Source organism: Mesorhizobium loti (genome assembly GCF_003148495.1).
In the GTDB taxonomy this organism is placed as follows: Bacteria; Pseudomonadota; Alphaproteobacteria; order Rhizobiales; family Rhizobiaceae; genus Mesorhizobium; species Mesorhizobium loti.
In genome coordinates, this window is record NZ_QGGH01000001.1 from 279,138 (window position 1) to 333,118 (window position 53,981).

62 protein-coding genes and 1 tRNA gene (2 of these 63 cut by a window edge) are annotated in these 53,981 nt (G+C 63.0%); 29 read left to right on the forward strand and 34 right to left on the reverse strand.

From position 1 onward, the window contains the following. On the forward strand, positions 1–154 hold the final stretch of the coding sequence (locus C8D77_RS01530; protein ID WP_109658839.1) for a VOC family protein. It extends 242 nt beyond the left edge of the window; only the last 154 of its 396 coding nucleotides appear in the window; its start codon lies beyond the left edge, outside the window; the stop codon is at positions 152–154. Then, complete coding sequence (locus tag C8D77_RS01535) at positions 151–588, forward strand: EVE domain-containing protein (protein ID WP_109658840.1); 438 nt, start codon at positions 151–153, stop codon at positions 586–588. Before C8D77_RS01530 ends, C8D77_RS01535 begins: the two co-directional genes overlap by 4 nt. On the opposite strand, the gene lhpI is transcribed toward C8D77_RS01535, so the two are convergent. The 4 genes from lhpI to sppA all read right to left on the reverse strand — a co-directional run bounded on the left by lhpI (position 585) and on the right by sppA (position 3,334). Then, on the reverse strand, positions 585–1,550 hold the full coding sequence (lhpI, locus tag C8D77_RS01540) for a bifunctional Delta(1)-pyrroline-2-carboxylate/Delta(1)-piperideine-2-carboxylate reductase (protein WP_109658841.1): 966 nt from the start codon (positions 1,548–1,550) through the stop codon (positions 585–587). The two genes, C8D77_RS01535 and lhpI, sit on opposite strands and share 4 nt — an antisense overlap. Positions 1,551–1,587: 37 nt before the next feature. After that, on the reverse strand, positions 1,588–1,956 hold the full coding sequence (locus C8D77_RS01545) for a LapA family protein (protein ID WP_109658842.1): 369 nt from the start codon (positions 1,954–1,956) through the stop codon (positions 1,588–1,590). Between the two features lie 54 nt (positions 1,957–2,010). Next, positions 2,011–2,295, reverse strand: a complete 285-nt coding sequence (locus tag C8D77_RS01550; RefSeq protein ID WP_006200394.1) for an integration host factor subunit beta — start codon at positions 2,293–2,295, stop codon at positions 2,011–2,013. A gap of 82 nt (positions 2,296–2,377) precedes the next feature. Continuing rightward, positions 2,378–3,334: a signal peptide peptidase SppA gene (sppA, locus tag C8D77_RS01555; protein WP_109658843.1), complete on the reverse strand. Its 957-nt coding sequence runs from the start codon at positions 3,332–3,334 to the stop codon at positions 2,378–2,380. Positions 3,335–3,495: 161 nt separating this feature from the next. On the opposite strand from sppA, the gene C8D77_RS37250 reads away from it, so the two are divergent. The 7 genes from C8D77_RS37250 (at position 3,496) to ptsN (ending at position 9,535) form a co-directional block, all read left to right on the forward strand. Continuing rightward, positions 3,496–3,690, forward strand: coding sequence for a hypothetical protein (locus C8D77_RS37250; RefSeq protein ID WP_126070530.1), 195 nt, complete (start codon positions 3,496–3,498; stop codon positions 3,688–3,690). A gap of 472 nt (positions 3,691–4,162) precedes the next feature. Then, positions 4,163–4,876, forward strand: coding sequence for an LPS export ABC transporter periplasmic protein LptC (lptC, locus tag C8D77_RS01560; protein WP_109658844.1), 714 nt, complete (start codon positions 4,163–4,165; stop codon positions 4,874–4,876). Further along, the gene (locus C8D77_RS01565; protein WP_109658845.1) at positions 4,863–5,447 is read left to right on the forward strand and encodes an LptA/OstA family protein; all 585 of its coding nucleotides are present in this window, start codon (positions 4,863–4,865) and stop codon (positions 5,445–5,447) included. Before lptC ends, C8D77_RS01565 begins: the two co-directional genes overlap by 14 nt. Continuing rightward, on the forward strand, positions 5,447–6,265 hold the full coding sequence (gene lptB, locus C8D77_RS01570; RefSeq protein ID WP_056594977.1) for an LPS export ABC transporter ATP-binding protein: 819 nt from the start codon (positions 5,447–5,449) through the stop codon (positions 6,263–6,265). Before C8D77_RS01565 ends, lptB begins: the two co-directional genes overlap by 1 nt. A 324-nt stretch (positions 6,266–6,589) precedes the next feature. Further along, complete coding sequence (gene rpoN / locus C8D77_RS01575) at positions 6,590–8,116, forward strand: RNA polymerase factor sigma-54 (protein WP_109658846.1); 1,527 nt, start codon at positions 6,590–6,592, stop codon at positions 8,114–8,116. A gap of 265 nt (positions 8,117–8,381) precedes the next feature. After that, the gene (gene hpf, locus C8D77_RS01580) at positions 8,382–8,966 is read left to right on the forward strand and encodes a ribosome hibernation-promoting factor, HPF/YfiA family (protein ID WP_109658847.1); all 585 of its coding nucleotides are present in this window, start codon (positions 8,382–8,384) and stop codon (positions 8,964–8,966) included. Between the two features lie 104 nt (positions 8,967–9,070). Next, entirely contained in the window at positions 9,071–9,535 is a 465-nt protein-coding gene (ptsN, locus tag C8D77_RS01585) for a PTS IIA-like nitrogen regulatory protein PtsN (protein WP_013529589.1), read from the forward strand. Positions 9,536–9,660: 125 nt separating this feature from the next. Here the strand turns inward: ptsN and C8D77_RS01590 are convergent, their stop codons facing one another. Together C8D77_RS01590 and C8D77_RS01595 are read right to left on the reverse strand one after the other, a co-directional pair. Next, a complete protein-coding gene (locus C8D77_RS01590) occupies positions 9,661–9,915 on the reverse strand; it encodes a BQ00720 family protein (RefSeq protein WP_023760740.1) in 255 nt (84 codons plus the stop codon). Positions 9,916–9,980: 65 nt separating this feature from the next. Next, complete coding sequence (locus C8D77_RS01595; protein ID WP_023760739.1) at positions 9,981–10,406, reverse strand: Hsp20 family protein; 426 nt, start codon at positions 10,404–10,406, stop codon at positions 9,981–9,983. A gap of 315 nt (positions 10,407–10,721) precedes the next feature. Here C8D77_RS01595 and C8D77_RS01600 point away from each other — a divergent pair, with 315 nt between their 5' ends. Next, the gene (locus C8D77_RS01600) at positions 10,722–11,663 is read left to right on the forward strand and encodes a nucleoside hydrolase (RefSeq protein WP_109661145.1); all 942 of its coding nucleotides are present in this window, start codon (positions 10,722–10,724) and stop codon (positions 11,661–11,663) included. Between the two features lie 165 nt (positions 11,664–11,828). Here C8D77_RS01600 and C8D77_RS01605 read toward each other — a convergent pair whose 3' ends face one another. The 8 genes from C8D77_RS01605 to C8D77_RS01640 form a co-directional block, all read right to left on the reverse strand. Next, positions 11,829–12,443: a LysE family translocator gene (locus C8D77_RS01605; protein WP_109658848.1), complete on the reverse strand. Its 615-nt coding sequence runs from the start codon at positions 12,441–12,443 to the stop codon at positions 11,829–11,831. Positions 12,444–12,556: 113 nt separating this feature from the next. Next, positions 12,557–14,011 carry an amidase gene (locus tag C8D77_RS01610; RefSeq protein ID WP_109658849.1) on the reverse strand — a complete coding sequence of 485 codons (1,455 nt, stop codon included), beginning with the start codon at positions 14,009–14,011 and terminating at the stop codon, positions 12,557–12,559. A gap of 1 nt (position 14,012) precedes the next feature. Continuing rightward, positions 14,013–14,918 carry a ribokinase gene (locus C8D77_RS01615; protein ID WP_109658850.1) on the reverse strand — a complete coding sequence of 302 codons (906 nt, stop codon included), beginning with the start codon at positions 14,916–14,918 and terminating at the stop codon, positions 14,013–14,015. A gap of 154 nt (positions 14,919–15,072) precedes the next feature. Continuing rightward, positions 15,073–15,555, reverse strand: a complete 483-nt coding sequence (locus tag C8D77_RS01620; protein ID WP_109658851.1) for a hypothetical protein — start codon at positions 15,553–15,555, stop codon at positions 15,073–15,075. Next, positions 15,530–16,039: a hypothetical protein gene (locus C8D77_RS01625; protein ID WP_109658852.1), complete on the reverse strand. Its 510-nt coding sequence runs from the start codon at positions 16,037–16,039 to the stop codon at positions 15,530–15,532. Before C8D77_RS01625 ends, C8D77_RS01620 begins: the two co-directional genes overlap by 26 nt. Beyond that, the gene (locus C8D77_RS01630) at positions 16,006–16,398 is read right to left on the reverse strand and encodes a hypothetical protein (protein ID WP_109658853.1); all 393 of its coding nucleotides are present in this window, start codon (positions 16,396–16,398) and stop codon (positions 16,006–16,008) included. Before C8D77_RS01630 ends, C8D77_RS01625 begins: the two co-directional genes overlap by 34 nt. Positions 16,399–16,420: 22 nt before the next feature. After that, entirely contained in the window at positions 16,421–16,891 is a 471-nt protein-coding gene (locus C8D77_RS01635) for a hypothetical protein (RefSeq protein ID WP_109658854.1), read from the reverse strand. 218 nt (positions 16,892–17,109) lie between these two features. After that, a complete protein-coding gene (locus C8D77_RS01640; RefSeq protein ID WP_109658855.1) occupies positions 17,110–17,985 on the reverse strand; it encodes a methylated-DNA--[protein]-cysteine S-methyltransferase in 876 nt (291 codons plus the stop codon). Between the two features lie 163 nt (positions 17,986–18,148). On the opposite strand from C8D77_RS01640, the gene C8D77_RS01645 reads away from it, so the two are divergent. Then, a complete protein-coding gene (locus C8D77_RS01645; RefSeq protein ID WP_245951599.1) occupies positions 18,149–18,916 on the forward strand; it encodes a class I SAM-dependent methyltransferase in 768 nt (255 codons plus the stop codon). Positions 18,917–18,998: 82 nt separating this feature from the next. Here C8D77_RS01645 and C8D77_RS01650 read toward each other — a convergent pair whose 3' ends face one another. After that, positions 18,999–19,493 (reverse strand): DUF2244 domain-containing protein, encoded by a 495-nt coding sequence (locus C8D77_RS01650; RefSeq protein ID WP_109658856.1) that lies wholly within the window; start codon positions 19,491–19,493, stop codon positions 18,999–19,001. A gap of 22 nt (positions 19,494–19,515) precedes the next feature. Here C8D77_RS01650 and nth point away from each other — a divergent pair, with 22 nt between their 5' ends. Next, entirely contained in the window at positions 19,516–20,322 is an 807-nt protein-coding gene (gene nth, locus C8D77_RS01655) for an endonuclease III (RefSeq protein WP_109658857.1), read from the forward strand. On the opposite strand, the gene C8D77_RS01660 is transcribed toward nth, so the two are convergent. Continuing rightward, entirely contained in the window at positions 20,316–20,771 is a 456-nt protein-coding gene (locus tag C8D77_RS01660; protein WP_109658858.1) for a DUF2214 family protein, read from the reverse strand. The genes nth and C8D77_RS01660 overlap by 7 nt on opposite strands. A 200-nt stretch (positions 20,772–20,971) precedes the next feature. Here C8D77_RS01660 and C8D77_RS01665 point away from each other — a divergent pair, with 200 nt between their 5' ends. Together C8D77_RS01665 and C8D77_RS01670 are read left to right on the forward strand one after the other, a co-directional pair. Continuing rightward, entirely contained in the window at positions 20,972–21,505 is a 534-nt protein-coding gene (locus C8D77_RS01665; protein ID WP_109658859.1) for a GNAT family N-acetyltransferase, read from the forward strand. A 148-nt stretch (positions 21,506–21,653) separates the two neighbouring features. Beyond that, the gene (locus tag C8D77_RS01670; protein ID WP_109658860.1) at positions 21,654–22,754 is read left to right on the forward strand and encodes an OmpA family protein; all 1,101 of its coding nucleotides are present in this window, start codon (positions 21,654–21,656) and stop codon (positions 22,752–22,754) included. Between the two features lie 27 nt (positions 22,755–22,781). Here the strand turns inward: C8D77_RS01670 and C8D77_RS01675 are convergent, their stop codons facing one another. Further along, on the reverse strand, positions 22,782–25,274 hold the full coding sequence (locus C8D77_RS01675) for an EAL domain-containing protein (RefSeq protein WP_109658861.1): 2,493 nt from the start codon (positions 25,272–25,274) through the stop codon (positions 22,782–22,784). 267 nt (positions 25,275–25,541) lie between these two features. Next, positions 25,542–26,306 (reverse strand): IclR family transcriptional regulator, encoded by a 765-nt coding sequence (locus tag C8D77_RS01680; RefSeq protein ID WP_109658862.1) that lies wholly within the window; start codon positions 26,304–26,306, stop codon positions 25,542–25,544. A 184-nt stretch (positions 26,307–26,490) separates the two neighbouring features. On the opposite strand from C8D77_RS01680, the gene C8D77_RS01685 reads away from it, so the two are divergent. The 5 genes from C8D77_RS01685 (at position 26,491) to C8D77_RS01705 (ending at position 31,716) form a co-directional block, all read left to right on the forward strand. Further along, complete coding sequence (locus C8D77_RS01685; protein WP_109658863.1) at positions 26,491–27,468, forward strand: Bug family tripartite tricarboxylate transporter substrate binding protein; 978 nt, start codon at positions 26,491–26,493, stop codon at positions 27,466–27,468. Between the two features lie 135 nt (positions 27,469–27,603). Next, complete coding sequence (locus C8D77_RS01690) at positions 27,604–28,140, forward strand: tripartite tricarboxylate transporter TctB family protein (RefSeq protein ID WP_109658864.1); 537 nt, start codon at positions 27,604–27,606, stop codon at positions 28,138–28,140. A gap of 4 nt (positions 28,141–28,144) precedes the next feature. Beyond that, positions 28,145–29,668: a tripartite tricarboxylate transporter permease gene (locus C8D77_RS01695; protein ID WP_109658865.1), complete on the forward strand. Its 1,524-nt coding sequence runs from the start codon at positions 28,145–28,147 to the stop codon at positions 29,666–29,668. A gap of 15 nt (positions 29,669–29,683) precedes the next feature. Then, the gene (locus C8D77_RS01700; protein WP_109658866.1) at positions 29,684–30,868 is read left to right on the forward strand and encodes a CaiB/BaiF CoA transferase family protein; all 1,185 of its coding nucleotides are present in this window, start codon (positions 29,684–29,686) and stop codon (positions 30,866–30,868) included. Continuing rightward, entirely contained in the window at positions 30,865–31,716 is an 852-nt protein-coding gene (locus tag C8D77_RS01705) for a citryl-CoA lyase (RefSeq protein ID WP_109658867.1), read from the forward strand. Before C8D77_RS01700 ends, C8D77_RS01705 begins: the two co-directional genes overlap by 4 nt. Positions 31,717–31,720: 4 nt before the next feature. Here the strand turns inward: C8D77_RS01705 and C8D77_RS01710 are convergent, their stop codons facing one another. Continuing rightward, complete coding sequence (locus C8D77_RS01710; protein WP_109658868.1) at positions 31,721–32,197, reverse strand: NUDIX hydrolase; 477 nt, start codon at positions 32,195–32,197, stop codon at positions 31,721–31,723. A gap of 127 nt (positions 32,198–32,324) precedes the next feature. Continuing rightward, positions 32,325–32,633 (reverse strand): hypothetical protein, encoded by a 309-nt coding sequence (locus C8D77_RS01715; RefSeq protein WP_109658869.1) that lies wholly within the window; start codon positions 32,631–32,633, stop codon positions 32,325–32,327. A gap of 372 nt (positions 32,634–33,005) precedes the next feature. On the opposite strand from C8D77_RS01715, the gene C8D77_RS01725 reads away from it, so the two are divergent. Further along, positions 33,006–33,557: an invasion associated locus B family protein gene (locus C8D77_RS01725; protein ID WP_109658871.1), complete on the forward strand. Its 552-nt coding sequence runs from the start codon at positions 33,006–33,008 to the stop codon at positions 33,555–33,557. A 110-nt stretch (positions 33,558–33,667) separates the two neighbouring features. Here the strand turns inward: C8D77_RS01725 and coaBC are convergent, their stop codons facing one another. From coaBC to ubiE, 3 genes are all read right to left on the reverse strand, one after another. Continuing rightward, positions 33,668–35,128, reverse strand: coding sequence for a bifunctional phosphopantothenoylcysteine decarboxylase/phosphopantothenate--cysteine ligase CoaBC (coaBC, locus tag C8D77_RS01730; RefSeq protein WP_206534543.1), 1,461 nt, complete (start codon positions 35,126–35,128; stop codon positions 33,668–33,670). A gap of 76 nt (positions 35,129–35,204) precedes the next feature. Continuing rightward, positions 35,205–36,779, reverse strand: a complete 1,575-nt coding sequence (ubiB, locus tag C8D77_RS01735; RefSeq protein WP_109658872.1) for a 2-polyprenylphenol 6-hydroxylase — start codon at positions 36,777–36,779, stop codon at positions 35,205–35,207. A 70-nt stretch (positions 36,780–36,849) separates the two neighbouring features. Beyond that, on the reverse strand, positions 36,850–37,626 hold the full coding sequence (ubiE, locus tag C8D77_RS01740) for a bifunctional demethylmenaquinone methyltransferase/2-methoxy-6-polyprenyl-1,4-benzoquinol methylase UbiE (protein WP_109658873.1): 777 nt from the start codon (positions 37,624–37,626) through the stop codon (positions 36,850–36,852). Between the two features lie 134 nt (positions 37,627–37,760). Between ubiE and C8D77_RS01745 the strand changes: the two genes are divergently transcribed. The 3 genes from C8D77_RS01745 to C8D77_RS01755 all read left to right on the forward strand — a co-directional run bounded on the left by C8D77_RS01745 (position 37,761) and on the right by C8D77_RS01755 (position 40,170). After that, positions 37,761–38,735 (forward strand): adenosine deaminase, encoded by a 975-nt coding sequence (locus C8D77_RS01745; protein ID WP_109658874.1) that lies wholly within the window; start codon positions 37,761–37,763, stop codon positions 38,733–38,735. A gap of 146 nt (positions 38,736–38,881) precedes the next feature. Continuing rightward, positions 38,882–39,511, forward strand: a complete 630-nt coding sequence (upp, locus tag C8D77_RS01750) for a uracil phosphoribosyltransferase (RefSeq protein ID WP_023671129.1) — start codon at positions 38,882–38,884, stop codon at positions 39,509–39,511. A 95-nt stretch (positions 39,512–39,606) separates the two neighbouring features. Next, entirely contained in the window at positions 39,607–40,170 is a 564-nt protein-coding gene (locus C8D77_RS01755) for a TIGR02281 family clan AA aspartic protease (protein WP_109658875.1), read from the forward strand. A 67-nt stretch (positions 40,171–40,237) separates the two neighbouring features. Here the strand turns inward: C8D77_RS01755 and deoA are convergent, their stop codons facing one another. From deoA to C8D77_RS01785, 6 genes are all read right to left on the reverse strand, one after another. Continuing rightward, a complete protein-coding gene (gene deoA / locus C8D77_RS01760; RefSeq protein WP_109658876.1) occupies positions 40,238–41,557 on the reverse strand; it encodes a thymidine phosphorylase in 1,320 nt (439 codons plus the stop codon). Then, on the reverse strand, positions 41,557–42,366 hold the full coding sequence (locus C8D77_RS01765; RefSeq protein ID WP_109658877.1) for a purine-nucleoside phosphorylase: 810 nt from the start codon (positions 42,364–42,366) through the stop codon (positions 41,557–41,559). Before C8D77_RS01765 ends, deoA begins: the two co-directional genes overlap by 1 nt. 30 nt (positions 42,367–42,396) lie before the next feature. After that, positions 42,397–42,789, reverse strand: a complete 393-nt coding sequence (cdd, locus tag C8D77_RS01770; RefSeq protein ID WP_109658878.1) for a cytidine deaminase — start codon at positions 42,787–42,789, stop codon at positions 42,397–42,399. A 62-nt stretch (positions 42,790–42,851) separates the two neighbouring features. Further along, complete coding sequence (locus tag C8D77_RS01775; protein ID WP_109658879.1) at positions 42,852–43,823, reverse strand: ABC transporter permease; 972 nt, start codon at positions 43,821–43,823, stop codon at positions 42,852–42,854. A 1-nt stretch (position 43,824) separates the two neighbouring features. Continuing rightward, positions 43,825–44,964, reverse strand: coding sequence for an ABC transporter permease (locus C8D77_RS01780; RefSeq protein ID WP_109658880.1), 1,140 nt, complete (start codon positions 44,962–44,964; stop codon positions 43,825–43,827). Beyond that, positions 44,961–46,493: an ABC transporter ATP-binding protein gene (locus C8D77_RS01785; protein WP_109658881.1), complete on the reverse strand. Its 1,533-nt coding sequence runs from the start codon at positions 46,491–46,493 to the stop codon at positions 44,961–44,963. The genes C8D77_RS01780 and C8D77_RS01785 overlap by 4 nt, the downstream gene beginning before the upstream one ends. A 200-nt stretch (positions 46,494–46,693) precedes the next feature. Between C8D77_RS01785 and C8D77_RS01790 the strand changes: the two genes are divergently transcribed. Both C8D77_RS01790 and C8D77_RS01795 read left to right on the forward strand, forming a co-directional pair. Further along, a complete protein-coding gene (locus tag C8D77_RS01790; protein WP_056595051.1) occupies positions 46,694–46,903 on the forward strand; it encodes a SlyX family protein in 210 nt (69 codons plus the stop codon). Between the two features lie 22 nt (positions 46,904–46,925). Then, on the forward strand, positions 46,926–47,318 hold the full coding sequence (locus C8D77_RS01795) for a hypothetical protein (RefSeq protein ID WP_109658882.1): 393 nt from the start codon (positions 46,926–46,928) through the stop codon (positions 47,316–47,318). Positions 47,319–47,334: 16 nt separating this feature from the next. On the opposite strand, the gene C8D77_RS01800 is transcribed toward C8D77_RS01795, so the two are convergent. From C8D77_RS01800 to C8D77_RS01820, 5 genes are all read right to left on the reverse strand, one after another. Further along, positions 47,335–47,796 carry a GNAT family N-acetyltransferase gene (locus C8D77_RS01800; RefSeq protein ID WP_109658883.1) on the reverse strand — a complete coding sequence of 154 codons (462 nt, stop codon included), beginning with the start codon at positions 47,794–47,796 and terminating at the stop codon, positions 47,335–47,337. 117 nt (positions 47,797–47,913) lie between these two features. Beyond that, positions 47,914–48,903: a BMP family lipoprotein gene (locus C8D77_RS01805; protein WP_109661151.1), complete on the reverse strand. Its 990-nt coding sequence runs from the start codon at positions 48,901–48,903 to the stop codon at positions 47,914–47,916. A 211-nt stretch (positions 48,904–49,114) separates the two neighbouring features. Beyond that, complete coding sequence (msrA, locus tag C8D77_RS01810; protein WP_109658884.1) at positions 49,115–49,780, reverse strand: peptide-methionine (S)-S-oxide reductase MsrA; 666 nt, start codon at positions 49,778–49,780, stop codon at positions 49,115–49,117. 106 nt (positions 49,781–49,886) lie between these two features. Continuing rightward, positions 49,887–50,210 carry a hypothetical protein gene (locus tag C8D77_RS01815; protein ID WP_109658885.1) on the reverse strand — a complete coding sequence of 108 codons (324 nt, stop codon included), beginning with the start codon at positions 50,208–50,210 and terminating at the stop codon, positions 49,887–49,889. A 116-nt stretch (positions 50,211–50,326) separates the two neighbouring features. Next, on the reverse strand, positions 50,327–51,031 hold the full coding sequence (locus C8D77_RS01820; protein ID WP_245951600.1) for a hypothetical protein: 705 nt from the start codon (positions 51,029–51,031) through the stop codon (positions 50,327–50,329). A gap of 360 nt (positions 51,032–51,391) precedes the next feature. Here C8D77_RS01820 and C8D77_RS01825 point away from each other — a divergent pair. The 4 genes from C8D77_RS01825 to scpB all read left to right on the forward strand — a co-directional run. Beyond that, positions 51,392–51,481 (forward strand) — tRNA-Ser (locus tag C8D77_RS01825). Positions 51,482–51,845: 364 nt separating this feature from the next. Further along, positions 51,846–52,493 (forward strand): hypothetical protein, encoded by a 648-nt coding sequence (locus C8D77_RS01835; protein ID WP_146211757.1) that lies wholly within the window; start codon positions 51,846–51,848, stop codon positions 52,491–52,493. Positions 52,494–53,001: 508 nt separating this feature from the next. Then, a complete protein-coding gene (locus tag C8D77_RS01840; protein WP_109658888.1) occupies positions 53,002–53,961 on the forward strand; it encodes a DUF1403 family protein in 960 nt (319 codons plus the stop codon). 2 nt (positions 53,962–53,963) lie between these two features. After that, a protein-coding gene (gene scpB, locus C8D77_RS01845; protein ID WP_109658889.1) for an SMC-Scp complex subunit ScpB crosses the window boundary here: on the forward strand, positions 53,964–53,981 show its 5' portion. Its footprint extends 681 nt past the window's final position; only the first 18 of its 699 coding nucleotides appear in the window; its start codon is at positions 53,964–53,966; its stop codon lies beyond the right edge, outside the window.

Here is a 53,981-nt window from a genome sequence, read left to right on the forward strand (position 1 = left end):
CCATGCGGATTGGTCCGGGCGCGGGCTGAAGATCCTGCAGACGCCGACCGACATGGATTTCGGCCGCACTTTTGTCGCGCTCGATCCAGACAATCATCGCCTGCGCATCTACTGGCTGTCCGACGGCGAACAAGCCAATGGGGAACAGAAATGAGTGCACACTGGATCGCAGTGGCGTCGGCCGAGCACGTCCGGCGCGGCCGTCAGGGCGGCTTCATGCAGGTCAACCACGGCAAGGCGGCACCACTGCGTCGCGTCAAGCCTGGCGATGGCATCATCTATTATTCGGCGACCACCATTTTGGGCGAGAAAGACGGACTGCAGGCCTTCACGGCGATCGGCACGGTGCGGGAAGGCGAACCCTGTCAGGGTGATATGGGTGGCGGCTTCACGCCGTTTCGCCGCGATGTCGAGTGGGCGAAGGCCGAGGAAACGCCGATCAAGCCGCTGCTCGACAGGCTGCACTTCACCGCCGGCAAGTCGAACTGGGGCTATCAGCTTCGCTTTGGCCTTTTCGAAATCGGGGATCACGATTTTCGTGCGATCGCCGAGGCGATGGGCGCCAAAATGGGCGCAACAGCAAACTAGGCCGTGCGCGCCTTATAGACGGCAATGCCGGCGGCAAGGTCCTCGAGCGCTGCGCCGACCGACTTGAACAGCGTAATCTCAGCGGCGCTCTCGCGGCCCTTCTTCTGGCCGCGCGCCAATTCGTGCAGATCGGCAACGATGGCTTCCGGCTTCAGCACGCCGGAGGCCAGTGGCTGGACGATGTCGCCAGCCTCCTTGGTGGCGCCGGCGCGGGTGTCGACATAGACGCGGGCGAGCCTGATCGCGTCGTCATCGCTTTCGCGCATCGTCGGCGTAAAGCCGCCGACCAGATCGACATGGGTTCCCGGCCGCAACAATGCGCCCTTGATCAGCGGCGTCGTCGTGATCGTCGCCGAGGAGACGATGTCGGCCCGCCCAAGCTCGGCATCGAGATCACTTGCCGCGCTGGCAGCGAAGCCTTCGGTGCGCAGATCGGCGGCGACCTTCTCGGCATTGGCCGGGGTGCGGTTCCAGATGCGGATGGTCCTGATCGGCCGCATGGCTGAGTGCGCCTTGGCGAGGAAGGGTGACAGCGCGCCGGCGCCGACCACAAGCAGCCGCGAGGCATCGTCGCGGGCGAGATAGGAGGCCGCGAGCGCCGAAGCGCAGGCCGTGCGCCACTGGGTCAGCCGCTGGCCGTCGATCAAGGCCTCGGGTTCGCCGGTGGCGCCATTGAGCAGGAGGTAGAGCCCCATCACCGCGGGCTTGCCGATGGCGTTGTTGTCGGGAGAGACGGTGACGATCTTGACACCGACGTGACCACCAGCCGACGTGCCGGCTGCGTTGAGGTCGGTCCAGGCCGGCATCAAAAGCAGGGTGGAGGCCGCACCATCGGGCCGCTCGATCGTATGATGGTGCCTGACCGGCTGCACCGCTCCGTCGCGAAACGCCGTGCGCAGCGTCTCGACCAGTCCGGGAAAGGTCAGCGCATGGTCGACCTCTGCGGCCGAAATGGTCAGCATGAAAAACTCCGTGGGGACAAAGCCGCCGACCGGCGGTTCAAGTGGTCGGCTTCGGCAATGCCGATCCTTGGGCGGACCTTTGGGTCGACCCCTGGGCCGGGCTTTGCGGTGCCGCCGGCGCACGGCTGACCGCCTGGCGCAGGTTCTCGGCCTCGACGCCGCGCTGGCGCGCCAGCTTGCGGTAGCGGCCCTGCTTGACCCAGGTTGCCAGGCTGCCGACGATCATGCCGATGGCGAGCGCCAGGAACAGGAAGATGAACAGCGGCAAAGTCAGCGTCAGCTTCGGATTGCCAGGGTTGAACGGATCCAGCGTGAAGGCGACCAGTTCGCGGTTGGCAACGGCGAGTGCGATCAGGATGATCGCCAACGGCACGAAGATCACGATGAGAATGAAGCGATTGAACATGATGTTTTCCGTCGGAAGCTGGCCTGTCCGGAAGGCCGTCTGGCGCTGACGCGCCTACTTGCCGCCGTTCAGCCTTTCACGCAATTCCTTGCCGGTCTTGAAGAACGGCACCCATTTCTCCTCGACCTCGACGGATTCGCCGGTGCGCGGATTGCGGCCGGTGCGGGCGGGACGGTTTTTCACCGAAAAAGCGCCGAAGCCACGCAGTTCGACCCGGTTGCCCTCGGCAAGGGCGTCGGTGATTTCATCGAAGATCGCGCCGACGATGTTTTCGACGTCGCGCAGGAAAAGATGCGGATTGCGCGTGGCAATAATCTGCACAAGTTCGGACTTGATCATGAGACGGGTCCCCGTGAAAGCAGTGCGGTCAAAATTATGAGGATGATTTTATTTGCTTTTTTCACTTGCCCCAAACGGCAGCTCAAGGGTGCCAGACGGAAACGAGACCGTCAAGAAACAAGCGGTCGGCACCGAGTTCATGGATGATGTCGCCGCTGTAGGCCGGCAGGCCGAGCGCACTGCCGATCGTTTGCGCCATCGCTTTGGAGAACAGGAAGCCGCCGCCCCGTTCAGTGTCCTTCCATTCGACGACCTTGAGTTTGGCATCGACGCCCTTGGTCGCCAGCCAGTCGACCGCTTCGGTCTCGCCGCCGACGGCGTCGATCAGTCCGTTGGCGACACCCTGGCGACCGGTGAAGATCGAGCCGTCGGCAAGCGCCAGCGCTTGCTCGCGGGTCATCTTGCGGCGTTCGGCAACGATGCCGACGAACCAGTCGTAGCTGTCGAGGATAAGCTTGCGGACCATAGCGCGCTCGTCGTCATTGGTCGGCTTGAAGGGAGAGGGTGCGGCCTTCAGTGGCGAGGATTTCACTTCCTCCAGCTTGACGCCGAGCTTGTCCATCAGGCCGCTGACGTCGGGATACTGGATCAGCACGCCGATTGAGCCGACGATCGAGGTCTTGCGTGCGACGATGTGATCGGCGGCACTGGCGATCATATAGCCCGCCGATGCGGCTAGCGTGCCGACTTCCGCCACCACCGGCTTGTCGGCAGCCAGCTTGCGCACCTCTTCGTAGATCGATTCACCGCCGACCGTGGTGCCCCCAGGCGAATCGATCGACAGGATCACGGCTTTCACCTTCGACGACAGGCGGATGGTTTCCAGCCGCTTGATCAGTTCCTCGTCCTCGGTGATCGTGCCTTCGATCTTGACCTTGGCGATATGGTCGACCGTCGAGCCGCCGAAATCGCCGTTGTAGAACCAGGCTGAAAGCGCAATCACCCCAAGGGCAACGATGCCGATGGCGACGACGCGCCAGAATGTCAGCTTGCGCCGCAAACGGCGGCGGTCGATCAGGTCGTCGGCTCTCAGTGCCATGGTCAGCCTTTCAGTCGGCGGGAGGAGACGCTTTTAGACCATGATCCTCCCATCTGGAAGCAGTTCTCTTTCCCGGCAGTGTTTGAAATTTGCGGAAACGCCCGATTCTTGGCCGAGTTGTGCAAACGCCCTATATATCGGCAAAAGGCATAGGAGACGTCATGATCGCCAAACACACAACCGCCGAAGATATGGCTCGAACTGTAGGCGTCGACCCGAACACATTCCGCGAAGCGTTGCGTAACGCGAAGCACCCTCGGAAACGCAACACTGATTGGGAAGTGAAAATTGGCAGCCCATCGTATTCGGGAATGCGCACCGTTCTGGTTGGTCTCATACAGCGGAAGGTGGCCTGACGCTGACCGGATCCAAGGCCAGAAAGCGCCCCGCCGACGTGATCGGCAACGCCGTTTGGCACCATGCGCCTTGCCAACATCAAGTCGCCGGCCAACGCGCTTGTCTGGTTTCAAATTTCAAACTGAGACACTACCTCCTTCCCACACGATGGGACAATCGGCGCGGATGGTCGAGATAGCCATGCCGCATACACGATCGACCGGGCCGGCCAGGCGGGCATCCGACATCTCCCCTCACGTATTTGCGCAGTCACCGCGAGGTCGGGCGGCGAGACAGACAGCCGATAAATTTTACCCCGCGTGTCTGTTTCTGCTATGAAGAACGGGCAGTTGTGCGGATCTGGGTTTCATCTGTACAAATGCGGCTGTCACATTTTTGCAGTTTTCCTGGGCTTGTGCTTGCTTGAAGGCGCCGGCGTCCCACCTATAGGCGGTGCTCCCGGGTGGGCAGGGGTTTAGAAGAAAGCAGTGAATGTTAGCGCGACCGAATGAACCGACCAGCGCCGAGATGGAGTTGGTCCCCCAGGCGGACGGCCGGACGCGTGGCGACGCGTTCGACCGCGCGCAACGTCATTCGCGCCGTGTGCGCATTCTCAAGTTTGCCGTGCCACTGGCTGCGGCCCTGATCGCCATCGCTTTCCCGGTCTATTCCTATCTGGCCGCACCCGTCTCCGTGAAGGTTCAGGCGGAAGGCACCGCCTTTTCCAACGGCAAGCTGGTGATGGCCAATCCCAAGCTCAACGGTTTCACCAAGCAGAAACAGCCCTATTCGATGACGGCGTTGCGCGCCATTCAGGATGTCAGCACGCAAGGTATCATCGAACTGGAAGGCATCGACGCCAAGGTGCCGATCGCGCCCGACAATGTGGCGGCGGTCAAGGCCTCGCACGGCACCTACGATCGCGACGGCAATACGATGAACCTGACCAGCGACGTGACGATCACCACAACCGACGGCATGCAGGCCAAGTTCAAATCGGTCTTCCTCGACATGGGCAAAGGCACTATGAAGACGGGAGATCCCGTCGATGTCAGCCGTGGCGGGTCGCGGATCACGGCGGATTCGATGTCGGTCCAGGACAATGGCAAGATTCTGGTCTTCGAGAACAAAGTGCGCGTCAACATCGATTCCGCCGCCTTGAAGACGGCAGAGGGAAACAGCGGAGAAACCAATGCGGCTCAGTAGTTCGACGCGGCTCGCGGCTGCAACTTCAGCGTTGCTGCTGCTCGGACTTGTGCCGTCATTGGCGCAGACCACCAGCCAATCAGGCCTCAAACTGTCCGGCGACAAGCCGATCCAGATCGAGAGCGACAAGCTGGAGGTCCGCCAAGCCGACAGTGTCGCCATCTTCACGGGCAATGTCAGCGTCGTCCAGGGGCCGACATTGATGAAGGCCGGCAAGATGATGGTCTATTACGTCAAGGACCCCAACGCCGGCGCCAAGGGCGCGGAAGCAGCTGGCGCGGCAGCCATGACCGGCTCGGCCAACATCGATCACCTGGAGATTTCCGACAAGGTTTACATCAAGTCGGATGCGCAGGTCGCGACCGGCGATCAAGGCAGCTTCGATATGAAGAGCCAGGTGCTGGTGCTTTCGGGCAAAAAGGTCGTTCTGTCGCAGAACGACAACGTCTTGGTCGGCTGCAAGCTCGTCGTGCAGATGAAAACCGGGCTGGCCCAGGTTGATCCATGCGCTGGGCAACGCGTCCAGATGTCGATCACGCCGCCGCCGAAATCGGGAGCGACGAACCCCTGATGGCCAGCCTGTCGTCGCTGACGGCGCGTCTTCCGGGACGGGCCGCCGGCAAGATTTCGGCGCCGGCCACGGTGACCGTCGATGCGGGAAAGTTCAAGGGAACCCTGATCGCCAAGGGTTTGACCAAGAGCTACAAGGGCCGCAAGGTCGTCAGCGGTGTCACCATCGGCGTGCGTGCCGGCGAGGCCGTCGGATTGCTTGGCCCCAATGGCGCCGGCAAGACGACCTGTTTCTACATGGTTACCGGCCTGGTGCCGGTGGATGAAGGCACGATCGAGATCGACGGCTTCGATGTCACCTCGATGCCGATGTACCGTCGCGCACGCCTCGGTATCGGCTATCTGCCGCAGGAAGCGTCGATTTTCCGTGGCCTCAATGTCGAGCAGAATATCCGTGCCGTGCTGGAAGTGGTCGAAAAGGACCGCAAGGTGCGCGAGCGCAATCTCGACGAACTGCTCGAGGAATTCCACATCAGCCATCTTCGCAAGGCGCCATCCATGTCGCTTTCCGGCGGCGAGCGGCGACGCCTGGAAATCGCGCGTGCGCTGGCGACGCGTCCGGCCTACATGCTGCTCGACGAGCCTTTTGCCGGCATTGATCCGATCGCCGTCGCCGACATCCAGCAATTGGTGCGCCACTTGACGGCGCGGGGCATCGGCGTGCTCATCACCGATCACAATGTGCGCGAAACGCTTGGCCTGATCGACCGCGCCTACATTATCCATGCCGGCCAGGTGTTGACCCATGGAAGGGCCGACGAAGTGGTGGCAAACCCGGATGTGCGGCGGCTTTACCTCGGCGAGGGTTTTACGCTCTGAGCGGTTCGTCGTTTAACGGAAACGCCAAACCGCTCTGTCTTTTCGTCTTGACGCAATTCCCAAGGGAAAGCGCTATGCGCTTTTCCCGGGAAAACCGTCTCTCACTTTTCCTGGAATTGCTCTGAGCGTGAAATTTGTTTCCTGACACGATTTTTGCGGTTCGCCCGGCTCTTTTTCCTCGATTTTACTCCGAGATAACGCTCCGGTAAGCGGGTTTTGCTAGCAATTGCCTTGACAAGCAAAAGCTGGGCCAGTTTCTATGGCCGGCTGCAAAATTCTCTTCCGGAAGTCCGGATGCGTAGACGAGGCGTTTGAAACCGAACCATGGCGTTGGCGGCCAAACTACAGCTACGACAATCGCAGTCGCTGGTGATGACGCCGCAGCTGATGCAGTCGATTCGGCTGCTGCAGTTCACCCATGTCGAGCTCGAGCATTTCATCGACGAGGAAATCGAGCGCAATCCGCTGCTGGAGCGCGCCGAACCGCAGGACGATGCCGCCGGCGACCAGGCGCAGAAGATCGAGGCGGAGCCGCAAACCACCACTGACGGCGACTGGTTCGAAAACGAGACGCAGTGGAGCGCCGAGGCGATCTCGGACAAGCTCGACACGTCGCTGGAAAACCTGTTTCCCGACGATCCGGGCACCAGTGAGCGGCTCGGTCCGGACCTGACGGCGCAATGGAAATCGGCTTCCGGAAATGGCGCGAGTTCCTCATCCGAGGGTTTTGACGCCGGCGACATGGCGGCTGCGGCGATCACGCTGCGTGACCATGTCGGCGAACAGGTCGCGCTCGCCTTCGCCGACCCGGCCGCGCGGCTGATCGCCGCCGACCTCGCCGACGGCCTCGACGAAAGCGGCTATTTGCGCGCCGACATGGCCGAGATCGCTGCTCGTCTCGGTACGGACGCCGCCGCGGTGGGTAAGGTGCTGGCTGTGTGCCAGACTTTCGAGCCGGCCGGCCTGTTCGCCCGGGACCTCGCCGAATGCCTGTCGCTGCAGCTTGCCGTGCGGGACCGGCTCGATCCGGCAATGAAGGCGCTGATCGCCAATCTCGAACTGCTGGGACGGCGCGATTTCCACGCATTGAAACGGATCTGCGGTGTCGACGAGGAGGACCTGCTCGACATGCTGGCCGAGATCCGGGCACTCGATCCCCGGCCGGGGATGGCGTTTTCGGGCGGCGCCAGCGACGCGATCGTCGCCGATGTCGAGGTGCGTGCGGCCAATGACGGCAGTTGGACGGTCGAACTCAATGCCGAAACGCTGCCGCGCGTTTTGGTCGACCATATCTATTTCGCCCAGGTCTCGCCGCAGGCGAAGAATCAGGCGGAAAAGGATTTTCTGGCCGAATGCCTGCAGAACGCCAACTGGCTGACGCGCAGCCTCGACCAGCGGGCGAAGACCATCCTCAAGGTCGCCTCGGAAATCGTTCGCCAGCAGGATGCCTTCCTCGTCCATGGCGTGCGCCAGTTGAAACCGCTCAACCTGCGCACGGTGGCCGATGCCATCGGCATGCACGAATCGACGGTCAGCCGGGTTACCGCGAACAAATACATGCTGACGCCGCGCGGCGTGTTCGAGCTGCGGTACTTCTTCACCGCCTCGATCGCCGCGTCGGGCGGCGGCGATGCGCATTCCTCGGAAGCCGTGCGTGATCGCATCAAGCAATTGATCGACGAGGAAAAACCGGTCGACGTGCTTTCCGACGATGCCATCGTTGACATGTTGCGCGAGAGCGGCGTCGATATTGCCAGGCGCACGGTCGCCAAGTACCGGGAAGGCATGAATATTCCCTCCTCGGTGCAGCGCCGACGCGAGAAACGGGCGCTGGCCAGCGCCGGGCGCTGAGGCGGTCCGATTTTCCACAGGCCCGCACTTCATTGACAAGCCGCGGTGAAGTGGCTAGAAGCCCGCCCGCATGAGACGGGCTAGAAGCCTGCATGCGGATGGTCCGTCACGACGTTGGCCTCGGGACGGTCAAAGGGCGGCTTGTGATCAACCGGAAAGTTCGGATTTAAAATCGGCGCGAGTGACGCCGCAAAGCTTGTGCGCACGGATCACGAGTATAAACTCGGGCCAGTTTGAAGCCTGAGCAAGGAAGGTCAGTTTTCAGATGAATTTGCGCATATCGGGAAAACACATGGATATCGGCGATGCGTTCCGCACACGCATCAACGATCGTGTCGGCGAAGCGATCGGCAAATATTTCGATCGTGGCTTTGCCGGACACGTCACGGTCATCAAATCGGGCTCGCGCTATTCGGCGGATTGCATGATCCGGCTGGATTCCGGCGCTTCGCTGCAGGCCACCGGCGATGCCCAGGATCCGACGCTTGCCTTCGAGGCGGCGGCGGATCGTCTGGAGACCCGGTTGAGGCGTTACAAGCGTCGGCTGAAATCGCACAATTCGGGCGCCGCCAATGGCGATCCGACCGACATTGCCTATACGGTGATGGCGCCGCTTGCCGATGACGACGAGGACATTCCGGAGAATTTCGCCCCCGCCATCGTCGCCGAATCAACCATGACGCTGAAGACCATGTCGGTGGCGTCGGCGGTCATCGAGCTCGACACCAAGGACAGCCCGGTCTTCGTCTTCCGCAACGCCGGAAACGACCATCTCAACATCGTCTATCGCCGGCCCGATGGAAACATCGGCTGGATCGACCCGTCCACGACCAAGGTCGCACAAGCGTGACGACAACAGTCGCACGGGCGTGACGACAGGAGTCGCACGGGGATAAAAGCCGGCCGCACGAGGGTGAGGACTGGTGACGGCAGGCGAACAAGGGATTTTCAAGCATGGATCTGAGCGATCTTATCAACGTTCCGGCGATATTGCCGGCGTTGAAGGCGAACTCCAAGAAGCAGCTGCTGCAATTGCTGTCCGAACGGGCAGCTGCGATTTCGGGCATTCCGGAGCGGGAAGTGTTCGACACCATCCTGCAGCGTGAGCGGCTGGGCTCGACCGGCGTCGGCAACGGCATCGCCATTCCGCACGGCAAGCTGGCCGGCGTGAAGCGCATCGCTGGGGTTTTCGCCCGACTGGAGACGCCTGTCGATTTCGAATCGCTGGACGATCAGCCGGTCGATCTGGTGTTTCTGCTGCTGGCGCCGGAAGGGGCGGGCGCCGACCATCTCAAGGCTTTGTCGCGCATCGCGCGGGTGCTGCGCGACGCCGACACGGTGGCCAAGATCAGGGGTACGCGCGACGCCGCGGCGATCCATGCGCTGCTGTCGGACACCCAGGCCTCGCACGCGGCCTGATATTATCTGTTTTTACGCAATTCCGGACGGAAAACCGTTACACACTTTTCCTGGAATTGCTTTGAATTGAGACGACCTCAAGGGCCGCCATGGGCGGCCCTCTCCGTTTCAGCCGGAAATTGCTGTCAGTGAATGGCGACCGTGGTCAGGTCGTTTTCCATGGCGCCGGCCAAAGCGCGGTCACGCGCGTCGGAAAGCAGGATCGGCTGGCCATTGGCGGCAAACAGCGCCCACAGTTCCATGCCGGGAGCGATTTCGCCGAGATTCGGGAAACGGCCGAGCAATTCGTCGCTCGAGACCTTTCTGAGATAAGCGACCGAGCCCTCGCCGAGATGGGCGAATTCGCCATTGGTCATGGTGATATTTTCAGTTCTGGTCATTTCAAAGCCTCCTTGGCGCGAGGACGCCGCTCAAGGCCATCCCGCATGAGAGCCATCGGTAAAAATCAGTCTTTCACCGATATGTTTATTTTCCGTACCAGCCGTTCGGACTCCGGCCGATCGAGGTCGATCGACAAAAGGCCGTTCTTCAGCTCCGCCGCGATCACCCGCATGCCGTCGGCCAGCACGAAACAGCGCTGGAACTGGCGCGCGGCGATGCCGCGATGAAGAAATTCGCGCTCGGTGTCGTCGGTCTGACGGCCGCGCACGACCAGCTGGTTTTCCTCCGTCGTGACATCGAGATCGCTTTCGGCGAAACCGGCGACCGCCAATGTGATGCGCAACCTTTCGGTCTTGCCGTCGGCGCCGCTGAGGCGTTCGATGTTGTAGGGAGGGTAGCTGTCACCGGACTTCGCCAAGCGTTCCAGGGTCTTTTCCATGGCGTCGAAACCAAGGAGAAGCGGGCTGGAAAAGGGCGTCATTCGGCTCATGTTACACTGTCCTCTCAAGAGCGACATAAAGTGGAAAAACCCAGATGGCATTTTTCCCGATGGTCTTGATATGGTCCGCCCCGCGACCAAGTTCAAGCCGTCAAAAGACCCGCCCAAAAAGACCAGGTCGTGGACTCACAGGAATGATCGACATGGGGCTTGAAACGGCAAGCAGATGCAAGGAGAAGCGCGCAGGTCGGGATTGTCTTCCCCGGTCGAGCGGTTCGACATCGCAGCTCGCTGCCGCCTCGGCGTCATTTGGATGTTTCGATCAGATTCATTCAGGTCCACCGCCTCGCCAAACAAGGAATTGAAATGCCCCAATCACGCAAGATCATCATCGACACGGATCCCGGCCAGGATGATGCCGTCGCCATTTTGCTGGCGCTCGGCAGCGCCGAACTGGAGATCGTCGGCATCACAGCGGTTGCCGGCAACGTGCCGCTGAAGCTTACCGAAAAGAATGCCCGCAAGATCTGCGAGCTGGCCGGCCGGCCTGATATCAAGGTCTATGCCGGCGCCATTCGACCTCTGATGCGCGAACTGGTCACTGCCGAGGAAGTGCACGGCAAGACCGGCCTCAACGGGCCGCAATTGCCCGAACCAAAGATGAAGCTGCAGGACCAATACGCGGTCGATTTCATCGTCGAGACGCTGATGACGGAAGAGAGCGGCACGATCACGCTCTGCGCGCTCGGGCCGCTCACCAACATTGCGCTGGCGCTGATCCGCGAGCCGCGCATCGCACCGCGTATCAAGGAAATCGTGCTGATGGGCGGCGGCTTCTTCGAAGGCGGCAATGTCACCCCGACCGCCGAATTCAACATCTATGTCGACCCGCAGGCCGCCGATGTCGTGTTCAAATCCGGCATCCCGATCGTGATGATGCCGCTCGACGTCACCCACAAGGCGCTGACCACCGCAAAGCGTACGCAGGCCTTCCGCGCGCTCGGCACCAAGGTCGGCAACGCCACCGCAGAGATGCTGGAATTCTTCGAGCGCTTCGACGAGGAGAAGTACGGCACCGACGGCGGGCCGCTGCACGACCCCTGCGTCATCGCCTATCTGTTGAAGCCGGATCTGTTCAAGGGCCGCAACTGCAATGTCAGCGTGGAAACCAATTCGGAACTGACCATGGGCATGACCGTGATCGACTGGTGGGGCGTCACCAAGCGGCCAAAGAACGCCATGGTGATGCGCGACATCGACCATGATGGCTTCTTCGCCCTGCTGGTGGAGAGGTTGGGGCGGCTTTAAGGCCCTCTTTTACCTTCTCCCCTTGTGGGAGAAGGTGGCCGAGCGTAGCTCGGTCGGATGAGGGGTGCTCCAGCTTGGCACCGACGGTGATCTGTCACGCACCCCTCAACCGTCTCGGCGCTGCGCGCCGATCCACCTTCTCCCACAAAGGGGAAGGAAAGGCGCTTACTTCGATCGCGAAAACGCCAGCCACAGGCCGCCGCCGACCATGAAGCTGCCGCTGATCCTCGACAAAAGCTTGATGCGGCTGGCCGACAGCAGACGCCCGGCGCGGCCGGCGGCCAATGCATAGGTCGAATCCGACATGGCAGCGAAGATCATGGCGGTCAGGCCCATGACGGCGATCTGCAGCGAGTAGTTGCCTTGCGGCGAAATGAACTGCGGAAAGAAGGCGCCGAAGAAGATCAGCGTCTTGGGGTTGCTGAGCGCCACCAGCAGACCCTGCAGGAAGAAGCCGCCGCGCGGTTTCCTGGCGGTTCCATCCGCGTTCAGCATGCCCTTGGAACGGAACATCTGCGCGCCCATCCAGATCAGATAGGCGGCGCCGATCAGCCTGACCCATTCGAACCAATGGCCCATGCCCGCAATCAGCGTGTTGAGGCCGATGCCGACGATGGCGATCATCACGGCAAGCCCGGCCTGCGTGCCGGCGACATTGGCGAGACCGGCGCGGGAGCCATGGCGAATGCTGTTGGCGATGATCAGCGTGACCGTCGGACCCGGTACCAGGATGATGACGATGCAAGCCAGGACATAGGCGGCGTAGAGTTCGAGCGACATGATTTTTCCCTGGGAATGCCGACGATGCGGCGCAGCTGAGGACAATCAATGCATGGCGGCGCTGCCGATGCAAGCCGATGCGCGAAGCGCCGCGACAGGCCGGTGCATGCGGCTCAGGCGCTGGCGCCGGACTGCCAGGGCAGCGTCGCCTCATAGGCCGCCGCCGCCTTCAGCACCGCAAGGTCGCCGCGTGGCCGGCCGATCAGCTGCATGCCCATCGGCCTAGCCTTGTCGTCGAAGCCGACCGGCACGTTGACCGCCGGGCAGCCGCCCAAGGTCGCGAAAGCGGAAACCTGCATCCAGCGGTGGTAGCTGTCCATTGCGCGTCCGGCGACCTCGCGGGGCCAATGCGTGCTTACATCGAAGGGGAAGACCTGCGCGGTCGGCAGCGCGATGAGATCATAGCGGTCGAAGAGCGACAGCAGCATGCGATGCCAGGACGTGCGGATGACCGACGCCGCGCGAATCTGCGGCGCCGTCAGCCGCATTGCGTTCTCCACCTCCCAGATGGCCTCCGGCTTGAGCAGGCCGCGCTTGGCGGGATCGTCATAGTGGGTTTTGAGCGCGCAGCCGCTGCTGGCCTGGCGCAGCGTCACGAAGGCCTGCCACAGCGCTTCGAAGTCGAAATCCGGCAGCAGCGGTTCGGTCACGAAGGACGCTTGCGCGAACCGGCCAAGGGCTGCTTCGCACAGATCGAGGATGCCGGGTTCGACCGGCAGATGGCCGCGGAGGTCACCAAACCAGGCGATGCGGCCGCCAGTCGCTGCCATGCCGAGCCCTTCGAGGAACGAGCCCGGTTTCTCATGGGACAATGGCGCGTGCGGGTGGTAACCGGCCTGCACATCGAGTAGCAGCGCCATGTCACGGACGTTGCGGCCCATCGGCCCGTCGACGCCCATCTGCGCATGAAAAACCTCAAAGTCGGGTCCGCCGGGGACAAGTCCTTGCGACGGGCGGAAGCCATAGACATTGTTCCAGGCGGCCGGATTGCGCAGCGAGCCGCCGAAGTCGCTGCCATCGGCGACAGGCAGCATGTCGAGCGCCAGCGCCACAGCCGCGCCGCCGCTCGAGCCGCCGGCGGTCAGGGCCGGATCGAAGGCGTTCAGCGTCGGTCCGAACACGCTGTTGTAGGTGTTGGAGCCAAGGCCGAATTCGGGGACGTTGGTCTTGCCGATGATGATGGCGCCGGCGTCGCGGATGCGCTCGACAAAGAAATCGTCTTCCTGGGGCACGAAATCGGCGAAGATCGGCGAGCCGAGGGAGGTTCTGAGGCCCGTGGTCGAGGCGAGATCCTTGATGGCGATCGGCAGGCCGAAGAGCGGGCCGACTTCGACACTTTTCCGCCTGATATCGGCGGCATCGGCTTCGCGCAAGATGTCGCCGCGGTCGCGCAACGAAACGATGGCGTTGACCAGCGGGTTGACCGCCTCGATGCGGTCGAGGAATGCCGTCACCACCTCGCGCACGGAAAGTGTCTTTCGGCGGATGGCGGCGGCGAGCTCGACCGCGGACAGGCGGCAGATGTCGCCGGTCGGCGGCACGGCATGTTTCGTTTGAGGGCGCAGCATCTCAATGGGTTTCCTGCAACGCCTGATCGACATCCCTGGCCAGCGGGATCGCCGGCTGGGCGCGAGGCTTCAGGCAGGCCAGCGAGCCGGCTGCGCCGGCGCGCACCAGCGCCTGTTCGAGCGTGAGGCCCGACGACAGCCCGGCGGCAAAATAACCGCAGAACGTATCGCCGGCGCCGACCGTGTCGACAGGGGTGATTTTCAGGGCCGGAACGGTGAGGAAATCGCTCGGCGTCGCCGCCATCACGCCATCGCCGCCGAGCGTGACGACGATGGTGCGGCCGGTTTTCGCGGCGAAGTCGCGCATGCGTGCCGCCCGGTCGCGGCCATTTAGGGCCAGCGCTTCGCCATAGAGGTCGAATTCGGTTTCGTTGGCGACGGCATAATCGGCCTTGGCGAGAAAGGCCGCTGCCTTGCCCTGGAAAGGGGCTGTGTTGAGCACGGTGATGGCGCCGGCCGCTCTTGCCTGGTCAAGCGCTGCATCGACGGTCGCCAGCGGGATCTCATGTTGCAGCAGGACGACATCGCCCTTTTTCAGGAAGGCCTTGGCGAGGTCGCCAGGCACCACGGAAGCGTTGGCGCCGGGCACCACGGCGATGATGTTCTCGCCGTCGTCGCCGACCATGATCAGCGCCGTACCGGTCGAGGCGAAGGTCTCGGCAACACCCGACAGGTCGACCTTGCCGTCGCGCAGCAGCGCCAGCGCCTCGGCAGCGAAGCTGTCCTTGCCGACGGCGCCGACCATGCGCACCGAAGCGCCGGCGCGCGCGGCGGCCAGCGCCTGGTTGGCACCCTTGCCGCCGGGAGCGGTGGTGAAGGCCGAGCCGCCCACCGTCTCGCCGGGGCTAGGCAAGCGGTCGACATTGGCGATAAGGTCGAGGTTGATCGAGCCGATGACGATAATCAAGCAATGCCTCCTGGCAGCGCAAATTCAAAGTGTCGGAGCGGCCTTTGTGCGTCCGGGCGAACGCAGGTCGTTCCAATAGCGCGGGAAGCTAACCTGTAAGGCTGCGGCTTGCCAGACCACGCGAATGGTCCAGCTCGATTTGAGGTATCGTGGCTTATTCACAGCGCACGGTGACCGTGCCCTGATAGTTGCCGGCGGGAAAGATACCGCTCGACTTGGTGGCGGTGAGGTCGACCTGCATGGGGTGGGTGCCGTTGACAACCCGCTGCGGCACACTTCCGTTGATGTCGACCCCCGAGCCATCGAGGCGGAAGACCGAAGCGAAGGTCACGTTGGTGCCGCCGCCGCTCGGCGCGGACGAGAATGCGGCTGGCGCCGGCGCCGAAACCGAATAGCAGTCCAGCAGGTTGAACAAGGAGCACAGCAGCGAGCTTGCCACGATCGTGGCGCTCGCACTCGATCCGCCTGCCTGTTTGGAGCCCAGTATGCCGATGGCTGGATTTGCGGTCATCGTTCCGGACGCCCCGACCATGATGGTGCAGGTGCCGATGATCGCCGCCTGCACCGGAAGGCAAAAGCCGGCAAGTGCTGCCATGGCAAGCAGCGCGCTGCTATTTCTTCTTCTTTTTCTTGCCATCGCTTCCGGTCCTGATGCTCCAGCCTTCGTTGGCCCATCCGGGCGATGCAGCCGCGGGAGCGGTGGCGGCAATGCTCGCCGTCTGGCCGTCGGCGCCAAGGCCCATTTTGAGGAGTTTCAGCTCCAGCTGCAGCCGCTCGACCTCAAGCTCGTAGAGGCGGCTGCAATCGACGCGCTTGGGCGTACGCCCGATCGGGATCACGACGCGGCCGTAGGTGGCGACGTCATTGTTCGACTGGTTGTTGCCTCTGATGACGCCGAGATCGACATACGCGCCGGAACCGGACACGGCGGAACGGCAAGTGGTGCCGTCCGCGGCATGGACCTCGTCCTGGCCCTGGGGCAAGGTGACACCGGGCAGGTTGAAGCCGCTCTCGTTCTGGTTGAGGTTGTAGATGTCCTCGGCCCCGGCCGGCGAGACATTCGCCGACGCAGCCGCGAGCGCGACTATCAGGATTTGCGGCGCCCAAAAAACTTTCCGCATATCTGTGCCCTTATCTGCGTCTGTTGATTGGGAAAGGGGATGCTTTCGGTACAGATACGCACTTTACGCTCGGCGGCGCCGCCAAAGGGCACGACCACAAGGACAGGACGGGACGCCTGGGAAGCCAGCTGGAAGACATTTGGAGAGATCCTGGCGTCTACCGGCTGAAAATCCTGGTCGTAGACGTGTATTTCGACCCGGATCTTCCGGTCGTAGGGATTGGCTGGGAAAACGCGGACCGCGAAGACGTCGGTGAAGCTGTTGACCTCGCCACGCATCGGCGACATCGACTGCGCCTTGGCGGCAATGGGCGCCAATCCGACGGCCAGTGCCGTCGCCAGGATTCGAGCATGTTTCAAGGACCCCTCCTTCGCTACGGCGTCATTCGCAGCGCAGCGTTACCGTTGCCTGATAGTTGCCGTTGGCGAAGCGGTTGCTGCCGCCCTTGGTGCCGGCGAGATGGACCGAGACGAGGTCGGCGCCGGGGGTGCTGATGCTGGTGGCCGAGCCGGTCTCAACGATAGAGTGCGCACCAGCGGCGGAGTAGGTCGGTGTCCAGGTCGTCGATGTGCTGTCGGCCGATGGCACCGTCGTGGTGGTGACCGGATCGACGCTGAGCGACACACCTCCGGTCGTCGTCAGCGTCACGGTTCCGGCAGAACCGCCGCTGTTGTGGGAGCTGAGGGACTGGAGATCGGGACTGACCGTCATCGTGCCGTTGGTGGCAACGACAAGCGTGCAGGTCGGCGCGATTGTGCCATTGAAAATGACATTCTGCGTCGTGGCCAACGCGGTCTGGTCTATGCTGGCAACCAGCAGAACTGCGCCGAAGGCGGCGCGAAACAACGTCATCGAGACCTCCTATTAAGCCGGATCGCCCGAATTAATATGGGTCATCATCACTTTATCGTGGTTAATTTAGGGTTAACTAAAATAACATTTGAAAATAACAAACATGGTAACCAGAGGTTGCCCTCGGTTGTATGCAAGCAAAACGAAACAGAAAAACCTAATTATACTTAAATGTCGATATCTATATATTCCTTCGGCAATAATTGGAAAATCGATGTTCACGACACCTGCCCGGCTTCCCAGCCCAGGATAGCGCGCTTGCGGGTCAGGCCCCAATGATAGCCGGTGAGGTCGCCGGATTTGCCGATGGCGCGGTGGCAGGGCACCACGAAAGAGAGCGGATTGGCGCCGTTGGCGGCACCAACGGCGCGGCTGGCGGACGGCGTGCCGATGCTGGCGGCGATCGAGGAATAGGTGCGGGCCTTGCCCATCGGGATCTTGAGCAGCGCCTCCCAGACACGAACCTGGAAGTCGGTGCCGATCATGACGACATGCAGCGGTTGGTCGGGGCGCCACAGCGTCGAGTCGAAGATGCGCGCGGCGTAGGGGCCTGTGGCAGTCATGTCCTCGACATAGAGGGCGTTCGGCCAGCGGCTGGACATGTCGGCGAAGGCGGCGCGCTCCTCGCCGGGGTCGCTGAAGGCGAGGCCGGCAAGCCCGCGGTCGGTGGCCATGATCAGGGCGGTGCCGAAGGGCGAGGAATGGTAGCCGTAGCGGATGGTGAGCCCGGCGCCGCGCGTCTTGTAGTCGCCCGGCGACATCGCCTCATGGGTGACGAACAGGTCATGCAGCCGGCCCGGGCCGGACATGCCCAGTTCGAACGAGGTCTCGAGCAGCGGCATGCCGGAATCGAGCAGCCTGCGCGCATGATCCAGTGTCACCGCCTGCAGGAAGGCCTTGGGCGACAGGCCGGCCCAGCGGGTGAAGAGTTTTTGCAAGCCGGTCGGCGTTTCGCCGACCTCCTCGGCCAGCTCTTCGAGGGAAGGCTGGTCGCGATAGTCGAGGCTGATCTTCTCGATAGCACGGCGCACGATTTCATAGTCGCTGCCTTGCGGCGTGATGTCCTTGTTGAGGACTGCTGTGTGTGTGCTCATGGAACTGTCTCCTTGAGCCGGAATATCGCCCCTTGGGGCGTCGATCGCCACCCGAAACTTGCCTTCTTGCGGCGCATACCCAGATAGACACGGGATTCGAGCCCAGGAGTCGCTCATAGCCGGCGAAAAAGTAAATCTCACCGGGGCAAAGGAGACCTTACTGATGACGCTCTACGGCAAGGCGCTGGAGAGCCGGTTGCCGGATTCGCTGCTTAGGGATCATTTCGCCGAAGAGGTGGTTCGCAAGATCGACTATGATTTCTCCCGGCTCAAGGTCGACGACAATCTCGGCGTCGGCCTGGCGATCCGGGCAAAGACGCTGGACGTCCGCGTTGAGGACTTTCTCGCCAGAAATCCTGACGCCATCGTGCTGCATCTGGGCTGCGGGCTCGATACGCGTATCTTCCGTGTCGATCCACCGCAAGGCGTGGACTGGTTCGATGTCGACTACCCCGAGGTCATTGAACTCAGGCGCAAGCTTTACCCGTTGCGCGACCATTACCATCTGGTTGCCTCGTCGGTGACCGAGCCCGGTTGGCTGGCTGAAGTGCCGCGCAATCGCCCGGCCATCGTGGTGGCGGAAGGACTGACGCCCTATCTCCCAGCCGAAGAGGGGCCACGCCTGTTAGCGCGGCTCGTCTCGCATCTTGCCAGCGGCGAGCTGATGTTCGACGCCTACAGCCGTTTCGGCCTGAAGCTGCTTCGCCTCAATCCGACCATCAAGGCGACGGGCGCCGAGGTCCACTGGGCCATCGACGATCCGCACGAACTGGAGCTGGCTGTTCCGAAGCTGCGATTCGTCGAGGACATCTCGGCCTACAAGCCCGAACACGCCGCCCGCATGGGCTGGTCCGCGAAACTGTTCATCCGCCTGTGGAGACACATTCCTGCATTGCGAAAGGTCGGCAGGCTTTTGCGCTATCGGTTCTGAGGCACTTTTTGCCGCAATTCCCCAGGGAAGCGCTGCGCGCTTTTCCCGGGAAAACCGCTTCACACTTTTCCTGGAATTGCTTCTAGCGCGTCTTGGCGGTCGCCAGCGCGCGTGAAAAAGCCGTGGCAAAGCTTTCTCGGGAGGCTGGGTCCAGGAACGATCCGATCGGCACGTTCTGGCCTTGCCCTTCAACCGTCATCCTGGTGATGCCGATCTCGGTGTGACGAGCGACCGAAAACCGCGCCCAGAACGGATTGAAGCGATGCGCTTCCGATTTACCGGAGGGTGCCGTCTTGCGGATGTCGAGGCTGGTGCGCGAGACCGAGACTTCCTCGCGTGCGCGGGCGGCCCGGTAGTTGACGCGAAAGGCGATGTAGACGGCGATCACGTCGAGGCCGAAGAAGCCGAACACCGGCCAGGCACCGCGCGACAGGAAAAACGCACCTGTCACCAGCCAGCCGAACAGCAGCGCGCCCATCAGGATGAAGAAACCTGTCCGGCCCAGCGACCGATGCGGGGTCAGTAGCGCCTGAAAGAATGGCTCGTCGGCCTGAAACGAGGCGTTTGTGTCGCTCATGAGGGGATATTATAGGAGGGAAATGGCGAGCCCCAAGTCCAAAGATTCTTCCATGTCCAAAAAAGAGCTGTTGCCCGGACGGCGCGATGGGTCGAACGCCAAGCCGCGCCCGCGCCCGGTGCGGCGCACTTCGCGCTATAGCCCGGCGGAAGTGCACGAGATCTTCCGGCGCTTTTCCGTCCAGAGGCCCGAGCCGAAGGGCGAGCTCGAACATGTCAACGCCTTCACGCTGCTGGTCGCGGTGGTGCTGTCGGCGCAAGCGACCGATGTCGGCGTTAACAAGGCGACGCGGGCGCTGTTCAAGATCGCCGATACGCCGCAGAAGATGCTGGCGCTGGGCGAAGCCAAGGTCGGCGAGTACATCCGCACCATCGGGCTCTGGCGCAACAAGGCGAAGAATGTGATTGCGCTGTCGCAAGCGCTGATCCGCGACTATGGCGGCGAGGTGCCTGACGACCGCGATGAATTGGTCAAGCTGCCGGGCGTCGGGCGCAAGACCGCCAATGTCGTGCTCAACATGGCCTTCGGCCAGCACACGATGGCTGTCGACACGCATATCTTCCGCATCGGCAACCGGCTCGGGCTGGCGCCCGGCAAGACACCGGAACAGGTCGAGCAGGGGCTGCTCAAGATCATCCCGGACGAATATATGCGCCACGCGCATCACTGGCTGATCCTGCATGGCCGCTATGTCTGCAAGGCGCGCAAGCCGGATTGCACGGCCTGCGTCATCGCCGACATTTGCAAGGCCGAGGTGAAGACGACCGACGTACCGGCACCGCTGGTGCCGATCGCGCCCCTTGAAATGGCTTCAGCGGCAGATCAGTAGCCGTAGCCGCGTGCCATCGCCGCGGCGAAGACCGGGATCAGCAGGAAGATGAAAGCCTCGGCGCGGATATAGGTCTTCACGGACGCAAGCTCAGTTGCCGGCACCAGGAACGAGGGATTGGCGCTTGCCTGCCTGTTCCAGGAAATGAAGCGGACGGTCGGGATGATCGACAGCAGCCCGACCATGCCAAACGCCGCCATCTTGGCCCAGAACACCCAGTTGTAGACGTAGAATTCCCAGCCCTTGAGGCCGTAGAAGACGCGGCCGATGCCGACTATGATGATCAGCGTGGCGATGATGCCATAGTGGCGATCGATGCCGGCGAGCCGCTTGAGCGTGGCAGCGGCCAGATCGCCGCGGATCAGCACGAATTCGGCACCGATGATCCCTGCCAGTGAAAACACCAGCACATGATGGAAGATCGCAAGCACAAGATCGGTGGCGTCCATGCTTTTTTCCCTTGGGTCTGACGGCGCCGCCCCGCGCCTGAAAAAGGATCACGCTGCTAGTGTGAATCAGCCTGTCGCGAAAATAACACCGTCGCGCAAGATTCCCATAGTGGAGCCTGGATGATGGGCCGCATTGCCCTGGCCCTTGCACCAGACCGGCGATTTGCTAAGCGCTGACAATCCGTGCGAGGGCAGATCCCATGAACAATTCACCAGCGACCAGTGCTCCTGTCATCGAGACGAAGCGAACCATCCTGCGGGCACACCAGCTTGGCGATTTCGAGGCCTATGCCGCGATGTGGACCGATCCCGTCGTCACCCGTTTCATCGGCGGCAAGCCGCGCACGCGCGAAGAGAGCTGGATGCGCTTCCTGCGTCACGCCGGCCTGTGGTCGCTGCTCGGCTACGGTTTCTGGGCGATCGAGGAGAAGGCGACGGGCCGTTTCATCGGCGAGGCCGGTTTTCACGATCTCAAGCGCGATATGGAGCCGTCGATCGAGGGCATTCCCGAAGCCGGCTGGGCGCTGGTTCCGGCCGTGCACGGGGCGGGCTTCGCCACCGAGGTTGTTGGCCGCGTGCTCGCATGGGGCGAAGAGACGTTCGGGCGGGAGAAGACCGTCTGCATCATCGATCCGGAAAACGTCGCTTCGCTGAGGGTCGCGGCGAAGTGCGGTTTCCGGGAAGTGGTGCAGACCACCTATCACGACGCCCCGACCATCCTGCTGGCGCGGTGACCCTAGAGCCGGCTCTAATCAAAGGGATAGAGCATGATGTCGTCCGAAAAACCGCTTCACACTTTTCGGCATCATGCTCCAGGCGGCGTCATCGACTGGACATACCCGCTCTGTTAGCATCGAGTATAATGCGAAGGGGGGACGATCGATGCGTGCATTCAAGACGACAGCTCTAACGTTTTTCTGGGCGGTGCTGGTGCTCATGCTGGCCGGACGGCTGGCGGCAGCCGACGCGACGGCGCCGACCGCCGATATCGAGGGCGCCGCCGACAACCATCTCGCCAAGCGCTACGAAGGCTCGTTCATCGTCTCCTATGAGAAACTGGCCTTCACGGATTTCAGCGTGCCGCTGTCGCCGCTGAAGCCGAGCGCGGACCCCGACGCGCGCGATGCGATGAACAATCGTGTCTTCGCACCCGACAAGAAGGCCGAGGTCGAGGGCGCTTTGACCCGCATCGCCTATGTGCTGCCGGCCGAGCGTTCGCCGCTCGAAGTGCTGCGCAACTATCAGGATGTGATCGCGGCGGCCGGCGGCGAAATCCTGTTCGAATGCAAGAAGGAGGAATGCGGTGGCGCCGCTGACCGCTCGTCGAGCGGCGGGGGCGGCGACATGAGCCTGACGATGTATTCCTTCCATGAGAGCGATCTGAAGGACGCGGCATTCTCCAATGGCGCCTGCGCACTGACCTCCGGCATCAACGACCAGCGCTATTTCTCGGCCAAGGTGCCGCAGGACGGCGGCGACGCCTATGTGACCGTGCAGACCTATTCGATGACCGACGATCTCTACTGCAAGGAGCTCAACGGCCGCACCGTTGCCATCGTCCAGGTGCTGGAACCCAAGGCGCGCGACAAGAAGATGGTGGTGGTCGAGGCGGCCAAGATGGCGGATTCACTCTCCGCCACCGGCAGCATTTCGCTCTACGGCATCTTCTTCGACACCGACAAGGCCGACATCAAGCCGGAGTCGGAACCAACGCTGAAGGAAATTTCGACGCTGCTGGCCAACGACCCTGATATGGCCGTGATCGTCGTCGGCCACACCGACAATCAAGGCGCCTTCGACTACAATCTCGACCTGTCGTCGCGACGGGCGCAAGCGGTCAAGGCGGCACTTGTGTCGAAATACGGCATCGACGGGGCGCGGCTGACCGCTGCTGGCGCCGGCATGATGGCGCCTGTCGCCAGCAATGATGATGACGCGGGCCGCGCCAAGAACCGCCGTGTGGTTCTGGTCAAGTTGAACTGAAGCGAGTCTTCCGAACGAGGACGCATTCTAGCTGGCCTTGCGGCGCAGCTTTTGCGCCAGATCGACCCATGGATCGGTGACGATCTCTGCGGCCGGCGCGACGCTTTTGCAGAGCAATGCCGTTGAAGCGTCAAACGGCTGAGGCCTGGCGATCGCATAGCCCTGGGCATAGTCGACGCCGATCTTTTTCAGCGCCGCAATGATGCCGTTGCTTTCGACGAACTCGGCGATGGTTCGCTTGCCCATGACCTTGCCGATGTGATGGATCATCTCGACCATGGCGTGGTCGATGCGGTCTTCCAGCATGTCCTTGACGAAGCTACCGTCGATCTTGAGGTAGTCGACGGGCAGGTGCTTCAGATAGGCGAAGGACGACATGCCCGAGCCGAAATCGTCGAGCGCGAAGCGGCAGCCCAAGCCGCGCAGATCAGCGATGAAGCGCATGGCATTGTTGAGATTGGCAATGGCGCTGGTTTCGGTGATCTCCAGGCAGATCATGGCAGGCGAAATGCCATGGACGAGGAACTGTTCGCGCAGGAAGCCGAGGAATGTCTCGTCACCAAAAGTCGCTCCGGAAAGATTGATGGCGCAGGTGGAGATCGGAGCCGTGCGCGGATCGGCCTGCCGCGCGGCCAGGATGGCGAACGTGTTGCGGACCACCCAGCGGTCGATCGATGGCATCAGGCCATAGCGCTCGGCCGCGGGAATGAAGCTTTGCGGGGTGACGAAGCTGCCGTCTTCACTGGTCAGCCGCAACAGGATCTCGACATGTACACCTGCTTCGGCGGCGTCATCGTCGAGCGGCCAGATTTCTTGGGCATGAAGCCTGAAGCGGTTTTCTTCCAGGGCGGCGTGCAGGCGCTGTACCCAGGCCATCTCGCCGAAGCGCTCCTGCAGGGCCATGTCGCCATCGCTGTGGATCTGGACGCGGTTGCGGCCCTTTTCCTTAGCCATGTAGCAGGCGACGTCGGCGGCCCTGAGCGTTTCCTCGATCGTCACTCGCGCATCGGCGATCTGCACCATGCCGATGCTGACGCTGGTGTTGAAGGGCCTGCCGTCCCAGGCGAAATGCAGGTCTTGCACGGCTGCGCGCAGCCGTTCGGCGATGTCGGCCGCACTGTCGGCATCGCAATCGACGAGCAGCACGCCGAACTCGTCGCCGCCCAACCGGGCCAGCACATCGCCTGGCCGCAATTCGTTGGTCAGCCGCGCCGAAATCCGGCGCAGCAGCTGGTCGCCGGCAGCATGGCCGCAGGTATCGTTGACCAGCTTGAACTGGTCGAGGTCGAGATACATCAGCGCGTGCTGGCGGGGCCGGTCCGCCAAGTCCGCGATCGTTCTTTCCAGCCGGCTTTCGAAGTCGCGTCGGTTGGCCAGTCCGGTCAACGCATCATGCGATGCCTGCCATGAGAGCCGTTCGATGTAGTCCTCTTCGCGCGTCATGTCGTGGAAGGCGAGCACCGCGCCGACGACGTGGCCGGAAACGAGCAGCGGCGCACTGGTCAACGCGACGGGAACAACCGATCCGTCCGGCCGCTGCAGCAATTGCGGACGCGCGCTGGAACGGCGGGGTCCCCCGGCCAGCAGGCGCTCGATCAGCCTGACATCCTCGACGCTGGTATCCTTGTCCACAAGGCGAAACAGCGACTCGATCGGCTTGCCTCGGGCGGCACTGAGCGGACATGCCAGCAATCTTTCGGCGACGGCGTTCATGTAGTCCAGCCGCCCGTCGGCGCCGGTGCTGATCACGGCCTGCCCGATCGAAGCCAGGGTGATTTGCGCGCGCTCACGCTCGGCGTTCAGCGCCAACTGGAAGGCCTGGCGCTGCGCCAGGAGTTTGCGCGTCCGCCACACGGCAAGCAGGATCAGCAAAGCGGCGGTGACGAGATTGGCAAAGGTGAGCAGCATCTTGATGAAGCGCGATCCCTCGCCGAGGCTGTCCGAGAAGGCCTTGGAAAGTGGGGTGATCTGATGATCGAGCCGGTGGATCTCCGCCTTCCAGGCGCTGATCTCAGCCGTCGATACCGGACCCTTGCCGAGCGTCTCGTGCATGGCGTCGCCAAGTTGCTGGATGGCGAGGATCATGGTGTCGGCAGCCGTCCAGTGCCGGATGGCGGCATCAAGATAGCTGAAGCCGCGGAAATTCTGGAACAGCCAGATCATCCCGGTCACGTCGTCGGGGTGGTTTCTGCCCTGCAGGAAGCCGGTGCGCGCCGCGTTGGTGTCGGGCTCGGGCTGCTCAAGCGCTAGGCGTGCCGAACGATCGGCCAGCGGAACGGCGATCGCTCCACGGTACTCGCTGAAGAATTCCTCGCTGCCGGTGCCGGCATAGAGGCTGAGAAAATAGATGGCGTGCTTCTGTCCCTTGGACCACTGGCTCTCGCCGCCGACATAGGCGCGAACCGCCGACAGCGTGTAGAGGCTGAGGCTGGCAACCAGCGCCTGAGCAAGAACGACGGCGATGAACGGCCAGACGAGCCCGAGGAGACGGGGGCTTGCGTCCATCGATGACAGCTTCATCGAATTTCCATGGACTTGCCATGATCCCTGTCAGCGTGTCTGTCCGACGGTTTCATCCGTCGGTTGAGACTGTGTTTGTCCCTCATGTCGCTCAGCTGGCGACAACAATCCGGTTATCATGGGGGGCTTGACAGCGAATAAAGACTTCAACTATTTGCAAGGTCTATTCTTGCTGCAGGCGACCGAATATTACGGTTTTTCATGAAATTGCTTCAGGTTGAATCGGATTGTATTCAAAGTTTGCGTGGTCAGCCAAGCCAATCGGCGCTATGCATCCGCCGCGAGGCTCGCCTGATCAAGCATGGAGGCGTCCTCGCCGAAGGCGCGGGTGGCGCGGGCAGCCGCCTCGAGCAGCGGACGCCTCATGCGCTGGAGAAACGCCGCGTCGACGCGCGTGCTGGGGCCGGCCAGCGTCAGGGCGCCGAGCAGGGCGTGCCCTGGCCCGAACACCGGTGCCGACACGCCCGCCGTGTCGGGATCGCGGTCGCCGATGGCGAGACAGGTGCAGGTCTTGCGGATGGTCTCGTAGGGTTCGCCCTGCTGGCCGGAAAACGCCGCAAGCACGCGACCACCCGAGCCGACCAGCAAAGGCAACACGTCGCCTTCGCGTATCGTATAGCGGATCGCGTGCTTGGATTCGACGCGGTAGAGACAGGTGCGGACGTCGCCCGAGCGAACATAGAAGGCAACGCTTTCCCAGCTTCGTTCGGAAAGGTCGCGCATGATCGGCAACAGGATATCGATCGCCACCACCGAACGCTGGTAGAGCGCACCGAGCCGAAACGTGGCAGGTCCGACGCGGTAGCGCCCATCGTCGAGGCGCTCGAGCAATCGTCCGCGCAGCAGGGAATTCGCCAGCCGCAGGATGGTGCTCTTGTAGAGGCCTGTGCGCGCCGCGATTTCGGCCAAGCTGAGCGAGCGGTCGGCGGTGGTGAAGGCATCGAGGATGGCGATCGCCCGATCAAGTGCCGCAACACCTTCGGCGGACGCACGCCGGTTTTCCGCATCAGTCGGTCTGCTTGGTAAGTCCATTGCGGTTCCAGTCCGGAGAAGCCCGAGCGGGGTCACTCTGTCGCGCCACTGGATCGTTCTGTCCAGCAGAATATCGTTCCCGTTGACAGAACTCGGTAACATCTGCTTGAACTCGATCACGGGTCTGTGAATGCAGGCGCGTTTGGCAGGCACCGGAGGAGGTGTCGTGATCTGGAGGAATCCCATGCTGAACAGACGCAGATTTTTGATGAACACGGCGGCCGCGAGCGCTGCCGGCCTTGCAGGACTTCATCTCACCCCCGCTTTCGCCGAGGGTGCACCGCAGATCCAGATTTTCGTACCGGCGGCACCGGGCGGCGGCTGGGACCAGACAGGGCGTACGATGGACCAGGTGCTGCGCAGCGAGAAGCTCATCTCCGGCTCGCAGATCACCAATGTCGGCGGCGCCGGCGGCACGGTCGGGCTGCCGCAATTCATCAGCCAGTGGAACGGCAAGGGCAATTCGCTGATGGTTGCCGGCATGGTCATGGTTGGCGCCATCATCGCCAACAAGGCTGCCAACAATCTGACGCAAGTCACCCCGATCGCTCGTCTCACCGGCGAGTTCGAGGCTTTGGTGGTGCCGGCGGAGTCGCCGTTCAAGACGGCCGCCGATTTCGTCGCCGCACTCAAGGCCGATCCGACAAAGGTTCCTGTCGCTGGCGGCTCCGCCGGCGGTTCCGACCACATCCTGTTCGGCTTGATTGCCAAGACGGTTGGCGTTCCGGCGACAAACCTGTCCTATGTGCCGTTCGCTGGCGGCGGCGAGGCGTTGTCGGCGCTGCTCGGCAACCAGGTCGCGGCCGGCATCTCCGGCTTTGGCGAGTTCTCAGAGCAGGTCAAGGCGGGTGCGCTCAGGCTGCTCGCCATCTCGGCCGACAAGCGCCAGGACGGCATCGACGCGCCGACGCTGAAGGAAGCCGGCATCGATGTGGAGTTGTTCAACTGGCGCGGCGTCTTCGCACCACCCGGCGTTTCCGATGCCGACAAGGCAGCGATGATCACGCTGGTCGAGACCATGGCCAAGAGCGATGCGTGGGCGACCGAATGCAAGAACCGCAACTGGACGCCTATCCTTCTCACCGGCGACGATTATGCGAAGTTCGTCACCGAGGATTCGGCGCGTATCGAGGCTATCCTGAAAGACCTCGGGCTCGCCTGATCTCCCCTGAAGGGGCGGCACGCGCCCCTTCTCGCATGGACTGCAAAGCCGGCATGAACCTGCGGTAAGGACCGGCGGTGCGATGCCGGGCATCTTCGCCAACCATATTGGGCCAGCTATCCCTGGAGGACAATCATGAGCACCAGCGACCAGCAGGCGGCGCCGCCGCGCCTTGCCGTGCCGGAATTGTTGATCGGCGTCGGGCTCCTGGCCTGCGCGGGCGCGGTCGCCTGGCAGACGCTGGCGATCCCGGTGTCGCCGCTCTACTCGAAGGTCGGCCCGACCGTCTTTCCCTACCTCACCATGGTCGGTCTGGTGGTGCTTTCGCTGTTGCTTATCCTCGCCGCACTTCGCGGCGGCTGGCAGCCGGAGGAGGAAAAGGAAACGCCGACAGACTGGAAGGCGATGGGTTTCGTCGTCATCGGCCTGCTGGCCAATCTGCTGCTCATCCAGCCGCTCGGCTTCACGGCGGCATCTATCATCATGTTCGTTCTCGTCTGCTACGGCTTTGGCAGCAAGCGCACGCTGCGCGACGCAGTGCTCGGCCTGATCCTGGCGCTGGCCGCCTATTTCGGCTTCGCCAGGGCGCTCGGCGTCAACATTGGCGCCGGCTTCATCGAGAACCAGCTGAACACGGTCATCGACGCGTTCATCGGCATGTTGAGGGGCTGAAGCCATGGAAACGCTCGGACATCTCGCTCACGGCTTCTCGGTCGCCTTTACCCCGGTCAATCTTCTGTGGTGCCTGCTCGGCACCACGCTTGGCACCGCCATCGGCGTGCTGCCCGGTCTCGGACCGGCGCTGACCATCGCGCTGCTTTTGCCGATCACCTACCAGGTGGCACCGGAAGCGTCCTTCATCCTGTTCGCCGGCATCTATTACGGCGCCATGTATGGCGGCTCGACGACGTCGATCCTGCTCAACACGCCCGGCGAAAGCGCCACCATCGTCACCGCGCTGGAAGGCAACAGGATGGCTCGGTCCGGCCGCGGCGGTGCGGCACTCGCCACCTCGGCGATCGGCTCGTTCGTTGCCGGCACGATCGGCACGATGGGCGTCGCCTTCCTGGCGCCGGTGGTGGTCAAATTCGCGTTGGCCTTCGGTCCGGCCGAATATTTCTCGCTGATGGTGCTCGCCTTCATCACGGTTTCGGCGGTGCTCGGCTCCTCGTCCGTGCGCGGCCTGACCAGCCTGTTCGCCGGCTTCGTCATCGGCATGATCGGCGTCGACCTCCAGACGGGGCAGCCGCGCTTCACCTTCGGCATGAGCGAACTGCTCGACGGCGTCGACGTCATCATCGCCGCGGTCGGCCTGTTTGCCGTCGGCGAGACGCTCTACATGGCTTCGCGCCGCTATGCCGGCAAGGACGAGATCGTGCCGCTGAAGGGCTCGCTCTACATGACAAAAGTCGAATGGGGGCGGTCGTGGAAACCCTGGCTGCGCGGCGCTGCAATCGGCTTCCCGATCGGCGCCATGCCGGCCGGCGGCGCCGAAATCCCGACCTTCCTGTCCTACGCCATCGAAAAGAAGCTGTCGAAGCACAAGGAGGAGTTCGGCACGGTCGGCGCCATCGAAGGCGTTGCCGGCCCCGAGGCTGCCAACAACGCGTCCGCGGCCGGCGTGCTGGTGCCGATGCTGACGCTTGGCCTGCCGACCTCGGCGACGGCGGCGATCATGCTGTCGGCATTCCAGAGCTACGGCATCAATCCCGGGCCGCTGCTTCTGACGACCCAGGGCGACCTCGTCTGGGGGCTGATCGCCAGCCTGTTCATAGCCAACGTCATCCTCGTCATCCTCAACCTGCCACTGATCGGGCTGTGGGTGCGGCTGCTGAAAATCCCGGCGCCGCAGCTCTATGCCGGCATCCTGGTGTTCGCCACGGTCGGCACCTATGGCATTTCGCAATCGCCCATCGACCTCGTCATCCTCTATCTGCTGGGGGCGGCCGGCTTCCTGATGCGGCGTTTCGATTTCCCGACCGCGCCCGTCATCATCGGCATGATCCTGGGGCCACTCGCCGAAACCCAGTTTCGCCGGGCGATGACCATCTCGAATGGCGACTGGTCAGTGTTTTACACCCACAAGCTGTCGCTGACGCTGCTGACGCTCGCCTTCATCGGTCTCGCCGGCCCGCATATCTGGGCCTTCATCGAGCATCGGCGTCGGCGCGGACCGGAGCATGTGCCTGGCGATGCCTGATCGATCCTTGATGCCATGACAGAACTGCTTTCCGGTATCCGCGTCCTCGACCTCACCAACGTCCTGGCCGGCCCCTATTGCGCGTATCAGCTGGCGCTGCTCGGCGCTGACGTGATCAAGGTCGAAGTGCCGCAAGGCGGCGACCTGGCGCGCCAGCTCGGCGGTTCGCCAGAGCTCAACAGCGCCGGCATGGGCGCCTCGTTCCTGGCGCAGAACGCCGGCAAACGATCGGTGGTGCTGGACCTCAAGAAGCAAGCCGATCGCGAGCGTTTCCTCGATCTGGTCGCCAGCGCCGACGCACTGGTGGAGAATTTCCGCCCGGGCGTGATGGATCGGCTCGAGCTTGGCTACGAGGCGCTGAAGGCTGTCCGTCCCGGCCTCGTCTATTGCGCGATATCGGGTTTCGGCCAGACCGGGCCAATGCGCGACAATCCCGCCTATGACCAGATCATCCAGGGCCTGTCGGGGATCATGAGCATAACCGGTACGCCGGAGACGGCGCCGCTGCGTGTCGGCTATCCCGTCGCCGACACGCTTGGCGGACTGGTCGGCGCGTTCGCCATCGCCTCGGCGCTGGTGCGGCAGAAGACGAGCGGCGAGGGTGCCTTTCTCGACGTCTCGATGCTCGAATGCACGCTTTCCGCGCTTGGCTGGCCGGTCTCCAACTATCTGACCGCAGGTGTCGATCCGCAGCCAATGGGCAATGAGAACATGACCGCTGCACCCTCTGGCGCGTTTCGCACCGGCGATGGGCTCATCAACATCGCCGCCAACAAGCAGGAGCAGTTCGTGACGCTGTGCCGGCTGATCGGCCGGCCGGAGCTGGCCGGGGATGCCCGCTTTGCCGAGCGCGAGACGCGCAAGCACAACCGTGCGGCGCTTAAAGCCGAGATCGAGGACGCCCTGGCGAGCGCCCCGGCGGCAGACTGGGAAGAGACGCTCAATCGTGCCGGTGTGCCCGCCGGCAGGGTGCTGACGATCCCGCAAGTGCTGGCCGAGCCGCAAGTCCTCGAACGCCAGGTGACCACCAATTTTGATGATGTGGCTGGCATGGACAAGCCGCTGACCGTTCTGCGCGGCGGCTTCATGGTCGATGGCGTTGCACCCTTGCCGACGAAGCCGCCGCCGGCGCTCGGCGAGCATATGGGCGAGGTGTTCGCGGACCTGCCATCCCGCGCCAAGGCAAAGGCACGGGCATGAGCGGCACGGAGAAGAAGACTGGCCGCGAGCGCGGCGAGGAATGGTGGCAGACCGATATCATCGAGATGCGGCCGGGCGTCATCCGGCTTCGCGGCTACGAGATCCAGGATCTGATCGGCCGCGTCAGCTTCCCAGCGATGATCTGGCTGATGCTGCGTGGCGAACTGCCCAGCGAAGACCAGGCGGCGCTGCTCGGCATTGCCTTGGGTGCTGCGGTAGACCACGGGCCGCAGGCGCCATCGATCGCCATCGCGCGCATGGCGGCAACCTGCGGCGTCGGCATCAACAGCGCCATGGCCTCGGCCATCAACGTTCTCGGCGACGTGCATGGCGGCGCAGGTGAACAGGCGCTTTCCTTCTACGGTGACATTGCCGTGGCGCTCGATGGCGGTGCGACGCTGAAGGAGGCCGTCTTGGCACGGCTCGACCGGTTCTTCGCCGAGGATAAGGGCTATGTGCCGGGGCTCGGACACCGCTTCCATCCCGTCGACCCGCGCGCGCCGCGGCTTCTGGAACTGACCCGCGAATTTGCCGCGCGCGGTGTCGTCAATGGACGTTTTGCCGACATTGCCGAGGCGATCGAGGCGGAGGTCGCGCGGCGCAAAGGGAAAAAGATACCGCTCAACATCGATGGCGCCACCGCCGTCATCTATGGCGAACTCGGCTTTCCGCCGCCGCTGACGCGCGGGCTTTTCGTGCTGTCACGCTCGGTCGGCATCCTGGCGCATGCCTGGGAGCAGTCGCAGCAGAGCGAGCGCAACAAGGGGCCGCTGCCGCGCGAATGGCTGTGGGCCTATACCGGCACGCCGGTACGCCCGTTTCCCGAAGGGGATGACACCGGCGAGTGAGGCTTTAGGCCTGGCCGACCGGCACAGGCTGAGGAAGCTTCAGCGTCTCCACCAACGTCGAGAGGTCGGGTTCATCGATGAGCATGGCCGCGTCGGCCGGCGCCAGCCAGGCCCGCTGGCGGCGTTTGGCTTCCTGCCAGTCGGTCAGTTCCTCGCTCACCTCAAGCAGATAGACGATGACGTCGACGCGGACAAAGCGGTTGGCCAGCCGCTTCCAGTAGGAATAGGTGCCGGCCGGCTGCTTCAGCGTCTTGCCGAGCACGCCGGCTTCCTCCTGCGCCTCGATGGTGGCCGCCTTGCGTCCGCTCTTGCCTTTCATCGGCCAGCCCTTGGGGACGATGAAGCGTCTGGTGGTTCGCGAGGTAACCAGCATCACCTCGATATCGCCGCGCGCGTTCAGCCGAAACGGAATAGCCGCCACCTGACGGATCCTCTCGCCCTTCTTTGCCTTGCGTACGGCCTTTTTCTTCGTGGCTGCCATTCGTGAATCCAGTCGATGCAATGCCGCATAGCGCGACAAGGCATCGTTGCAAAACCAAAACTTTCGCGTGCGCCGAAGGGCACTCCGAATACATAAGTCGGCTAAATAAATGAAAAAAGCCTGGATGTCAGCGGCAATTGCTCACGGCGGTGGTGCCGATTATCTGCGTCTGGCAGCTTGGCTTGAGTTGCTGCACGACCGGCGGCGCTTGCCGGATGATCTGGCGGTCCTGGGCACGGTACTGCTGCTGTTGCTGCTGGTATTGCTGCCGCTGTACCCTGTTTTGCAGGATTTGCAGGTCGTTCTGCCGGATCAGTGCGTTGTTGCCGGTGGCGGAATCGAGGGCCTGCGCGGAAGCGGGCAGGCAAGCCCCCACCAGCATTGCCGTGGCCAGCATTGCCGATGTGAAGATCGTTGATGGTTGAAGCGCCGACATCCGCTCATTCCCGGGTGAAAGAAATCCTCGCCTTAATATAGGGTGTCTGTCCGGCTGTGCCATATCCAGCGTCGATCGAAACGAAATCGGCTTGTCGACCGCCGAAGGTCGCTTCGCAGCGGCGGAGAATCTGCCGGGCAACCCGCATTGCACTTGACGGAGGCCGTCGATTCGCCGCTCTATCGGGTCGGCGCCGGCCTTGAGCGGAATGGCGTCAATGGCGTCGGCATGTCCGTCAGGTACAATGGCGCCTTCGGCGAAACGGTTAAACAGAACGCCATCAGCGCATCTCTCGAGGTCAGTTTCCAGCTGGCTCGAGGCGGAGCCGGGTTGGGATGGGTCTTCATGAGGAAGTACGCATATCTCTAGGCGATGATGGGCGTTGCCTGCGTCGTCGGTGTGCCGGCCGTGGCGGCGCAAACCAAGGGCGACAAGGTGGTCGCGGCGCCGTCCGCCGCCGATGCGCCGCAGCTGCCTGGAGGCGCGTCGGCACTGTCCGAAACCCATGGCGACTGGCCGGTCAATTGCCAGATATCGGGCACGACCAAGACCTGCAGCCTGTCGCATCAGCAATTCAACAAGCAAAGCAATCAGTGCCTGCTGGCGATCGAGCTGTCGAGCAAGACCGGCGACGATGCCACGGGAACGCTCGCGCTGCCGTTCGGCCTGGCGCTGGCCAAGGGGGTCAGCCTGACCATCGACGATCAGAAGCTGGACGGCAGCCTGGCATTCAACACCTGCCAGGTCGTCGGCTGTCTGGTGCCGGTGGCGTTCGATGCGACCGTCACGCCGCTGCTGAAATCAGGCACCACCCTGAAGATCGACGCCTTCGCGGCCGACACCGGACAAGCGGTGAGCTTTTCCATTCCGCTCAATGGCTTCGCCGGCGCGCTTGCCCGGACCGCCGAGCTTTTGACCAATTGACCGCAGAGGTCATGCAGAGCTGCAGGACCTAAAGCATGCCGCCTGGATGCCGTCTCGCGGCGGGGCAGTGCGTCGCTGCAGCAGAACCTGGCGGCAGAACGTCTTTCAGCTCAAACGACGATCGTTTTAAGCCTTTCGGCGATCAGGGCGGCGAGTCGAGCCGCCACTTCGTCCTTGCTCATCTCGGGCCATTCCTCGACGCCGGCCTTGGACACGATCCGCACCCGATTGCGATCGCCGCCCATCACGCCGGAAGGACCGACGCCGCTTCCCTGCGACACGTCGTTGGCAACGATGAGATCGGCGCCTTTCTTCTTGAGCTTGGCCTCGGCGTTGCGCAAAAGATCCTGTGTCTCGGCGGCGAAGCCGATAACCAGCCCGGGTCGTTGGCTGTGATGGCCGACGCCGGCCAGGATGTCGGGATTCTCGACCATGCGCAGCACCGGCGGCCCTTCGCCCGCGACCTTCTTGATCTTCTCATCGGCCGAGTTCTCCGTACGCCAGTCGGCAACGGCGGCGACGAACACCGCCGCGTCGGCGGGCAGGAGCTGTTCCACCGCATCGCGCATCTCTTGCGCACGTTCGACATGGATGGTCTTCACCCCGGCGGGATCGGCGATGCCGACAGGACCGGAGACGAGGTGCACATCGGCGCCGAGCCTGGCCAGTGCTGCCGCGATGGCATGGCCCTGCTTGCCGGAGGAACGGTTGGCGATGTAGCGCACCGGGTCGATCGGCTCATGCGTCGGGCCGGAGGTGACGATGATCTTGCGCCCCGACAGCGGCCTGGGGCCGACATCGAGCAGCGCCTCGATGGCGGCGACGATCTCCAGCGGCTCGGCCATGCGGCCTTCGCCCGCCTCATTGCTTTCCGCCATCTCCCCCCTGGCCGGACCGACAAAGGCGATGCCGTCCTTTTGTAGCGTCGCGCGGTTGCGGCGGGTGGCTGGATGCGCCCACATTCTGGGATTCATGGCCGGCGCCATCAACACCGGCTTGTCGGTGGCGACAAGCACGGTGGAGGCCAGATCGTTGGCGTGGCCGTTGGCGAGCTTGGCCATCAGGTCGGCGGTGGCGGGCGCCACCACCAGCAGATCGGCCTCGCGCGACAGCCTAATATGGCCGACATCGTGCTCATCATTGCGGTCGAACAGGTCGGTAAAGACATGGTCTGCGGAGAGCGCGCCAACCGACAGCGTGGTAACGAATTCCTGCGCGGCCGATGTCATGACCACCCGAACCGCAGCCCCACGCTCGCGCAGCCGGCGGATCAGATCAAGCGCCTTGTAGGCGGCGATGCCGCCGCCGATGATGAGCAGGATGCGCTTGCTGGAGAGGCCGCGCGGCATGATTTTCCCTGCGACAACTGGGGCCAGGCCGCGTGCGCTCGCCAGTTCGCGCAAGGTCTGTTCGATCTGATCGATGCGGCCGGCCGAACCAAGCTGGCCTTCGACGGCAGCACGGATCATCACCCGCGCCTGCTCTTCCATCGAGCGGTCGTTCTCCGCTGCGAGCTGGCGCAGCAGATCCTTGACCTCGTCGTCAAGATTGCGAATGGTGATGCTGGCCATATGATTGCACTCTGCTCAACATTGCCGAATGCAATGATAGCAATGCAATCACTTTGGGACAAGCCGTTCCAGATCGCTAGATGATCTTCCAGGCGATATAGACGAGCGTCAGCGCGATCACCCACAGTGCCAGGCGGCCGGAGCGGCTGTAGCGCGCCTCGGCCTTGCCGATGGCGCGCGCGGTTGTCTCGTCGAAGCGCAGGCCGTGCTCGGCCATCAGGTCGATCTCGCGCGACAGCCGGTCGGTGCGCGCCGCAAGCTCGGGTACCTGGCGGGCCAGCGTCAGCAGCGCCTTGGCGCCGTCGCGCGCATCGATCATCATGCCACGTGGACCAAGGTTGCCGGCAATCCAGCCGCCGACCACCGGTTCGGCGGTCTTCCACATATTGAAAGCCGGGTCGAGCGTGCGCGCCACGCCCTCGACCACCACCATGGTCTTCTGCAGCAGAATCAGCTCCGGCCGCGTCGCCATGTCGAAGAGTTCGGTCACTTCGAACAGCAGGGTCAAAAGCTTGGCCATCGAAATGGTCTCGGCCGGCTGGCCGTGGATCGGCTCGCCGATCGCCCGGATCGCCTGCGCGAAGGCCGCGACATTGTGCTGGCGCGGCACATAGCCGGCCTCGAAATGCACCTCGGCGACGCGCAGATAGTCGCGCGTGATGAAACCGTAGAGGATTTCGGCGAGGAAGCGGCGCTCCTTCTTGCCAAGCCTGCCGGCGATGCCGAGATCGACGGCGACGATGGTGCCGTTTGCCTCGACGAAGAGGTTGCCCGGGTGCATGTCGGCGTGGAAGAAGCCGTCGCGCAGCGTGTGGCGCAGGAACGACTGGATGAGGTTGGCGGCGATCGCCTTCAGATCGTGGCCGGCGGCTTCGAGACCGGCAATGTCGTTCATCTTGACGCCGTCGACCCATTCCATGGTCAGCACGTCGCGGCCGGTGCGCTCCCAGTCGACGGATGGCACGCGAAAGCCGGGATCGTCCTTGGTGTTTTCGCCCAGTTCCGAAAGGGCGGCCGCCTCGAGCCTCAGATCCATTTCGATCTTGGTGGTCTGTGCCAGCGTCTCGGTGACCTCGACCGGCCGCAGCCGGCGTGACGACGGGATGTATTTTTCCTGCAGGCGGGCGGCGAGGAAATAGCTTTCGAGATCCTGGAAGAAGCGGCGGCGCACGCCGGGCCGGATCACCTTGACCGCCATCTTGGTGGCAACGCCGTCATGGATGGTGTCGGCGGCATGGACCTGGGCGATGGAAGCGGCTGCGACCGGATCGCCGAATTGCGCGTAGAGATCGGCGACCTTGCGCCCGAGCGAAGCCTCGATAGCCGCGATGGCTTCAGCCCTGGGGAAGGTGTGCATCTTGTCTTGCAACATAGCGAGATCGAGCGCCATGTCGTTGCCGACGACGTCGGGCCGTGTCGCCAGGAACTGGCCGAGCTTGACGTAGGATGGACCGAGCCGGACGACCGCCTTGGCCAGCCGGTCGCTGCGCTCATAGGCAAGCGCGCGGCGGCGGGTGAACAGCCGTGCCAGCCGCCAGCCGAACTTCGGCAGGCCTGACAGCTCCTCGCCCGGCAAGGCGGCGACGACGCCCTCGCGAACCAGCACCCAGCCGGCCCTTACGAGCCGAAATCCAGCGCTGACCGTGCTCATGGCCGCGCCCGTCCTGCCGGCTCGTTGAACCGGCACAGACCACATCGCGTGCGAGAAATGCGAGCCAGCCTCAAAGCTTCCAGCCCGAATGAAGCGCGGCAATACCGCCGGAATAATTGCGGAAGGAAACGCGATCGAAGCCGGCGCGGGAAATCATCGTCGCGAAATTCTGCTGGTTGGGAAACCTGGCGATCGATTCGACCAGATAGGAATAGGGCTCACCGTCGCCGGTGACCATCTTGCCGATCTTCGGAATCGCATTGAACGACCAGGCCTCGTAGGCCTTGTCGAGCAGCGGCATCTCGACTTCGGAAAATTCCAGGCACAGGAAGCGCCCGCCCGGCTTCAGCACGCGAAACGCTTCTGCGAGCGCGACATCGATGCGCGGCACGTTGCGGATGCCGAAAGCGATGGTGTAGGCGTCGAATGTGGCATCAGCGAAGGGCAGTTCCTCGGCATTGGCCTCGACGAAATCGGTGTTGCCGGACAGGCCTTTCTTTTCGGCCCGGTCGCGGCCGACGGCCAGCATCGAGCCATTGATGTCGAGCACGGTGGCATGGGCGTTGCCGTGGCTGGCATCGACGATGCGGAAGGCGATGTCGCCGGTGCCTCCGGCAACGTCGAGCACCTTCCAGCCCGCCCGTTTCGGCGGGTTGAGCCATGTCACCATGGCATCCTTCCACAGCCGGTGCAGGCCAGCCGACATCAGATCGTTCATCAGGTCGTAGCGGTTCGCGACCTTGTGGAAAACATCGTTGACCAGGGACTGCTTGTCGCCAGCCCCTACACGCTTGAAACCATAGGAGGTTTCCATGCCGCCCGCGGCCGTGGTTCTCTCAACTGACATTTTTTTGATCCGTCATAAAACCGGCGGGACCATAGCCGATCGATGGTGCGGGCGCTATTGTTTAAGGCGCGGTGTTCAGCCGCGCTTCCAGGTGGCGGGTTTTCAAGACCTGGACAGACCGACGGGATGATTGAATGCCTTTGAAAGCGGAACTGCACTGCCACATTGAAGGGGCAGCGGCGCCCGAACTCGTCATCCGCCAGGCGCAGAAATACGGCAAGGATACCTCGCCCTATATCCAGAACGGTTCCTTCGTCTGGCACGATTTCACATCGTTCCTTGCCGCTTACGATTTTTCCGCCGACCTGTTCCGGACCGAGGAGGATTACGCGCGGCTGGCCGACCATTATCTGACCAGTCTCGCCCGCGACGGGGCGATCTATTCCGAGGTCTTCACGTCGCCGGACCATGCCAGAAAGGCCGGGTTGTCGCCCAAGGCCTATACCGACGCGCTCGGCGAGGGCATGGCCCGCGCCAAGGCCAAGACCGGCATCGAGGGCCGCATGATCGTAACCGGCGTGCGCCATGTCGGCGTCGAGTCGATCGAGCAGGCGGCGCGTTTCGCGGCGCGCTGCGGGCATCCGCTGGTCACCGGTTTCGGCGTCGCCGGGGATGAGCGGATCGGCGAGATGGAGGACTATGTCAGAGCTTTCGAGATCGCTCGCGAGGCCGGGCTCGGCATCACCATCCATGCCGGCGAACTGACAGGCTGGGAGACCGTCCAGGCGGCACTCGATCACATCCGCCCCTCCCGCATCGGCCATGGCGTGCGCGCCATCGAAAACCCGGACCTTGTCCGGCGCATTGCCGACGAGGGCGTCGTGCTGGAATGCTGCCCCGGCTCCAACATCGCGCTCAAGGTGTTCGACAGCTTTGCCGACCATCCGTTTCCAGCCCTGCAGGCAGCCGGCTGCAAGGTGACGCTCAATTCCGACGACCCGCCCTATTTCTGGACTTCGCTGAAGCGCGAATACGACATCGCCGGCGAGCATTTCTCGATGAACGAAAAGGCGCTGGCTGCCGTTACCCGCACCGCTATCGAAGCCGCTTTCGTCGACAAAAAGACCAAGACCGCGCTTCTTGCCCGGTTGAACGGTGCGGCACGCTGATTTCTGCCGACAAAGCTGTGGTCGGGGCAGGCCAAGCGGTTCCTTGGCCGGCGCATTGTCGCTAGGGTTCGCTCAAGCAGCTTGAAGCGCGGCGCGTCCGAAAGGACCATGCGCGCACTTTCGGGCGCAAGCATCAGGAGAACACCATGCAGGGCGTCACCGTCGTCGACCATCCGCTTGTCCAGCACAAGCTGACCATCATGCGCAAGAAGGAAACCTCGACGGCGGGCTTCCGCCGGCTGCTGCGCGAGATCTCGCTGCTGCTCGGCTACGAGGTCACCCGCAACCTCGAACTGACGACGACGACGATCGAAACGCCGATGGAAACCATGGAGGCGCCGACACTGGAGGGCAAAAAGCTGGTCTTCGCCTCGGTGCTGCGTGCTGGCAACGGCTTGCTGGAAGGCCTGCTCGATCTGGTGCCGGCGGCCCGCGTCGCCCATGTCGGTCTCTACCGCGATCACGAAACGCTTGAAGCGGTCGAATATTTCTTCAAGGCGCCGAGCGACCTCGCCGACCGGCTGGTGATCGTCGTCGATCCGATGCTGGCCACCGCCAATTCGGCGATCGCTGCGATCGACAAGCTGAAAGAGCGCGGCGCCACCAACATCCGTTTCCTTTGCCTGCTGGCAGCGCCCGAAGGCATCGAGCGTTTCACCAAGGCGCATCCGGACGTTCCCGTGTTCACCGCTTCGATCGACCGCCAGCTCAACGAGAAGGGCTACATCATGCCCGGCCTCGGCGATGCCGGCGACCGCATGTACGGGACCAAATAATTTACCAATTGTTTACGCAAAGGCGGGTTTCTGGCGCCCGTTAAAGCGGCAAACACCATCAAGGCTTAGGGATCGGCTGTCACAAAGGCCGATCCATGCTGCGCAAACTTCTCATCCTCGGCGTTTTCGCCGGTACGTCGGCATCGATACCGATTGTGTATCAGTCGAATCCGCAATTCGTCGAAAACCTGCTGAAATCGGCGGCGCCGAGCAAACCCGCGGTCAACGTCCAACCGGACGTCAACCTGGCATCGGTGCCCGACAAGCCGGCGGCGTCGCTGCCGATGGGCCGCAAGGTGGTCGTTGCGGCAGACGAGCGCGGACACTTCTCGTCGGCATTCAAGCTCAATGGACGTCAGATCGACGGCATGATCGACACCGGCGCCACGCTGGTCGCCATCAACACCTCGACGGCGCGCAAGATCGGCCTGTCGCTGAACGCTTCCGACTTCAGCCACGAGGTCAGCACCGCCAACGGCACCATCAAGGCGGCCGTTGCAATGATCGACCGCCTGCAGATCGGCAGCATCACGGTCAACGACGTCCAGACCATCGTGCTCGACGACAGGGCGCTGCGCACCAATCTGATCGGCATGAGCTTCCTCAACCGGCTCGACAAATACCAGGTCGAGAACGGCACGCTGCTGCTCGTTCAGTAAAGAGTCGTGTCGTTGTTTTGTGCATGTCGTTATCCCAAGACCGCTTCACACTTTTGGGCGACATGCACTAGCCGCGCGGAAGAATCCGCCGGATGACCGATTTGTCGGCGGGCGGCTTCGAAGCGCCGACCGTATAGGCCGAAAGCACGGCGTCGGCCGCCGCCTCGGCATCGGCCAATGAGCGGGCATGGATCAGCGCCAACGGCTCGCCAGCCCGAACCTCGGCTCCGACCGGCAACAGCCTGGTGATGCCGACCGCGGGATCGACCTTGTCGTCCGGTCGCGTGCGTCCGCCTCCCAGGCCGACCACGGCGAGCCCGACGTCGCGGGTCGCGATGCCAGTGACAAAGCCGTTTGCGGTCGCCTTGACGGCAAATTCGGTCGCCGCTGCGGCCAGGTATTTTTCCGGCTTCTCGATGAAATCGGCCGGGCCGCCGAGCACGGCCACCATGCGCGCGAAGGTGGCGGCGGCGCGGCCGCTGGCGAGCGTCTCGGTGGCGCGCCGCATGCCGTCCTGATTGGACGACACCAGCCCGGCCGACTGCAGCATTTCGGCGGCCAGCGCCAGCGTCACGTCCTCCAGCCGACGGTCACGAAACCGGCCGGTGAGGAAATCGACGGCGTTGCGCACCTCAACGGCGTTGCCGGCGGCCGACGCCAGCGGCTCGTTCATGCCGGTGATCAACGCCGAGGCCTTCAGTCCGGCGCCATTGGCGATTTCGACCAGGCTGTTGGCGAGCGCGGTGGCGTCGCGCGATTTTTCCATGAAGGCGCCGTTGCCGACCTTGACGTCGAGCACCAGCGATTGCAGCCCGGCCGCCAGCTTCTTCGACAGGATCGAAGCGGTGATCAGCGGCACCGATTCGACCGTGCCGGTGACGTCGCGGATCGCATAGAGCCGTCGATCGGCCGGCGCGAGGTCAGCGGTCTGGCCGATGATGGCGCAGCCGGTTTCGAGCACCGCCTTGCGAAACAGTGCGATATCGGGCTGGCTGGTGTAGCCGGGGATCGCATCCATCTTGTCCAGCGTGCCGCCGGTGTGGCCAAGGCCGCGGCCCGATATCATCGGTATATAAGCGCCGCAGGCGGCGACGATCGGCGCCAGCATCAGCGAGACATTGTCGCCGACGCCGCCGGTCGAATGCTTGTCGGTGACCGGGCCGGGCAGGTCCGACCAGTCTAGCACGTCACCGGAATCGCGCATCGCCAGCGTCAGCGCCACCGCCTCGTCGCGATTCATGCCGTTGAAGAACACCGCCATGGCGAAGGCGCCGACCTGGCCATCCGAAACGGCCCCTGACGTCACGCCCTCGACGAAGCCGGCGATCTCCTGCTCCGACAGCCTGAGGCCATCGCGCTTGCGGCGGATGATTTCCTGCGGAAGCATCAGCTCTCCAGCAGTCCGTCGCGGAACACGCGCTGCAGGATCTTTGCCAGCCGCGCGCCGCCTACCGGCGCCATGTCCTTGGTCTCCTGGTGCGAAAGCTCAGCCCCGGTCATGCCGGCCGCCAAATTGGTGATGACCGAACAGGCGGCGACGCGCAGTCCGAGGAAACGGGCGAGAATGACCTCCGGTACGGTCGACATGCCGACCGCGTTGGCGCCCATGATGCGCGCCATGCGGATTTCAGCGGGTGTTTCGAAGCATGGCCCCGAGAACCACATGTAGACACCCTTGTGCAGTGTGGTGCCGGTCGCTTTCGCCGCCCGTTCGATGGCCTTGCGGATGTCGGCATCATAGGCCTCGGTCAGGCCGACGAAGCGGCGGTCGCTGGGCTCGCCGATCAGCGGATTGGTGCCCGAAAAATTGATGTGGTCCGATATCAGCATCACCGAGCCCGGCGGCATCTCCGGTTCGACCGAACCGGCGGCATTGGTGAGGATCAGTTTCGTGATGCCGATGCCGGCAAGCACTTCCAGCACTGGGCGCATCGCCGCCGCGTTGCCGTGCTCGTAGTAGTGGGCGCGGCCGGACAGCATCAGCACCGGCACACCGGCAAACAGCCCCGCGACCACTTCGCCGGTATGGCCGGTGACGCCGCTTCTGGGAAAGCCCGGCAGGTCGGCATAGGGGATGCGGATCGGATGCTCGATCTGGTCGACCAGCCCGCCCAGACCCGAACCCAGCACCAGCGCTGTCAACGGCGCCAAGCCGTCCAGTCTTTCGATGAGATGATCCAGAGCCTTTTCCGTCATTGCAGCCAGCTCTTCATTTCAGCCCGTTGTTCATTTCAAAATGTCGCCGCGGAAGCCATAGGGCAGCATCTCGCCCATGGTCACGGTCTCGGCCACACCGGCATTGTCGCAGAGATAGAGCTTTGTTTCCGGCCGGCAGAATTCAGCCAGTCGCTGCCGGCAGCCGCCGCAAGGCGAGCATTTCGCCATGCGCTCGGCAAGAACGGCGATTTCCACGATCTTGCCGCCACCGCCCATGATGTAGTGGCCGAGGGCTGTGGTCTCGGCGCACCAGCCTTCGGGGTAGGAGGCGACCTCGATATTGGCGCCGGTAAAGACGCGCCCGTCCTCGGTGCGCAAGGCAGCGCCCACCGGAAATTTCGAATAGGGTGCGTAGGCCTTGGCCATGGCAGCCTTGGCGGCCTCGAACAGATCATGCGACATTCAGGTGTTCTCTCCGATGATCGTGTCCAAAACCCGGCACCAAGCCGCCCCGCTGCTGCGGCTCAGCGTTCCTTGACGTAAGGCACGCCGCCGGCGCGTGGCGGAATGGCCTTGCCGATGAAGCCGGCGAGCAGGATGACGGTGAGGATGTAGGGCAGCGCCTGCATGAACTGCACCGGCACCTTGCCGATGATGGGCAGTGGCGAGCCTTGCAGGCGGATCGACAGCGCGTCGAGGAAGCCGAACAACAGGCAGGCGAACATGGCGTTGACCGGTTTCCACTTGGCGAAGATCAGCGCAGCCAGCGCGATATAGCCCTTGCCGGCGGTCATGTCCTTCACGAAGCCGCCATTTTGCACCATCGACAGATAGGCGCCTGCAATGCCGGTGAGGATGCCGGTGCAGATCAGCGCCCGGTAGCGCAGCCAGGCGACGGAAATGCCGGCGGTGTCGACGGCAGCCGGGTTCTCGCCGACGGCGCGCAGGCGCAGGCCGAAGCGGGTGCGAAACAGCACCCACCAGGTGAACGGCACCATCGCGAAGGCGAGATAGACCAGGATCGAGTGACCCGACAGTAGCTCGGCATAGATCGGCCCAACGATCGGCACGTCGCGGACGGCGTCGGCACCCGGCAGAGTGATGGCCTCGAAGCGCTCGCCTGGTTGCAGCGCCGGCGTGCGTCCACCCTGCTGGAACCAGGCCTGGCCCAGAATGATGGTCGAGCCGGCGGCGATGAAATTGATCGCCACGCCGGAGACGATCTGGTTGCCGCGATGGGTGATCGAGGCAAAGCCGTGGATCATGGCAAAGGCGACCGAGATCAGGATGGCCATGCCGAGGCCGAGAAAGGCCGAATGGAATACGGAAGCGGCCGCAGCACCGGCGAAGGCGCCGACCAGCATCTTGCCTTCGAGGCCGATGTCGAAGATGCCGGCGCGCTCCGAATAGAGGCCGGCGAGGCAAGCAAGCAGCAGCGGCACCGAGAGGCGGATGGTGGAGTCCAGTGTCTGGACGATTGCGTTGAACACGTCCATCTCAGACACCCTTCCCCTTGACCGCTTCCATGCCGACCGATCGCGGACTGAACGAGGCGAACAGCGCCTGGATGTAGGGCCGGAACATGTGCTCGAGGGCGCCGGCAAACAGGATCACCAGACCCTGGATGATGACGATCATATCGCGGCTGATCGCCGGCATCTCGAAGGCAAGCTCGGCGCCGCCCTGGTAGAGCATGCCAAACAGGATCGCCGCCAGCACGATGCCGACCGGGTGCAGGCGGCCCATCAGCGCCACGGCGATGCCGACGAAGCCGGCGCCGGAAACGAAGTCGATGGCGACATTGTGCTGGTCGCCCATCACCGGGTTGAGCGCCATCATGCCGGCCAGTGCGCCGGAGATCATCATGGCGGTGATGATGATGCGGGTTTCGGAAATGCCGGCATAGCGCGCCGCCTTTGGGCTGTGACCGTAGGTGCGCATCTCATAGCCGAGCTTGGTGCGCCAGATCAGCAGCCAGACCAGGAAGGCCATGGCCAGCGCCAGCAGAAAGGAAATGTTGAGCGGCGCCGAACGGATCTTGGCGCCGAACAGCTCGATGATCCAATTGAGCTTCGGCAATTCCGCGCCGGCGAGGAAGTTGCGCGTCTGCGGCGCTTGCGATGCTGCCGGCTTCAACGGGCCCACCAGCAGGTAGACCATGATCGAGGCGGCGATGAAGTTGAACATGATGGTGGTGATGACGATGTGCGAGCCGCGCTTGGCCTGCAGATAGGCGGGAATAAGCGCCCACAACGCGCCCACGACCGCCGCAGCGACGATGGCCAGCGGAAAGGTCAGCCACCACGGCAGCGTGCTGTCGAAGGAAAGACAGACGATGGCGATGCCGAGGCCGGCAATGTAGGCCTGTCCCTCAGTGCCGATGTTGAACAGGCCGCAATGCGCTGCCACGGCGACCGAAAGCCCGGTGAAGATGAATGTGGTGGCATAGAACAGGGTGAAGGCAATGCCAGTGCCCTTGCCGAAGGCGCCCTCGACCAGGATGACGGCGGCACGCAACGGGTTCTCGCCGACCAGAAGCACGACGAAGCCGGCGACGACGAAGGCGACGAACAGATTGATCAGCGGGATCAGGCCATAGTCGGCCCAGGCCGGCAGTTTGGCGTAAGGCGTGCTCATTGCGCGGCCTCCTGCTGCTCGACGCCGGCCATCAGCAGGCCGAGCTCGCCTTCGGTCGCCTCTGGGCCGCGCTCGCCGACGATGCGGCCGGCAAACATCACCAGGATGCGATCTGAGAGGGATCGGATCTCATCCAGCTCGACCGAGACCACCAGCACCGCCTTGCCCTGGTCGCGCATGGCGATCAGACGCTTGTGGATGAATTCGATGGCGCCGACATCGACGCCGCGCGTCGGCTGGCCGACGATGAGAACACCCGGGTCTTGTTCCATTTCCCGCGCAAGCACGATCTTCTGCTGGTTGCCGCCGGAGAAATTGGCGGTCTTCAGCCGGCAGTCCGCCGGGCGGATGTCGTATTTGGCGATCTTGTCCTTGGCATCGTTACGGATCGCATCGATGTTGAGGAACGGCCCCTTCAAATAGCGCGGGTCGTCATGATAGCCAAGGATGGAATTCTCATTCTCCTCGAAGGCCAGCACCAGCCCGACATGGTGGCGGTCCTCCGGCACGTGCGCCAGGCCGCGGTCGCGCAACTCGCCCGGATCGGCGGCGCCGGTCAGGTCGATCGGCTTGCCGTCGAGCATGACCGAGCCGGAGACGGCACGCCTGATGCCGGAAATCGCCTCGAGCAGTTCGGATTGGCCGTTGCCGGCGACGCCGGCGATGCCGACGATCTCGCCGGCGCTGATATCGAAGGAGATGTCGTCGACCATGGTGACGCCGCGCGTGTCCTTCACCGTCAGGTTCTTGACCGCGAGCTTGACGCCGCCGGCTTCCGCCTCGCCCTTTTCGACCCTGAGCAGCACGCGCCGCCCGACCATCAGCTCGGCCAGTTCCTCGACCGTGGTCTTGGCTGTCTCGCGCGTCGCCACCATCGTGCCCTGGCGCATGACCGACACCGTGTCGGTGATGGCCATGATCTCGCGCAGTTTGTGGGTGATCAGCACCACCGTCTTGCCTTGATCCTTTAACTGCCTGAGGATGCGGAACAGATGGTCGGCCTCGGCAGGCGTCAGCACACCCGTCGGCTCGTCGAGGATCAGGATCTCGGCGCCGCGATAGAGCGCCTTGAGTATCTCCACACGCTGCTGCAGGCCGACCGGCAGTTCCTCGATGATCGCATCGGGATCGACTTCCAGCCCGTATTCGCGCTCAAGCCGCTCCAGTTCGGAGCGCGCCTTGGCAATGCTCTTCTTCAGCAGCGCATCGCTTTCGGCGCCGAGGATGACGTTTTCCAGCACCGAGAAATTGTCGACCAGCATGAAATGCTGATGCACCATGCCGATACCAAGCGCGATCGCGTCATTGGGCGTCTTGATCGAGGCCGGCTGGCCGCCGACGCGGATCTCGCCGCTGTCGGCCTGGTAGAAGCCATAGAGGATCGACATCAGCGTCGACTTTCCGGCCCCGTTCTCGCCAACGATGCCGTGGATGGTGCCGCGCGCGATCTCCAGATTGATGTCGCGGTTGGCGCGCACGGCGCCAAAACTCTTGTTGATGCCGATCAGCTCGATTGCGGCTTGCGCCATGCAGCCTGTCCCACTCTTATTTTTTTATCGCTTGGTCAAAACGCCTAGCATGACGCTCCGTCCATGCCAATTGGCCGGAGCAGGGTTCACTCTCGACAAATCCCGGTGCGCTTGTCAATTTCCAACGTGGCCGGGACCTTCATATTCGCTAATATGGCGAGGCTCAAATTCGCAGGACGATGCGAGACTAGGGATTCTGAATGATCATGCCCGCCGACCGGCTGACGACGCTGGAGATCCGCGCCGCCGAACAGGAGAAGACCATCGAGGAACTGTCCGGCCAGATCGCCGAGCAGTGGAAGGTGATCGAGCGCATGCAGCGCAAGCTCGATGCCCTGACGGATCGCTTCCTGGCGCTTGAAGAGCAGGCAGGAGATGACGTGCCTGTAACCAAGCCGCCGCATTGGTGAGGAAAAAGGGAGGGTGCACGCCATGGCCGGTGAAAGCGATCGCATCGCGCGGGCCGGCGACTATGTGCTCGGCCTGATGAACGATAAGGACCGGGAGCGGGCAGAACGGGATCTGGAGATCGACCCGGCCTTCCGCGATGCCGTGGTGCGGCTTGCCGAACGCATGCATGTCTTCGACCGTGCCGGACCGGCGGATGGCGAAAAGCGCTGGAAGCAGATCACGCAGCGCATTGCCGACCTGCCGCAGATGCGCACCTCTGGCCTGAGCGATGCCAGGTCGCCAACCGTGATCCGAAGCCTGCCACAGCGGCCGCACGGCATTGGCCTGCACACGCTTGGCGGCCGGCGCGGATTTGGTCTCGCCGTCGGGTTGATCGTGGCGTTCGCGCTGGGGTATCTGGCGGGCAAGTTTTAGAGCTTTGTTTTCGGGATCATGCTCGCGGCTGGCACGACATCAGAGCCATCGTTTCGTCGTCCTGCGCAAAAATCTCAATCATGTTCCAGCCAAGGGCTGCGTAGAAATCACGTGCTTCCCATGCGTAGAGATAGAGGGTCTCAACACCTCGCACAGCCGCATGGGCTTCAGTCGCCCTGACCAGCGCGCTGCCGATCCCTGCGCCTCGATACCCGGCATCGACAACCAACCCGGCCAGCCATGGCGTGAGATCATGCGCTGGTTCAAGTTCGTGGCGGACCAGCAGGCACGTCCCGACCGGTATGTCGCCGAGCCGGGCCACGAATGCGACCTCGAAGCCATCACCGGCAAGCAGTCGGCGAAGGCCTGCCGCATCCTCTTCGACAGTCCTTGCCGTCCCCTCGAAAAAGGTGGCCAGGCGCAGTCGCGCGACGGCTGCTACATCGCGCTCCCGCATGGGTTCGATCGTCGGCTGCATCGTTGTCCCGGAATGGTGTCCGTTGCGAGTGGCGAATATTTCGCTCGACCCGGTAGAAGGCAAAACCGCCGGGCTTGCGCCCGGCGGTTTGCAGATCTTGGCTTATGTCCGTGCCGCTCAGTACGGGCAGGCGTTGTCAGCCGTATAGTCGTGCACTTCGAGCTTGCCGGCGATGATGTCGGCCTTGGCCTTTTCGACCGCCGCCTTCATCTCGTCCGTCACCAGCGCCTTGTTGTTGTCGTCCATGGCGTAGTCGACGCCGCCTTCCTTGAGGCCGAGGTTCTCGACGCCACCCTTGAAGGTGCCGTTCTTGCCGTCCATGAAGGCGGTGTAGACGGCAACGTCGACGCGCTTCATCATCGAGGTCAGCACTTTGCCGGGCTGCAGGCCGTTCTGGTTGGAATCGACGCCGATGCCGAGCTTGCCAGCATCAGCCGCCGCCTGCAGCACGCCGACGCCGGTGCCGCCGGCCGCCGCGTAGACCACGTCGGAGCCCTGGTCGATCTGCGTCTTGGCGATCTCGCCGCCCTTGGCTGGGTCGTTCCACGCCGCCGGCGTGTCACCGGTCATGTTCTGGATAACGTCGGTTGCACCGGCCGACTTGGCGCCGCCGACATAGCCGCATTCGAACTTGCGGATCAGCGGGATGTCCATGCCGCCGACGAAGCTGACTTTCTTGGACTTCGAGGCCATCGCCGCCAGGATGCCGACGAGATAGGAGCCTTCGTTCTCCTTGAATACCAGCGAGCGAACATTGGGCAGGTCGACGGCGTCGTCGATGATGGCGAAGTTGAGATCGGGATATTCGGCCGCGACCTTCTTCAGCGCATCCTCCCAGGCGAAGCCGGCCATGACGATCGGGTTGTGGCCGTCCTCGGCGAAGCGGCGCAGCGCCTGCTCGCGCTGCGAGGCATTGGACACCTCGAACTCGACATAAGCGACGCCGGTCTCGGTCTTGAACTTCTCGGCGCCGTGATAGGCAGCCTCGTTGAAGGATTTGTCGAATTTGCCGCCGAGATCATAGAGGATGGCCGGCTGGACATCCGCGGCGAAAGCCGGAAGAACCATTGCGGTTGCGGCCAGAAGGCCGAGAACGATACGTTTCATGTGATCCACACCCTGTCGGTTATTTTTTCCGTTACGCACCGGATACCCGCCCGGTTCTCCGGCAGGCATACGACGTCAGCCAGGAGTGTACTCCCCTCCCGCTCGGGGCAATCTGGCATGGCCCGAAACAAAATTCACGCGGAATTTTGACCTTTTGGAAAAGCATGGCGTGGGCAAGCCGCACGGCTGCTTGTTCCCTGCGCCACGGGACTCAGGCGGAGGCAGCAGCCGGAATGGTGCAAGCGACGCCGGTACCTTTGAGGTTGCAAGTGCCGTAAGGGTTCTTCGCCAGATATTGCTGGTGATCGCCTTCGGCAAAGTAGAATTCGGGCGCCGGCGCGATCTCGGTGGTGATCCTGCCGTGGCCGGCACCGCGCAGCGAGGCCTCATAGGCATCGCGCGAAGCGCTCGCCGTTCGCAATTGCGCATCACCTGATGTGTAGATCGCGGAGCGGTAGGTGGTGCCGACATCATTGCCCTGGCGCATGCCTTGCGTCGGGTCGTGGCTTTCCCAGAACAGCTTCAGAAGCGCGGCATAGGAGACGATCTTGGGATCGTGGACGACCAACACCACTTCGGCATGGCCGGTGAGCCCGGTACAGGTTTCCTGATAGGTCGGATTGGGCGTGAAGCCGCCGGCATAGCCGACCGCTGTGACCCACACGCCTTCGAGTTGCCAGAACAGCCGCTCCGCACCCCAGAAGCAGCCCAGCCCGAACATCGCCGTCTCCAGCCCCTCGGGATAGGGACCCTTCAGCGGTCTTTTCAAGACCTTGTGCCTGGGGGCGGTCGGGATCGCTCTGGCGCGTCCCGGCAACGCCTCGGACGGCTTCGGCAGATTGAGCTTCTTGTTCAGCATGTCGCTGAGAAAGAACATGCGCGGCTTTCCTCTCTGGGTGGGACGCAAGAAGCCGCCTGACGGTGGCTCTTTCGTTTGAGCATCGGATTTTCCCAAAACCGGCAACCACTTTTGGGTCCGATGCTTAGGTGGCCGCGAACTGTCCCGTGCGCCGTTGCCGCCTGTAGCCGATCGCATAGAGCAGGAAGGCCAGCACCGCGAACACGGCGAAGCCCGGCTGGTTGAGCACCCAGGCGATGGCGCCGTCCCACAGCAGCGGACCGGCCTTGGCGCGAACGAAGGTCTCGAAGGCAGACCGCGTGTCGGGCGAGACGGCCAGCCAACTGGTGTTGAGCGGGGTCAGTACAAGCACTGAGGCCGCCACAGTGCGTGTCGCGTCGAGCACCGCCATGATGACGGAAATCGACAGCGCGACCATTGCGGCAAGACGGAAAACGAAGCGAAACATTGGAGACCTTCCTCCGGCCAGCCCTCAAGCTCCTCCCGAGGGCCTTCCGGTTTCAAAACGAGAGATAGAATGCGCATGTCTGGTTCGCAATCGCCATACGCGAATTTGAAGCCCGACTAAGCCGCCGGCTTGCGTTTGCGCCGGTGGACGCGCCAGACGGCGAAAATGCCGCCGCCTATGGCGCCAACTACCAGCCCGGCCAGGCCGATGAACACGGCGAAATAACCGCAGGCGCCTTCGAAGCAGCTCATGTCGGTACCATTCGCAATGATCGAGCCCGCGAAGAAGCCGGCGAGGGCGCCAACGACCGCGCCGAGGACGATGCCGAGCAGGGCGGCGACGATCGAAACGAGAACCGGCGGCGCTTCGGTTCTTGGCTTGGCATAGACAGTCTCGGCTTCAGACCCGCGGCGCAGCAGATAGATGCAGAGAACCCCGATGGCGATTTCCGCAACGGTGATGGTAAGCGCCTTGCCTGAAAAGACGAAATCGGAAATCGTCAGCACATAGGCCTGCCGCGCCAGCAGCCAGACGATGGTGGCGATCTGCCAGATGGTGAACTGGCGCGGGAAGCGCGCCGAGCGGCCAAAGGCGAGGCCGAGCAGATAGAGCCCCCATAGAATGGTGATGATGTCGACGGCGAGCCCGCCATAGATCAGGTAGAAAACTCCCTCCGGCAGGCTGTAGTCCCACACCAGTCGCCAGGTGGATATCAGGCCGTAGACCGACCACGCCATGACGAAGACGAGCCAGCCCGGCGGCACGAAGGACAGCCCGCTGTCCGGCCGCCTGGCTGGCGTCTGTCCATTGCTCGATGTCATGTCCGCACGATGCCCCCGCAAAGCCTTGTCACTCGACAGGCGGCTCCGGGGGAAGTCAAGGGCGGCCGGCCTGCGGTCCTGCCTTTGCACACCATTGCGGTCGCGGCGCTGCAAAAACGGGCGCGCCGGCGGCCTTGCGAAACACTGTGTGGCCGGCAAAGCGAATAGACTGCCGTTATGGCTTGGCATTCGCCGTCGGATCGACTAGATGAGCCCCGCGCCTGTTGCTTTGACGGCTCAGGTGCGGGGGAAGGGCGTTTGCTGGTTGGCGACGCCGATGGCGGAAATTCCGCCTTGCCCCAAGGGAGGTGCATCTCCCCAACCCGCGCGGCGAAACCGGCCGACGCGACATGCATGGACGGAGAGGTGGCCGAGTGGTTGAAGGCGCACGCCTGGAAAGTGTGTTTACGGGAGACCGTAACGCGGGTTCGAATCCCGCTCTCTCCGCCATATCATCAAAAAAATCAACAACTTATAGTGAATTTCAGAACTTACCCGCCAAAGAGCCCATCATGCAGGATGCTATTGATTTAGGCAGCATGCGACGGGATGAGACATCCGGCCGGGGCGCCATTCCCATCATAAGACGATATCTTGGACCCATCGAGATCACAATTCTGGCAAAGGCGATGAGCGACTACTAGGCTGGGGTGAATCTGGCCTTTCTGTGTAGCGCTGTTCTGTAAATCCTTTGCGGCCGCCTCGATCGACACCGCGCGCGCGTCTTCGATGAATTGCTTAATCGCCTCTTCGCTCATGCGGGTACCATGCCTTGCGACATGTTATGCTGCCGCACTTTCCGAAGGGGGACACGATGCTGATGCGCGTCTGCTGGTTGTTGATTGGGGTCGCAGTTGGAGTTGCTGTGACTTTGGCGATCACAAGCCAAACTTGGCTGATCGCAAGCCTTGAATACAATCTGACCTGGGACCGGGGCCGAGATTGGGTTGGAGCTTTGTCCGGCTGGGCAGCATTCGTCGCAGCAGCGGCAAGCTTGCCCTATTTGATAGGACAGTGGCGCGAGGCCAAAAAGCAAACGAGATTCGTGATCGGCGACGAAGATCCAACCCTCGACGTCATCGAACATTTGAAAGACAAAAACACGCTTGTTATCAGAATAGTGAACTGGAATAGACGGGCGATCTTCGTGAAGGACATTGCGGTCGCGTCCAAAACCAAACCCTCGAACATGACGGACCAGGCTGTCGTTTGGGACGCCAAGAACGAAGATGGTGATGTCGACGCGAAACTCCCCGTTCAGATCAAGGGCTGGGAAGATCGAGCGGCAAGGCCCGGCTTTGCGAGCCTCGATATCCTCCTGATTAGACAAGCAGCCGGTAGCGAGGAGAACTGGACGGCAGACAGCGTAGTGCCTTTCCCGCAGGATGCGAGCATAGACCGCTACATCGCAACACCCACTATCGACGAGGCGTTCTTTTGCTATCTACGGAGCGCGGCTTAAATAGTCGAAATTCCATTTTGAGGAAGAGTCTGGCCGATGTCCTCCGAAGGCAGAGGGTCACGACTGCCTTTGCGGCTGACTACCCTCCTGCTGGTGTTTCTAGGAGCAGTCCATTCCTGCTGCGCATGGCAGGGTACCTTGTTCGAACCGCGTTTGCGAGCTGTCCGTCATGTTCCCCCCATTCCTCAGCCAAACGGCGTTTGCGTATCTACGTCGGCCCGTAACGCCCGATTCAGCATTCCAGCACTTCCGACTCACTATTGGTAACGGTACAGGGTTGCTCAGGTTAATAAAAGAAAGATTTGCCGTGAAACGCGACAGGCGCATGGAATTTGCCGCGTAGCCAGTAAGATGAATTCGGTTGTACGAGTGTACAACGAATTCTCTTCAGTATTTCTTGGGGCGAACGATAATGCAACATTATCGGTCGTTTTGCATCTACGACAGGCTGTGCGTTTTGAGGCGAAATTTGTGGCACTAAGCGCACGGCAGCTTTATCCTCGCAGGCATGATTCGCCTCGATCCCGCGACCGCCAGCCCGGCCCCCAACGTGCCGCCGACCGTCCCGGCCTGGGCGCTTGCAGCCGGACGCGCGCCGAGCGATGCCGATGCCGCCTTCCAGGCCGGGGCCGCCCTGAGTGCGCTCGACAGCCTCGCCCGGGGGCAGCCTGCTTGGGCCGGGGCCTGGCGGCATCGGCTGGCGCTTCGCGGTGCCACCGCCAGCATGCGGCTCGCCGGCCGTTCAGAGGACGAGACCGCCTTGCGCGACGCCTGGTACCTGCGACCGGCCGGCGCCGATCCCGGTCCCGCCGGCGCGATCTTCGGCGCCTGGCGGCGGTTGTCCGTCCAGCCGCCTATCGCCGACTCCGATCGGCTCGAAAAGATCGCTGACCAACTAGGGCTCCATTGGGACGGCGCGGCTCTCACCGACCTTTGCACGGAGATCGAAAAACTGGCGGGGTTGCAGCGGCCGGCGCCGTTTGCCGCCGCGGCGCTCGCCGCTCACGTCGTCGCCGTACGCCCCGACTGCGAGCTTTTTGCGTGGTGGCTCTCCGATCTGGTGCTAGCGCAAAGCCTGCGCTGGCCGCAGTCGCTGCCGCTGCTGATGGCTCAGGCCTTTGGTCCGGCTTTTCGCGACGAGGCCAGCGGCAAGCGCATTCGGCCCGGCGATAAAGGGTTTGAGCGGGCGGTGTGCTTGGCGCTGCTTCGATCAGCGGCCGACGCCTGTCGGTTGGCCGCCGAGCTGTCGCGTCGCGCGGAGCGGCTCATCGCCGTCGCACCGAAGCTCAGGGCAAAGGGGGCGGGCGATGTGATCCAAAGACTGCTCGACGAAGACGCCGTTTCGGGCTCGCTGACGACCAAAAACCTGTCGCGTTTTGCGGCGCGGCGCTTGTTCGACCGGCTACTACAATTGGATGCCGTGCGCGAGCTGTCCGGCCGCACCGCTTTTCGACTGTTTGGGCTGTAGCGATGAGCGAAGCGTCCGCC

Bases quoted from the DNA above. Each gene is read 5' to 3' on its own strand.
- C8D77_RS01705 (WP_109658867.1), top strand. From the start codon at position 30,865: ATGAGCGGCACGGAGAAGAAGACTGGCCGCGAGCGCGGCGAGGAATGG.
- C8D77_RS01700 (WP_109658866.1), top strand. From the start codon at position 29,684: ATGACAGAACTGCTTTCCGGTATCCGCGTCCTCGACCTCACCAACGTC.
- C8D77_RS01675 (WP_109658861.1), bottom strand. From the start codon at position 25,274: ATGAAGCTGTCATCGATGGACGCAAGCCCCCGTCTCCTCGGGCTCGTC.
- C8D77_RS01620 (WP_109658851.1), bottom strand. From the start codon at position 15,555: ATGGCAAGAAAAAGAAGAAGAAATAGCAGCGCGCTGCTTGCCATGGCA.
- C8D77_RS01645 (WP_245951599.1), top strand. From the start codon at position 18,149: ATGACGCTCTACGGCAAGGCGCTGGAGAGCCGGTTGCCGGATTCGCTG.
- sppA (WP_109658843.1), bottom strand. From the start codon at position 3,334: ATGGCACTGAGAGCCGACGACCTGATCGACCGCCGCCGTTTGCGGCGC.
- C8D77_RS01815 (WP_109658885.1), bottom strand. From the start codon at position 50,210: ATGTTTCGCTTCGTTTTCCGTCTTGCCGCAATGGTCGCGCTGTCGATT.
- lptB (WP_056594977.1), top strand. From the start codon at position 5,447: ATGGCCAGCCTGTCGTCGCTGACGGCGCGTCTTCCGGGACGGGCCGCC.
- hpf (WP_109658847.1), top strand. From the start codon at position 8,382: ATGAATTTGCGCATATCGGGAAAACACATGGATATCGGCGATGCGTTC.
- C8D77_RS01685 (WP_109658863.1), top strand. From the start codon at position 26,491: ATGCTGAACAGACGCAGATTTTTGATGAACACGGCGGCCGCGAGCGCT.
- msrA (WP_109658884.1), bottom strand. From the start codon at position 49,780: ATGTTCTTTCTCAGCGACATGCTGAACAAGAAGCTCAATCTGCCGAAG.
- C8D77_RS01805 (WP_109661151.1), bottom strand. From the start codon at position 48,903: ATGAAACGTATCGTTCTCGGCCTTCTGGCCGCAACCGCAATGGTTCTT.
- deoA (WP_109658876.1), bottom strand. From the start codon at position 41,557: ATGCTTCCGCAGGAAATCATCCGCCGCAAGCGCGATGGCCTCAGGCTG.
- C8D77_RS01820 (WP_245951600.1), bottom strand. From the start codon at position 51,031: ATGACATCGAGCAATGGACAGACGCCAGCCAGGCGGCCGGACAGCGGG.
- C8D77_RS01755 (WP_109658875.1), top strand. From the start codon at position 39,607: ATGCTGCGCAAACTTCTCATCCTCGGCGTTTTCGCCGGTACGTCGGCA.
- C8D77_RS01765 (WP_109658877.1), bottom strand. From the start codon at position 42,366: ATGACGGAAAAGGCTCTGGATCATCTCATCGAAAGACTGGACGGCTTG.
- C8D77_RS01610 (WP_109658849.1), bottom strand. From the start codon at position 14,011: ATGCTGCGCCCTCAAACGAAACATGCCGTGCCGCCGACCGGCGACATC.
- upp (WP_023671129.1), top strand. From the start codon at position 38,882: ATGCAGGGCGTCACCGTCGTCGACCATCCGCTTGTCCAGCACAAGCTG.
- cdd (WP_109658878.1), bottom strand. From the start codon at position 42,789: ATGTCGCATGATCTGTTCGAGGCCGCCAAGGCTGCCATGGCCAAGGCC.
- C8D77_RS01680 (WP_109658862.1), bottom strand. From the start codon at position 26,306: ATGGACTTACCAAGCAGACCGACTGATGCGGAAAACCGGCGTGCGTCC.
- C8D77_RS01745 (WP_109658874.1), top strand. From the start codon at position 37,761: ATGCCTTTGAAAGCGGAACTGCACTGCCACATTGAAGGGGCAGCGGCG.
- C8D77_RS01695 (WP_109658865.1), top strand. From the start codon at position 28,145: ATGGAAACGCTCGGACATCTCGCTCACGGCTTCTCGGTCGCCTTTACC.
- C8D77_RS01800 (WP_109658883.1), bottom strand. From the start codon at position 47,796: ATGCAGCCGACGATCGAACCCATGCGGGAGCGCGATGTAGCAGCCGTC.
- C8D77_RS01605 (WP_109658848.1), bottom strand. From the start codon at position 12,443: ATGTCGCTCGAACTCTACGCCGCCTATGTCCTGGCTTGCATCGTCATC.
- C8D77_RS37250 (WP_126070530.1), top strand. From the start codon at position 3,496: ATGATCGCCAAACACACAACCGCCGAAGATATGGCTCGAACTGTAGGC.
- ubiE (WP_109658873.1), bottom strand. From the start codon at position 37,626: ATGTCAGTTGAGAGAACCACGGCCGCGGGCGGCATGGAAACCTCCTAT.
- C8D77_RS01535 (WP_109658840.1), top strand. From the start codon at position 151: ATGAGTGCACACTGGATCGCAGTGGCGTCGGCCGAGCACGTCCGGCGC.
- C8D77_RS01725 (WP_109658871.1), top strand. From the start codon at position 33,006: ATGATGGGCGTTGCCTGCGTCGTCGGTGTGCCGGCCGTGGCGGCGCAA.
- lptC (WP_109658844.1), top strand. From the start codon at position 4,163: ATGTTAGCGCGACCGAATGAACCGACCAGCGCCGAGATGGAGTTGGTC.
- C8D77_RS01710 (WP_109658868.1), bottom strand. From the start codon at position 32,197: ATGGCAGCCACGAAGAAAAAGGCCGTACGCAAGGCAAAGAAGGGCGAG.
- coaBC (WP_206534543.1), bottom strand. From the start codon at position 35,128: ATGGCCAGCATCACCATTCGCAATCTTGACGACGAGGTCAAGGATCTG.
- C8D77_RS01775 (WP_109658879.1), bottom strand. From the start codon at position 43,823: ATGGACGTGTTCAACGCAATCGTCCAGACACTGGACTCCACCATCCGC.
- C8D77_RS01835 (WP_146211757.1), top strand. From the start codon at position 51,846: ATGCTGATGCGCGTCTGCTGGTTGTTGATTGGGGTCGCAGTTGGAGTT.
- C8D77_RS01715 (WP_109658869.1), bottom strand. From the start codon at position 32,633: ATGTCGGCGCTTCAACCATCAACGATCTTCACATCGGCAATGCTGGCC.
- C8D77_RS01785 (WP_109658881.1), bottom strand. From the start codon at position 46,493: ATGGCGCAAGCCGCAATCGAGCTGATCGGCATCAACAAGAGTTTTGGC.
- C8D77_RS01600 (WP_109661145.1), top strand. From the start codon at position 10,722: ATGCCCCAATCACGCAAGATCATCATCGACACGGATCCCGGCCAGGAT.
- C8D77_RS01660 (WP_109658858.1), bottom strand. From the start codon at position 20,771: ATGGACGCCACCGATCTTGTGCTTGCGATCTTCCATCATGTGCTGGTG.
- nth (WP_109658857.1), top strand. From the start codon at position 19,516: ATGGCGAGCCCCAAGTCCAAAGATTCTTCCATGTCCAAAAAAGAGCTG.
- C8D77_RS01635 (WP_109658854.1), bottom strand. From the start codon at position 16,891: ATGACGTTGTTTCGCGCCGCCTTCGGCGCAGTTCTGCTGGTTGCCAGC.
- ubiB (WP_109658872.1), bottom strand. From the start codon at position 36,779: ATGAGCACGGTCAGCGCTGGATTTCGGCTCGTAAGGGCCGGCTGGGTG.
- C8D77_RS01790 (WP_056595051.1), top strand. From the start codon at position 46,694: ATGATCATGCCCGCCGACCGGCTGACGACGCTGGAGATCCGCGCCGCC.
- C8D77_RS01780 (WP_109658880.1), bottom strand. From the start codon at position 44,964: ATGAGCACGCCTTACGCCAAACTGCCGGCCTGGGCCGACTATGGCCTG.
- C8D77_RS01545 (WP_109658842.1), bottom strand. From the start codon at position 1,956: ATGTTCAATCGCTTCATTCTCATCGTGATCTTCGTGCCGTTGGCGATC.
- C8D77_RS01650 (WP_109658856.1), bottom strand. From the start codon at position 19,493: ATGAGCGACACAAACGCCTCGTTTCAGGCCGACGAGCCATTCTTTCAG.
- C8D77_RS01640 (WP_109658855.1), bottom strand. From the start codon at position 17,985: ATGAGCACACACACAGCAGTCCTCAACAAGGACATCACGCCGCAAGGC.
- rpoN (WP_109658846.1), top strand. From the start codon at position 6,590: ATGGCGTTGGCGGCCAAACTACAGCTACGACAATCGCAGTCGCTGGTG.
- C8D77_RS01565 (WP_109658845.1), top strand. From the start codon at position 4,863: ATGCGGCTCAGTAGTTCGACGCGGCTCGCGGCTGCAACTTCAGCGTTG.
- C8D77_RS01795 (WP_109658882.1), top strand. From the start codon at position 46,926: ATGGCCGGTGAAAGCGATCGCATCGCGCGGGCCGGCGACTATGTGCTC.
- C8D77_RS01690 (WP_109658864.1), top strand. From the start codon at position 27,604: ATGAGCACCAGCGACCAGCAGGCGGCGCCGCCGCGCCTTGCCGTGCCG.
- ptsN (WP_013529589.1), top strand. From the start codon at position 9,071: ATGGATCTGAGCGATCTTATCAACGTTCCGGCGATATTGCCGGCGTTG.
- C8D77_RS01670 (WP_109658860.1), top strand. From the start codon at position 21,654: ATGCGTGCATTCAAGACGACAGCTCTAACGTTTTTCTGGGCGGTGCTG.
- C8D77_RS01550 (WP_006200394.1), bottom strand. From the start codon at position 2,295: ATGATCAAGTCCGAACTTGTGCAGATTATTGCCACGCGCAATCCGCAT.
- C8D77_RS01840 (WP_109658888.1), top strand. From the start codon at position 53,002: ATGATTCGCCTCGATCCCGCGACCGCCAGCCCGGCCCCCAACGTGCCG.
- C8D77_RS01665 (WP_109658859.1), top strand. From the start codon at position 20,972: ATGAACAATTCACCAGCGACCAGTGCTCCTGTCATCGAGACGAAGCGA.
- C8D77_RS01590 (WP_023760740.1), bottom strand. From the start codon at position 9,915: ATGACCAGAACTGAAAATATCACCATGACCAATGGCGAATTCGCCCAT.
- C8D77_RS01595 (WP_023760739.1), bottom strand. From the start codon at position 10,406: ATGAGCCGAATGACGCCCTTTTCCAGCCCGCTTCTCCTTGGTTTCGAC.
- lhpI (WP_109658841.1), bottom strand. From the start codon at position 1,550: ATGCTGACCATTTCGGCCGCAGAGGTCGACCATGCGCTGACCTTTCCC.
- C8D77_RS01625 (WP_109658852.1), bottom strand. From the start codon at position 16,039: ATGCGGAAAGTTTTTTGGGCGCCGCAAATCCTGATAGTCGCGCTCGCG.